Consider the following 54839-nt stretch of genomic DNA (forward strand, 5'->3'; position numbering starts at 1 on the left):
TGCTGCAGGGTTTGGTATCTCGCGTCTTCTTTTTCCATGAAAGATGGGACTACCAAATCACCAGATAGTTCAATCTTTATGGGGCCTGATCAATAAGGACGGCTAAGCCACTTGCAATCCCCGAAACCACTAACTATGACTTACTGGCTTGAAACGACTGGGCTTGCGCTCAACTTCATCGGGACACTCCTGCTGATCTGGAAGGGCCTGCCCAACCTGACCACTCTGTCGTCCGGCGCCTACACCGAAATCGAGGTGACCCCCGAGATCCGAGCCGCGCGTCGCTGGAGCCGGGCGGGACTGGTGTTGTTGGCTCTGGGTTTTGGGCTGCAACTGCTGGCCGCATGGTTGCCAGGGGACCCAATACACGCTCAAGGCTCCGCGCAGACAACATGGGCCACGCGTATGCCAGTGGTTTTACTCGTCCTGGCCGGAGTGTTGATGCCATTCGTGATCGAGGGATGCCTGGCACCACGGATGAGCCAATGCCGGGAGGGGGTGCTTATTCTGGCTGCGTCCCATCTTTTTCTTGTTTGTATCGTGCTGGCTATCGGAATGGAAATCGCGCTGGACTACGACGGGTTTGAGCAAAATGCGCTCATCGAGGCGTGGTGGCAGGTGGTGATCATCCTCACCACGTTGCTGCCGGTGGCCATGGCGGCCTACTGGTTGCAGCGCTGGAGCGAGATCAACCGACAAGAGTTCAACGGGAGTGCCAAAGGTGTCTGAGCTCATGCAGTCCCCAGCGGGATCGGCGCTCCCCTTTTTTTCAGGAGCCGGGTCAGGCTTACGCAATACTTTGAGATTGCACAGGATTGCGCATAACATATTCGCATGTGATATTTGCGCGTGGAGGGTACCATGCACTTCAACATCTACCTAGACGACGCCACCGGGCGACAGCTCGATGCCATGGCCAAGCAGGCAGGCGAAAGCCGCAATGCGCTGATCCGCAAGGCGGTCGGTGAATGGCTCGCCCGCCAGTCCCAACCCCAATGGCCGCAAGCCGTGTTGAACTTCAAGGGCATGGCCGAAATGCCGTCGTTCGAGGCGGGACGCGACCGTCTGAAACCGCCGGTGGATGATCCTTTGGCATGAAGTACCTGCTCGATACCTGCACGGTCTCTGACTTTGTCAAAGGCCAGCCCGGCGTCATGGCGCGAATCAAGGCGACATCGCCAAAACTGATCGTCGTCTCCTCGCTCACCCGCATGGAGATCGATTACGGCTTGGCTCTCAACAGCGAGCGCGCGAGGAAGCTGGCGCCGATGCTGGATGCCTTTTTCTCGGTCGTTGGCACCGTGCCGTTTGAGCAGGCCGATGCACAAGCCACAGCAGCGATTCGAGCGGCCCTCAAGAGGCAGGGGCAGCCCATCGGCGCTTACGATGCCCTCATCGCTGGCACGGGTGTGGCACGTGGCTTGATCATCGTTACATCCAACATCGGCGAGTTCAACCGGGTCAGCGGCTTGCAGGTGGAGAACTGGCGCGAGAGCACGTGAACAATCCCCCCCGAAATTTTGTCTTCCAGGAGGGCTGGCCGGATGACGGAAATGCGGGGGAGGGCTCACACGCCTTGTTGGGCAAGACTAAGTCTTGCGCGTGAGCCCGTGGGCCTATATAATGCGCAGTTCAGCGGAAATCCGTTCGCTGGAATCAACATTCGAGGTCACCTATGTACGCGGTCATAAAAACCGGCGGCAAGCAATATCGCGTTGCCGTTGGCGAAAAATTGAAAGTAGAACAGATTGCTGCGGATGTGGGCCAAGAGATCGTGATCGACCAGGTGCTGGCCGTGGGCAACGGCGACAGCATCAAGGTGGGCACCCCCTTGGTCTCCGGCGCAACGGTCACGGCCACCGTGGTTGCCCACGGTCGCGGCGAGAAGGTCCGCATCTTCAAGATGCGCCGCCGCAAGCACTACCAGAAGCGCCAAGGCCACCGTCAAAACTTCACCGAGCTGCAAATCGGCTCGATCAACGCCTGAGGAGTAGCACACCATGGCACAGAAAAAAGGCGGCGGCTCCACCCGCAACGGCCGCGACTCCAAGCCCAAGATGCTGGGCGTGAAGGTGTTCGGCGGCCAGGCAGTGTCGGCAGGCGCCATCATCGTGCGTCAGCGTGGCACCAAGTTCCACCCCGGCACTGGCACCGGCGTGGGCAAAGACCACACCATCTTTGCCACCGTGGACGGCACGGTCAGCTTCGCCACCAAGGGCGCGCTGAACCGCAAGACTGTCATCGTCACCCCGGCGTGACGACCGCTGTGGCAGCCTCGCGCTGCCTGGCACCCCGAGGGCCCGCGCTTGCGGGCCTTTTGTGTTTCTTCGTTTCAGGGACAATGCAGCCATGAAGTTTGTGGATGAAGCCTACATCGAAGTCGCCGCGGGCGACGGGGGCAACGGCTGCGCGTCGTTCCGGCACGAAAAGTTCAAGGAATTCGGCGGCCCCGACGGCGGCGATGGCGGCCGCGGCGGCCACGTGTGGGCGCTGGCCGACGAAAATCTCAACACCCTGATCGACTACCGCTATTCGCGCCGCTTCGAGGCCCAGCGGGGTGAGCACGGCAAGGGCTCCGACATGTTCGGCGCCAAGGGCGAAGACATCGTGCTCAAGATGCCGGTGGGCACCATCATCCGCAACGCCGACACGGGCGAGGTGATGCACGAACTGCTGCGCCCGGGCGAAAAGATTTTGCTGGCCAAAGGGGGGGATGGCGGTTTCGGCAACTTGCGCTTCAAAAGCGCCATCAACCGCGCACCGCGCCAAAAAACGCCCGGCCACCCCGGCGAGCGCTTCAACCTGCAACTCGAACTGAAGGTGCTGGCCGACGTGGGCCTGCTGGGCATGCCCAATGCCGGCAAGTCCACCTTCATTGCGGCGGTGTCCAACGCCCGGCCCAAGATTGCCGACTATCCGTTCACCACCTTGCACCCGAATCTGGGCGTAGTGCGCGTGGGCCCGGAGAAGAGCTTCGTGATTGCCGACGTGCCCGGGCTGATCGAGGGGGCTTCGGAGGGGGCGGGGCTGGGCCACCAGTTTCTGCGCCACCTGCAACGCACGCGGCTGCTGCTGCACATCGTGGACTTGGCGCCCTTTGACGAAACCGTAGACCCGGTGGCCCAGGCCAAAGCCATCGTCCAGGAACTCAAGAAGTACGATCCCGAACTACATGCCAAGCCGCGCTGGCTGGTGCTCAACAAGCTCGACATGGTGCCGGCCGAGGAGCGGCAGGCCCGGGTGAAGGATTTCGTCAAGCGTTTCAAGCACAAGGGCCCGGTGTTCGAGATCTCGGCCCTCACGCGCGAAGGCTGCGAGCCGCTGGTGCAGCAGATCTACCAGCACATCGCCGCCACCCGGGAAGCGGAAAAGCCCACCGTCCAGACCGATCCGCGCTTTGACGCGAGCCGCGATCCCGCGCCGCCCGACCCCACCGCGGACGACCCCCGTTTCCGGGACTGAGCGCGGCCAGCCGCCGCGCCCTGTGCCCACCGCCTGCCGCGCCGTTTCATCGCCATGTCCATCGCACCTTCCATGACCGTCGAAACTTCCCCCGCTGCCGTGGCGGCGCCGCAGGCCGCCCCCGCCGATGTGTTGCGTGCCGCCCGGCGCATCGTGGTCAAAGTGGGCTCCAGCCTGGTGACCAACGAAGGACGTGGGCTGGACGAGGCGGCCATCGGGCAATGGAGTCGCCAGCTCAGCGCCTTGGTGCAGGGGGGGCGTGAGGTCATCATGGTCAGCAGCGGCGCGATTGCCGAAGGCATGAAGCGCCTGGGCTGGAGCAAGCGGCCCAAAGAAATCAATGAGCTGCAAGCGGCGGCGGCAGTCGGCCAGATGGGGCTGGTGCAGATGTACGAAACCAAGCTGCGCGAGCTGGGGCTGCGCAGCGCCCAGGTGCTGCTGACCCATGCCGACCTGGCCGACCGCGAGCGCTACCTCAACGCCCGCTCCACCCTGCTGACCCTGCTGGAGCACCGGGTGGTGCCGGTCATCAACGAAAACGACACGGTGGTCAACGACGAGATCAAGTTCGGCGACAACGACACCCTGGGCGCCCTGGTGGCCAATCTGGTGGAGGCGGATGTGCTGGTCATCCTGACCGACCAGAAGGGGCTGTACACCGCCGATCCGCGCAAGAACCCTGCCGCGCAGTTCGTGCACGTGGCCCGCGCGGGCGACCCCGCGCTGGAGGACATGGCCGGCGGCGCAGGCTCCCGGGTGGGCACGGGCGGCATGATCACCAAGATCCTGGCGGCCAAGCGGGCCGCGGGGTCCGGCGCCTCCACCGTGATTGCCTGGGGGCGCGAGCCCGACGTGCTGCTGCGGCTGACGGCTGGCGAGCCCATCGGCACCTGCCTGATTGCCGACATGCCCAAGAAGCAGGCGCGCAAGCAGTGGATGGCCGACCATTTGCAGCTGCGCGGCGCGGTGATGGCGGACGATGGCGCGGTGGCCAAGATCGTGCAGGAGGGCAAGAGCCTGCTGCCCATCGGCATGACGGGGGTGGAGGGCGATTTCTCGCGCGGCGATGTGATTGCCATCCGCGACTTGCGCGGGGCCGAGGTGGCGCGTGGGCTGGCCAATTACTCGGCGGCCGAAGCGCGGCTGATCTGCCGCAAGTCGTCGGCGGATTTCGAGCGTCTGCTCGGCTATGCCGCCGAGCCGGAGATGATTCACCGCGACAACCTGGTGCTCACCCGGCTGGGGTGACTCGCCCGGCGCAGCGGCTGGTCTGTGGGGTGGGGGTCAGTCCCGCGGGCGGCCCAGCCGCAGGTCGCGCAGCATGCGGGCCGGGTTGCCGTTGACCGTGGTGCCGTCGCACAGGGCCGTTTGGGCCAGCGCCCAGGCAGGGCGTGCCATGGCGTGGTCGCGCAAGCTCAGCCATTCGGCTTGGGGCAGGGCGCGCCATTGCCCATCGGCCGAGGTGAAGGCCGCTGCCACCGGCATCTGCTGCGGCGTCCAGCGGGCGTAGGCTTTCATTTCGCGCGTGCGGCAGCGCACGCCTTCGTAAGACACATTCACCGCCCCGCTGGGGCTGCGGGCCACCCACACATAGCGCACCACGCCGTCGGCGCCCACGGCCAGGCTGTCGGGCACGAGGCCGTAGCGCAACTCCGAATGCACCGACACCGCGAACGGCACCAGCCGCTCGGTGCTGAACGCCGGGGGCGGCGGGACTTCGCCTTCTTTCCAGTCCAGATCGGCGGCGCCGTGCCATTGGGCGTGTGCCGCGAGGGCGTGGCTGGTCAGGGCGATGAGGGCAAGCAGGGCGGCGGGTTTCAAAGCGGTGAGCCTGTGGTGGGCAGGGCAGCGGCAGGGGCGCGCGCGGGGCGCTGCGGATGCTGGGGGTCGGGGTCGAAGCTGGCGCCGGGCGGCAGTTCCATGTGCGTGGGCACGGCCAGCTGTGGCGCATGGGGTGCCCGTGCCTCGGCCGGCGCCCGGGTGGGCCGCGGGCGGGTATTGCTGCGCAGGTAACGGTTGCGGTTGTCGGGCTTGGGCAGGTAGCGCGAGAGTTCGGTCAGCGCCATTTCATAGACGCCGCGCTTGAACTCCACCACCACGTCTAGCGGCACCCAATAGTCGTTCCAGCGCCAGGCGTCGAACTCCGGGTGGTTGGTGGCGCGCAAGTTCAGGTTCCAGTCGCCGCCAATGAGCCGCAACAGATACCAGATCTGCTTCTGTCCTTTGTAATAGCCGCGTGCATCCCGGCGGATGAAGCGGTCTGGCACTTCGTAGCGCAACCAGTCCCGGGTGCGGGCAATGATGGTCACGTGTTCGGGCTTGAGGCCGATCTCCTCGTGCAGCTCGCGGTACATGGCCTGCTCGGGGGTTTCGCCCCGGTCGATGCCGCCCTGCGGAAACTGCCAGGAGTGGGTGCGAATGCGCTTGCCCCAGAACACCTGGTTCTTCTGGTTGAGCAGAATGATGCCGACATTGGGCCTGAAGCCGTCTCTGTCAAGCATAATCAACCCCAAATTCTTAAACTGTCTCGATTATGCATCGTCGGCCCGCGCTTGGGTAGCATGTTCCGGGTTTGCCCCCGGTCCGCGCCCAGGTGGCTTGCCGGTGTGTGGTCGTGTCTGCCGTCCATGAAAGCTTCGCAATTTTTCATCTCCACCCTCAAGGAAGCCCCGGCCGACGCCGAGGTCGTCAGCCACCGGCTCATGATGCGTGCCGGCATGATCAAAAAATTCGGCGCCGGCATCTATACCTACATGCCCATGGGGCTGCGCGTCATCCAGAAGGTGGAGCGCATCATCCGTGAGGAGATGAACGCCGCCGGAGCCGTGGAGCTGACCATGCCGGTGATCCAGCCCGCCGAGCTGTGGCAGGAGACGGGCCGCTTCGACAAAATGGGACCCGAGCTGCTGCGCATCAAGGACCGGCACGAGCGCGACTTCGTCGTGCAGCCCACCAGCGAGGAGGTGGTGACCGACATCGCCCGGCAGGAACTGCGCAGCTACAAGCAGTTGCCGAAGAACTTCTATCAGATCCAGACCAAGTTCCGCGACGAGCGTCGGCCGCGCTTTGGCCTGATGCGCGGACGCGAGTTCATCATGAAGGACGCCTACAGCTTCGACCGCGACCGCGAGTCGGCGCAGCTCAGCTACCAGACGATGGCGCAGGCGTACCGGCGCATTTTCGACCGTTTCGGGCTGCGTTACCGCGCGGTGGCGGCCGACAGCGGTGCCATTGGCGGCGATCTGAGTGAGGAGTTCCAGGTGATTGCCGCCACCGGCGAGGACGCCATCGTCTATTGCCCGACCAGCGACTACGCGGCCAACATCGAAAAAGCCGAGGCGCTGGCGCCGCAGGGCCCGCGTCCGGCGCCGGGCCAGCCCATGACCAAGACGCCCACCCCGGGCAAGAGCACCTGCGCCCAGGTGGCCGAACTGCTGGGCGTGCCGCTGGCCACCACGGTGAAATCCATCGTGCTGGCCACCGATGTGCTCGACGAGCAGGGCGCCGTGGCCCAGACCCGGATCTGGCTGCTGCTGCTGCGCGGCGACCACGACATGAACGAGGTCAAGGTGGGCAAGCTGCCCGGCTTGGCGCAGGGCTTCCGCTTCGCCACCGAGGCCGAGATCGTCGAGCACTTTGGCTGCAAGCCGGGCTATCTGGGGCCGGTGGGCACGCGCAAGCCGGTGACGGTGGTGGCCGACCGCGAGGTGGCGGTGATGGCCGACTGGATCTGCGGCGCCAACGAGGCGGACTTCCACCTGACCGGCGTCAACTGGGGGCGCGATCTGCCCGAACCGGCGCTGGTGGCCGATTTGCGCAATGTGGTGGCCGGCGACCCGTCGCCGGACGGCAAGGGGGTGCTGGCGATCGAGCGCGGCATCGAGGTGGGGCACGTGTTCTACCTCGGCACCAAGTACAGCCGGGCGATGAACGCCACCTTCCTGGACGAAGACGGCAAGCCCAAGCTGTTCGAGATGGGGTGCTATGGCATTGGCGTGACGCGCCTGCCGGCGGCGGCCATCGAACAGAACCACGACGAGCGCGGCATCATCTGGCCGGATGCCATCGCCCCGTTCACCGTGGTGATCTGCCCCATTGGCATGGACCGCAGCGAGGCGGTGGCCCAAGCGGCCGAGCAATTGCACCGCGACCTGCTGGCGCTGGGCGTGGACGTGATCTTGGACGACCGCGGCGAGCGGCCCGGGGCCATGTTTGCCGACTGGGAACTGATTGGCGTGCCGCACCGCATCACCATTGGCGACAAGGGCCTCAAGGAAGGGGTGGTGGAGTATCAGCACCGGCGCGACAGCGCCGCCACCCGCGTCGCGGTGGGCGAGGTGTTGGCCCTGCTGAAGGAGAAGCTGGGGGTGTGAGATGACCGGCTGGGTGGCTGCGACCGGTGTGGACTGGGGACGGCGCTTGGCCTGGCGGGCGGGCTTGGTGGCCTGCGTGGCGGGGTTGTGCCCCCTGGCGGTGCGGGCCAGCCAGATCGAGGAGCCGCTGTCCGATTCGGTGCGTCAGGCTTTGCGGGCGGCGGTGGAATTCTCTGGCCCGCCCGAGCCTGAATTCGTCTCGCCGGAGGCGCGCATCGCCTATTTGCGTTGGCTGGGAGAACTCAGCCCGCGTCTGCAGCGGCGCAAGCCCGACTTGCAGGACCGGGTGGAATTCCTGCAGACGGTGTGGTACGAAAGCCGCCGCGCCGGCCTGGACGAGTCGCTGGTGCTGGGGGTGATTCAGGTGGAAAGCGCCTTTCGCAAATACGCGATTTCGCCGGTGGGGGCGCGGGGCTACATGCAGATCATGCCGTTTTGGGCGCGGCTCATCGGCGATGGCGACCCGTCCAAGCTGTTTCACCTGCAGACCAATATCCGTTTCGGCTGCGTGATCCTGCGCCATTACCTCGACAGGGAGCGGGGCGACCTGTTTCTGGCGCTGGGCCGCTACAACGGCAGCCGTGGCCGCGCGGCGTATCCGAACGCGGTGTTTGCCGCCCAGCGCCAGTGGCGACTGGGCTGAGGCGGCGTGGCGGCCAGCGCGCCGGCCGGTTCACTGAAGGAAGCCGATGCGCGACTTGGCGTGGCCGGCGCGGGGCAGGTCCCGCACCTCGATGGTGTCGCGCCGCTCCAGCCGGGCGTTGCCAAAGCCCGTCATGAGGGCGCGGCGCATTTCGCGCGGGGCCAGGGTGGCGAGCTGGTCGAGCACGTCGTCGGCCGGCTCCTCGGCAAACAGCCGGCCCCAGTCGTGCTCGTTGCGCAGCCCTTGGTAGATCTGGCGGGCAATCTGGCGTGCCGCTTCCGGGCTGGGCGGCTCGATCTGGAACACGTTCATCCGGTTGAGGATGGGCTCCGGGATGGTGCGCTCGTCATTGGCGGTGGTGATCCAGATGACCTGGCTGGCGTCGATGGGCACCTCGGCGAACTCGTCCACGAAGCGTTGGGCCGTGTCGTGTTCGAGCAGGCTGTACAGGGCGCCAAGGGGGTCGTACTGGGCATCGGCGCTGGCTTTGTCGATCTCATCGACCACGATGACCGGGTTGGCGTACTGGCCGTCGATGAGCGCCTCGAACACCTTGCCGGGCTTGGCCCCCTTCCATTGCGAGGAAGAGCCTGACAGCAGCCAGCCGGCGGTCATGGAGCTCATCGGCACCAGGCTCATGGTGGTGCCCAGGAGTTCGGCCAGTTTGTGCGCGAAGTGGGTTTTGCCCACCCCGGGCGGGCCCAGCAGCAGCATGGGCGTGACTTCGAGGTGATCCTGGCTGTCCTGGCTCAGGGCCACATGGCGTTTGACGTCGTCGAGCACGTCTGCGAAGTTGGGGAGCTGCTCGTACAGGGGGGCCATGTCGGGCACGCCCGAGGGCTTGACGGCGAAGCGTTGCGGCCCGCGCTCCAGCATGCGCTCGTAGGTGGCGCGCAGGCTTTCGTGTTCGCGCTCGTTGCCCTGGGCCTGGAGTTTGGCCAGCTTGCGTTCCACGTCGTCTTCGCGGAACACGTTGCGCATCCGGGCGATCGGCAGGCCCAGCGAGGGGAGGGTGAGACGTTCGGTACTCATCGGGTTCTCCTTCACGACGCTGTGCAATCATTCAAGCACAGTTCGTGCCAGCATTCAATGCCGGAAAAAACCCGATGGACGCCAGCAGTTTCGGCTTTGGCTCAGGCGGCGCGGCCGGCCAGCAGCTGTTGCAGCTCGCCGGATTCGTACATCTCCATCATGATGTCGGAGCCGCCGATGAATTCGCCTTTGACGTAGAGCTGCGGGATGGTGGGCCAGTTGCTGTAGTCCTTGATGCCTTGGCGGATTTCCGGGTCTTCGAGCACGTTGACCGTGGTGAGCGTGCGGGGATCGACGCCGCAGGCTTTGAGGATTTGCACCGCGCGCCCGGAAAAACCGCACATGGGAAAGCTCGCCGTGCCTTTCATGAAGAGCACGATGTCGTGGGATTTGACCAACTGGTCGATGCGTTGTTGCACGTCGCTCATGGGCTGCCTTTGAGGGGATGAGATCGGGACAAACCCGCATTATCGCCGCTGGGGCGTTGGCGTGCCGAGCGGCGCTTGTCCACCCGTGCAGCGGATGTGGCCTCCCAGATCCTGGCGCTGGCCGATGTGGCGGTAGCCCGCCGCGCGCAGCAGAGCGGCCACGGCCTCGGCCTGGTCCCAGCCGTGCTCCAGCAGCAGCCAGCCGTCCGGCTGCAGATGGGCTGGCGCGGTGGCGATGATTTCGCGCAGGTCAACGAGTCCGTCGGGGCCGGCGACGAGGGCCTGGGCGGGCTCGTGCCGCAGGGCCGTCAGGTGAGGGTCGTCGGCGCGGATGTAGGGCGGGTTGCTGACGATGAGGTCGAACCGTTCAGGGGCGGTGGCGGGCCAGTGGCGCAGCCAGTGGCCCTGCAGGCAGTGCAGCGGCAGGCCGAGCCGCTGGGCATTGGCCTGGGCCACGGCCAGGGCGTCGGCGCTGGCGTCCACGGCCCAGACGTCGGCGTCGCGGCGGCGGTGGCGCAACGCCAGGGCGATGGCGCCGCTGCCGGTGCCCAGGTCCAGCACCCGGGGGGCGGGGCGCGGCGTCAGCACGTCCAGCGCCCATTCGACCAGGGTTTCCGTGTCGGGCCGCGGGTCGAGCACGCGGGCATCGACGTGCAGCCGCAAGCCGAAGAAGTCGCGCTCGCCGATGAGGTAGGCCACGGGCTCGCCGTCGTGGCGGCGCAGGCACAGGGCCTCGAAGCGTGGCCACAGGGTGGGGTCGATGGGGTCTTGGTCGTGGGCCAGCAGCCAGGCGCGGTCTTGCGGGGAGCGGCCGAGTGCGTGCAGCAGCAGCATTTGGGCGTCGAGCCGCTGCAGACCCATGCCCTGGGCCCAGGCCAATGCCTCGCGCAGCGACCGGCTCACGCCAGCGCCCCATGGGCCGCTTGTTCCGCGCGACGCTCCAGCTCGGCCAGCAGTTCGGCGCCGCGAGCCAGTTGCAGGGCCTCGATGACTTCGTCGAGATCCCCCTCCATCACTTGGGTGAGCTTGTAGAGGGTGAGGTTGATGCGGTGGTCGGTGAGCCGGCCCTGGGGGAAGTTGTAGGTGCGGATGCGGTCGCTGCGGTCGCCGCTGCCGATCAGGCCCTTGCGCTCGGCGGCTTCCCGCGCGGCGCGTTCGCTGCGCTCTTTTTCTTGCAACCGCGCTTGCAGCACTTGCAGGGCCTTGGCCTTGTTGCTGTGCTGGCTGCGGCCATCCTGGCATTCGGCAACGATGCCGGTGGGCAGGTGCACCACGCGCACGGCGGAGTCGGTTTTGTTGATGTGCTGGCCGCCGGCGCCGCTGGCGCGGAAGGTGTCGATGCGCAGGTCGGCAGGATTGAGGCGGATGGCTTCGGCCTCGTCGGGCTCGGGCATCACCGCCACGGTGCAGGCGCTGGTGTGGATGCGGCCTTGGCTTTCGGTGGCGGGCACGCGCTGCACGCGGTGGCCGCCGGATTCGAAGCGCAGCAGGCCATAAGCGCGCGGCCCGGCGATGCGCAGCACCAGTTCCTTATACCCACCCAGTTCGGCCGGGGATTCGCTGAGGGTCTCGACGCGCCAGCCTTGGCGCTCGGAATAGCGGGTGTACATGCGGGCCAGGTCGCCGGCGAACAGGGCGGCTTCGTCGCCACCGGTGCCGGCCCGGATTTCCAGGAAGGCGTTGCGGTCGTCGTCGGGGTCGCGGGGCACGAGCAAAGCGTGCAGCTGCGCCTCCAGCGCGGCCAGATCGGCTTCGGCGGCGGCGATTTCCTCGGCGGCCATGGCGGCCAGAGCGGGGTCGCTGTCCTGGGCCATGGCGCGGGCTTCCCGCAGGTCGGCTTCGCGTTGCAGGTAGCGCAGGTAGGGTTGGACCACGGCATCGGTCTCGGCATGCTCGCGCGTGAGCAGGCGAAAGCGTTCCATGTCGTCCACGGCGTCTGGGGCACTGAGCAGGGCGTCGAGCTCGTGCAACCGCAGCCTCTGGCGCTCCAGCGTGTCGCGGATGAACGGCTTCATGCGCGTCGGCCCGATCCCCGCAGGAACAGCCGCGAGACGGCCTCGGCCGTGGCCTGGCGGGTGCGTTCGTCGCCCGCATGCAATTCGGCCAGAGCGCCGTGCAGCATCTTCTGGGTCAGGCCCCGAGAGAGGGCTTCGAGCACCGCGTCCACGTCTTCGCCCTTGGCCAGGAGCTTGCGCGCCCGGGCGATTTCCGCGGCCCGCCAGGCGTCGGTCTGGGCATGGAGGTCGCGGATGAGGCCGACCACCCCGCCCCGGGGGTCGCGCTGCTGCAGCCAGTGCATGAAGCTTTGCACCCCGGCGTCGATGATGGCTTCGGCCTGGGCCACGGCGGCCTGCCGGTTGTCTTTGCCGGTCTGCACCACGGCAGCCAGGTCATCGACGGTGTAGAGGTAAACGTCGTCGAGTTCCTTGACCTCGGCCTCGATGTCGCGCGGCACTGCCAGATCGACCATGAACATGGGGCGATGGCGGCGCTTCTTGAGGGCGCGCTCCACGGCGCCCAGGCCGATCAGCGGCAAGGTGGATGCGGTGCAGCTGATGACGGCGTCGAACTCGTGCAGGCGCTCGGGCAGGTCCGACAGCCGCAGCACTTCGGCGCCGAAGCGGGTGGCGAGTTTTTCGCCGCGCTCCAGGGTGCGGTTGGCAATGGCCATGCCCTTCGGGCTCTTGGCGGCGAAGTGGGTGGCGGCCAGTTCGATCATCTCGCCGGCGCCGACGAACAGCACCCGGATGTCTTTGAGGTCCTCGAACAACTGGCCGGCCAGGCGCACGGCCGCCGCCGTCATGCTGATGGAGTGGGCGCCGATTTCGGTGGAGCTGCGCACCTGCTTGGCCACCGCGAACGAGCGTTGGAACAACTGGTGCAGCGTGGTGCCCAGGGCGCCGGCGGCATCTGCCGCGCGCACGGCGTCTTTCATCTGGCCGAGGATCTGGGCCTCGCCCAACACCATGCTGTCGAGCCCGCTGGCCACGCGAAACGCATGGCGGGCGGCCTCGCCTTCCTGAAGCACATAGGCATGATCGAGCAGCGCCTGGGGCGAGACGCCGCCGGTCTGCGCCAGCCATTGCACCGTGGGCTCGAGCGCCAATTCGTCGGCCGCGCAGTAGATTTCCGTCCGGTTGCAGGTGGACAGCAGGGTGGCTTCGGGCTGGCGGGCCAGCGAGGCGCGGAAACGCTGCAGCGTCTCAGGCAACTGGTCGAGCGCGAACGCAAAGCGGCCCCGCAGGTCCAGCGGGGCGGTCTGATGGTTGATGCCGAGCGCCCAGACTGCCATAACCCCTGGATTATAAAATCCGGCCATCTTGCCGAGTCGGCGCCCCTCTTGAGCCCCTTTTGAGATCTTCATGAGCGTTCTGGCCGCCAGCCTGCATGTGCTGCATTTTTTCCTGCCGGCCCTGGTGCTGGCGGCGCTGCTGGCGCCGGCGACCGTGCGCTGGCAGTCGGGCGGGGCGCGGCGCTGGCGGGCCCGCCTCACGGGGTGGTTGTGGGGGTGGCTGGCCTTGTCGGTGTTGGGGGGCATGGTGCTGGCCGCTGGCCTGTGGTGGCTGGGCCGCGATGGCCGCATGCTGACGTACGCGGCATTGGTGGGCGTGCTGGGCACGGCGGTGGCGTTGTGGCGCTCGCGCTAGCCCAGGCGGCAGCGCCCGCCCGAGTCCCTGATGGCAATGGGTGCATGGGCCCCGGTTGGGCTGGGGGGATGTTGCGCTGCGGTAACATCTGCGGCCCAGCATCGTGCTGCCTGTGCCCAACGATATGAACGCGCCCACCCCGCTCCAGCATTTGCTTGACGCCGAATCCGACGCGCCGCGCCTGCGCGAGATCCCGTACAACTACACCTCCTTCTCCGATCGGGAAATCGTCATCCGGCTGCTGGGCGCTCGGGCCTGGGATGTGCTCAACCTGTTGCGCCAAGAGCGCCACACCGGCCGCTCGGCCCGCATGCTGTACGAAGTGCTGGGCGACATCTGGGTGGTGCAGCGCAACCCCTATCTGCACGACGATCTGCTGGACAACCCCAAGCGCCGCGCCGCGCTGGTGGAGGCCATGCACCATCGGCTGCGCGAAATCGAAAAACGCCGTCGTCCGCAGGAAGATGGCGAGCGCGATGCGCTGGTGGGCGAACTTCTGGCCGCGGCCCAGCAGGCCGTGCGCGACTTTGCCCGCATGTTCGACGACATGGCCGCGCTGCGCCAGCGTGTGCTGCGCGCCTTGCGGCGCTACACCGGCCGCGACAACATCAAATTCGACGGCTTGAGCCGCGTCAGCCACGTGACCGATGCCACCGACTGGCGGGTCGAATACCCCTTTGTGGTGCTGACGCCTGACAGCGAGGCCGAGATGGCCGGGCTGGTCAAGGGCTGCATCGAGCTGGGGCTGACCATCATTCCGCGTGGCGGCGGCACGGGCTATACCGGCGGCGCGGTGCCGCTGACTTGGAAGAGCGCGGTCATCAACACCGAAAAGCTCGAAGCCATGACCGAAGTCGAGCTGGTGGACCTGCCGGGCGTGCCGCACAAAGTGCCCACGATCTGGACCGAGGCCGGCGTGGTCACGCAGCGCGTGGCCGATGCGGCCGAGCGGGCCGGTTTCGTGTTCGCGGTGGATCCCACCAGCGCCGAAGCCTCCTGCGTCGGCGGCAACATCGCCATGAATGCGGGCGGCAAGAAAGCCGTGCTCTGGGGCACGGCGCTGGACAATCTGGCCAGCTGGCGCATGGTCACGCCCAATGCGCAGTGGCTCCAGGTCACCCGCATCGGGCACAACCTGGGCAAGATCCACGACGCCGAGGTGGCCAGCTTCGAGCTGCAGTATTTCGAGGCCGACGGCAAGACCCTCATCCGCACCGAGCGGCTCGACATCCCGGGCAAGACCTTCCGCAAGGAGGGTCTGGGCAAAGACGTGACCGACAAATTCCTCAGCGGCCTGCCCGGCGTGCAAAAAGAGGGCTGCGACGGCCTCATCACCAGCGCCCGCTGGGTGGTGCATCGCATGCCCGAGCACGCCCGCACCGTGTGCCTGGAGTTCTTCGGCAACCCCAAAGACGCCGTGCCCTCGATCGTCGAGATCAAAGACTACATGTTCGCCGAGCAGCGCCGCGGCGGCGCCATTCTGGCCGGGCTGGAGCACCTGGACGACCGCTACCTCAAAGCCGTCGGCTACACCACCAAGAGCAAGCGTGGCGGCTTTCCGAAAATGGTGCTCATCGGCGACATCGTCGGTGACGACCCCGATGCCGTGGCCCGCGCCGCCAGCGAGGTGGTGCGCCTGGCCAATGCCCGCGCCGGCGAAGGGTTCGTGGCCGTCAGCCCCGAGGCGCGGAAAAAATTCTGGGCCGATCGCAAGAAGACGGCCGCCATCAGCAAGCACACCAACGCCTTCAAGATCAATGAAGACGTGGTCATTCCGCTGCCGCGCATGGGCGAATACACCCTGGGCATCGAGCGTATCAACATTGAGCTGAGCCTGCGCAACAAAATCAAGCTGGCCGATGAGTTGCTGGCCTTCTTCCGCCGTGGCGCCTTGCCGCTGGGCAAGGTCGAGGAAGCCGGCGAAATGCCCAGCCCCGAGACCGTGCAAGACCACACCGAGCGGGCGCTGGCCGTCATCGAAGCGGTGCGCAGCCAGTGGCAGGGCTGGATGGACGGGCTCGATCAGGTGCAGCCCGACAGCGGGCGCAGCTTCTTCGATCAACTGCAGGACGGCTCGCTGCGGGCCAGCTGGAAAACCCAGATCCGCGAACCCTTGCGCGCCATTTTCACCGGCAGCGTGTTTGCCCCGGTGCTGCAAGAGTGCCAGGCCATCCACCAGCGCGTGCTCAAAGGCCGCGTGTGGGTGGCGCTGCACATGCACGCCGGCGACGGCAATGTGCACACCAACATCCCGGTCAACAGCGACGATTACGACATGCTGCAAACCGCCCACGAAGCGGTGGACCGCATCATGGTGCTGGCCCGCAGCCTCGATGGCGTCATCTCGGGCGAGCACGGCATCGGCATCACCAAGCTGCAGTACCTGACCGACGATGAACTGGCGCCGTTTGCGCGCTACAAGCAGCAGGTGGACCCCAAAGGCCACTTCAACCGCGGCAAGCTGCTGCGCCAAGGCCCTTGGTTCGACGAGCCGGACCAGCGCCGCGCCGATCTCAGCATGGCCTACACCCCCAGCTTCGGCCTCATGGGGTACGAGTCGCTCATCATGCAGCAAAGCGACATCGGCGCCATCGCGGACTCGGTGAAAAACTGCCTGCGCTGCGGCAAGTGCAAGCCGGTGTGCTCGACCCATGTGCCGCGCGCCAATCTGCTGTACAGCCCGCGCAACAAGATCCTGGCCACCTCGCTGCTCATCGAAGCCTTCCTGTACGAGGAGCAGACCCGTCGTGGCATCAGCATCAAACACTGGGCCGAATTCGAGGACGTGGCCGACCACTGCACGGTCTGCCACAAGTGCCTGACCCCTTGCCCGGTGAAAATCGACTTCGGCGACGTGTCGATGAACATGCGCAACCTGCTGCGCAAAATGGGCCGCAAAACCTGGCGCCCCGGCAACGCGGCGGCCATGTTCATGCTCAATGCCACCAACCCCGACACCATTCGGCTGGCGCGCGCCGCCATGGTCGGCCTGGGCTTCAAGGCCCAGCGGCTGGCGCACCAGCTGCTCAAAGGGCTGGCCCGCAAGCAAACCAGCGCGCCGCCGGCCACCGTCGGGCCCGCGCCGGTCAAGGAGCAGGTGATCCACTTCGTCAACAAAAAGCTCCCCGGCGGCCTGCCCAAGAAAACCGCCCGAGCCCTGCTCGACATCGAGGACAAGCACTACGTTCCCATCATCCGCAACCCCAAGACCACCACCAGCGACAGCGAAGCCGTGTTCTACTTCCCCGGCTGCGGCTCCGAGCGCCTGTTCAGCCAGGTGGGCCTGGCCACGCAGGCCATGCTGTGGCACGCCGGCGTGCAAACCGTGCTGCCGCCGGGCTACCTGTGCTGTGGCTATCCGCAGCGCGGCTCGGGTCAGTTCGACAAGGCCGAGAAAATCATCACCGACAACCGGGTGCTGTTCCACCGCGTGGCCAACACGCTCAACTACCTCGACATCCAGACCGTGGTGGTGAGCTGTGGCACCTGCTACGACCAGCTCCAGGGCTATGAATTCGAGAAGATCTTCCCCGGCTGCCGCATCATCGACATCCACGAATTCCTGCTCGAAAAAGGCATCGTGCTCGAACCCAAAGGGGCCTACCTCTACCACGACCCTTGCCACAGCCCCATGAAGCTGCAGGACCCGATGAAGACCGTCAAAGCCCTGGTGGGCGAGACCGTCGTCAAGGCCGATCGCTGCTGTGGCGAATCCGGCACGTTGGGTGTCACGCGGCCCGATATTTCCACCCAGGTGCGTTTCCGCAAAGAGCAGGAGCTGCGCAAGAACGCCGCCCAGCTGGCCGAGCTCGCGGCCCGAAACGGCGTGGCAGCCCCTCAGGGCGTGACCAAGGTCCTGACCAGCTGCCCCAGCTGCTACCAGGGCTTGAGCCGCTACGGCGACGACCTCGCCAACGGCTTGCTGGAAGCCGATTACATCGTGGTGGAAATGGCGCGGCAGATCCTGGGCGACAACTGGATGCCCGACTACGTGGCCCAGGCCAACGCCGGGGGCATCGAGCGGGTGCTGCTGTGACGATGGCCCCGTCCCACGCCTGCCCGCTGTGCGAGGGCGATGGCGGACAGCTCATCGTCCGCCGGCCGGCCTGGCGCGTGGTGCGCGTCGTGGGGCCAGAAGCGGCGGCCTTCCCGGGCTTTTACCGCGTGATCTGGAACACCCATGTGGCCGAGTTCACCGATTTGGCCGACGCCGAACAAAGCCAGTGCCTGCGTGCGGTGGCGGCGGTCGAGCGGGTGGTGCGCGAGCATCTGCGGCCCGACAAGGTCAACCTGGCCAGCCTGGGCAACGTGGTGCCCCACCTGCACTGGCATGTGGTGGCCCGCTACACCCACGACAGCCATTTCCCCGCCCCGGTGTGGGCGGCGGCCCAACGCCCCGCGGATGCCCAGGCCCTGGCCGCCTTGCAGGCGCGGCTGCCAGCCTGCGATGCCGCCATCGCCCACCTGCTGCGCTGACCCCACCCCTGTTTCTGGAGGACCCTGCCATGGCCGGCCTGAACCCCCAAAGCCCCTGTCCACAAGACATCACGGTGCATGCCCAGTCGCGCGTGCTGGAAATCGTCTTTTCCGACGGGGCGCAGTTTCGCATCCCGTTCGAGCTCATGCGCATTTATTCGCCATCGGCCGAAGTGCAGGGGCATGGGCCGGGGCAGGAGGTGCTGCAAACCGGCAAGCGCGAGGTGACCATCACCGCCCTGGCCCCGGTAGGCAACTATGCCGTGCAGCCCACCTTTTCCGACGGGCACGACTCCGGCATATTCACCTGGGACTACCTGTATTTCCTCGGCTCGCAGCAAGAGGCCCTGTGGGCCGACTACGAGCGGCGCTTGCGCGAAGCCGGCACCGACCGCGACGCCCCCATGCCACCGAAAACCCCGTCGTCATGCGGGCATGGGCATTGATTCGCCGCGGGCAGCGGCTACCATTGCAGCCATGAGCCAGACACATTTCGGTTTCGAGACGGTGGACGAGCGCGACAAGGCGCGCCGCGTGCGCGGCGTGTTCGATTCGGTGGCGCCCAGTTACGACCTCATGAATGACCTCATGTCCGGCGGTCTGCACCGCTGGTGGAAGCGCTACGCCGTCACCGTGGCCAACCCGCGGCCGGGGGATCGGGTGCTGGACATCGCCGGGGGCACGGGCGATCTGGACCTGGCCTTCGCCCCCCTGGTGGCGCCCACCGGCACCGTGGTGCACACCGACATCAACGAGGCCATGCTGCGCGAAGGCCGCAACCGCCTGCTCGACCGTGGCATCGTTCTGCCCACCGTGGTCTGCGACGCCGAGAAACTGCCCTTTGCCGATGGCTGGTTCGACATCGTGACGGTGGCTTTTGGGCTGCGCAACATGACGCACAAGGAACTTGCGCTGCAGGAAATGAATCGAGTGCTCAGGCCCGGAGGCAAATTGCTGGTCCTGGAGTTCTCCAAGGTGGCGCCCCCCTTGCAAAAGGCGTACGACTGGTACAGCTTCAACATCCTGCCCAAACTGGGGAAATGGGTGGCGAAAGACGAAGCCAGCTACCGCTACCTGGCAGAGTCCATCCGCATGCATCCGGACCAGGAAACCCTGCGCGGCATGATGCGCGAAGCCGGATTCGGGCATGTGGATGTACACAACCTGACGGCGGGCGTGACGGCCTTGCACGTGGGCATCAAGTGTTGAGGCGTTCGTTTTTTACATGAAGTGAGAGAGGCATGAAATTCTGGTCTGTGTTTCTGGCGTTGGTCATGGTGCTGTCCTCCACGGAGGTCTGGGCCCAGAAACGCCTGGGTGGGGGCATGTCGTTCGGCAAGCAGTCGGGCAACGTGACGCAGCGCAACACCCCGGCCCAGCCGGCGCAGGCGCCCACGCAGAACACGGCGCAAAACGCCAACGCCGCCAACCGGCCCGCCACCCCGCCCAACCAGGCACCGGCTTCCCGGCCTTGGGGCGCCATGCTCGGCGGGCTGGCCGCCGGTCTGGGCTTGGCCTGGCTGGCGTCGGCGCTGGGTTTTGGCGAAGCATTTGCCCAGTTCCTGTTGCTGCTGCTCATCGGCGTGGCCGTGCTGGCCGTCATCGCCTTCATCCGCCGTTCCCGGGCAGCCGGGCAGGGCCATGCGCCGTTGGCCTATCAGGGGGGCGGACAGTCGGGCATGGCCCGCAGCTACAGCCCGCACAACGTGGGCAATGACGCCTCCGCGCGCCCGTGGGAGCGTGGCAACAGCACCTTCGGCCAACCTGAGCCTGCAGGCCAGGGAGGCAGCCTCATCGGCTCGGCCCTCAGCGGCCCGCAGACCTGGGGCATTCCCGCCGGGTTCGACACCGATGGTTTCCTGCGTGCCTCCAAGGCCAATTTCATCAAGCTGCAAGACGCCTGGGACCGGGCCGACATTCCCGCCCTGCGCGCCATGATGACCGATGAAATGATCGAGCAGATCCAGGCCCAGTTGGCCCAGCGCGAACGCGAGTCCGGCGGCGCCCCCAACAAGACCGAGGTCGTGATGCTGGAGGCGCAACTGCTGGGCATCGAGGAACTGGACGACGAATACATGGCCAGTGTGGAGTTCTCCGGCCTCATTCGCGAAGAGCCTTCGGCCGGCCCCAACCCCTTCCGCGAAGTCTGGAACATCACCCGCCCCAAAACCGGCAGCGGCGGCTGGCTGGTGGCCGGGGTGCAGGCGCTGCAGTAAATCGCTGTCTTGTCCCGGCATCAGGGCCTCTGTGGAGGCCCTTTTTCTTGGGGCTTGAGGTCTGGTGCCCAGTTAGGGTGGACCCGCGTGCGCGGCGGTGGCCTGATGGGGCACACTCGAGGCACTGAATTTGTCAGGTTGCCCAAGTGATTCGTTCCCGTGCCGTTCCCCTGTCAGAGCTTTCGCGTCGCTGGCTGCTTGGGTTTCGTGCCCAGATGATCCTGTTGGTGGGTTCGCTGCTTGTCCTCATGTTGGGGATACAGGGTGCCTATCTGAGCCAGCGGTATGCCACTTTGATGGAAGATCAGATCGGCCAGCGTGCCTTGAACGTGGCCAGGACTCTGGCGGCCAACCGCCTGTTGATCGATGCTTTTGGGCAGCCGGATCCCGCCGCAATCATTCAGCCGATTGCCGAGCGGGTACGTGTGCAGACCGGTGCCAATTTCGTCGTGGTGGGCAATCGGGACAGCATTCGCTATTCACATCCTCTGCCCGATCGGTTGGGGCAGCGCATGGTTGGGGAGGACAATGATCCCGCTCTCTTACGCGGCGAAGAATACGTTTCTCGGGCCACTGGTTCGCTGGGGCCATCGATACGGGGCAAGGTGCCTGTGTGGGACGAAGCCGGCGAAATCGTGGGCGTGGTGTCCGTGGGTTTTCTGGCCAGCGAGATTCAAGACCGCATCGCTGGGGATTTGCGCAGCAACCTGTTGCTGATGCTGGGTACAGCCGGTGTGGGGCTGTTGGGGGCGGTGGCCATCGCCAACCGGTTCAAGCGCGCCATTCTCGGCCTGGAACCTCAGGAAATTGCACGCCGTCTGAAGGAAAAAGAGGCCATCCTGCAGTCGATTCACGAAGGGATCGTGGCGGTCAACGCACAGGGACGCATCACGCTGGCCAATGCAGGGGCCAGACGGTTTTTGCCGGGCGGCGATGCCGAAGACCCCGTTGGGCGTGACATTCTGGAGACCTTGCCGCACTCGCGGCTGCACGAAGTGCTGCAAACCGGCGAAGCGCAGTACGACCGCGAGACCTGGGTGGGCGAACAACTGGTGGTGGTCAATCGGGTGCCGATCATCGTCAATGGGCAGGTGGAGGGGGCCGTGGCTACCTTTCGCAGTCGCATGGAGATCCTGGAACTGTCGCGCAGCCTGGCTGAAGTCCGACAACTGGCCGATGGTCTGCGCGAGCAGGCACACGAGTTTTCCAACAAGTTGCATACCCTCGCAGGGTTGTTGCAACTCGGGCAGGTGCAGGAAGCCATTCAGATGATCGGCGAGGAAACACAACTCGAACAGGCCCGCCTGACGCTGCTGCAAAGCCGAGTGCGTGATCCGGCGCTATGCGGCCTGCTGGCCGGCAAGTTGATGCGCGCAGCCGCGCGTGGGGTCATCATCGAGGTGGACGAAGGCAGTGCTTTACAGACCGAGCTGTCGGCGCAGGGGCGCGAGGCGCTGCTCAGCATCGTTGGCAACCTGATCGACAACGCCTGCGAGGCCCCACGGCCTTCAGAGCGTGCGCCGGTGGTCCGGCTGTCTTTCACTGACGTGGGGGAGGACATCGTCATTGAAGTGGACGACAACGGCTGCGGTGTTCAGGCGCAGCAGGTCGCCCAGGTGTTTGAGCGTGGCACGTCCACCAAAGGCAGTGGCCGAGGCATCGGCCTGGCGTTGGTACGCCAGTTATGCCGGGAGTATGGCGGTGACGTGACGCTGGAGCCGGGACAGACGGTTGGGGCTTGCTTTGTCGCGGTGGTCAGCAAGCAGCGCGTGGCTTTGGCAGGGGGGGGCACATGAAGGGTGAAAATCGGCATCAGAGCCGGCGTTACCGTGTCCTGATCGTGGAGGATGACTTTCGCATCGCGCGCATCAACCAGGCCATGGTGGAACAGCATGCGGCCTTCGAGGTGGTGGGCAGTTGCCGCGACGGCCGGCAAGCGCTTGCTTGGCTGCAGCAGCATCCGCATGACGCCGATCTCGCGTTGTTCGATGTCTACCTTCCCGATGTCGAAGGTCTGTCGTTGTTGTGGGAGGCACGCCGGATCTGTCGTCACCTCGATATCGTCATGGTCACAGCCGCCAAGGAGGTGGATACGGTCGAGGAGGCGTTGCGCGCCGGTGTGTTTGACTTTCTCATCAAGCCGGTGCAGGCGGTCCGAATGCAGGCGATGCTCGATCGTTACGTGCAGCGGCGCAACATGGGGCGATTGCGTCGCGAGATCAGTCAGGAGCAGCTCGACGAAGTGCTCACCAGCGCATTGCCCGAGATTCGGGCAAGAACCTTGCCTAAAGGGGTTGACCCCCTGTCGCTGGACACCTTTTTGCAGGCACTGTCTCAGGCCAATGAAGCGCTGACAGCCAGCGATCTGGCTGAGCGCACAGGTACCAGTCGATCCACCGCGCGTCGATATCTCGAATATTTGGTGGGAACCGGGCAGGCCGTGGTGGCGCCTGCCTATGGCGAAGTGGGACGGCCGCAGCGGCTCTATCAGCTCAAGCCGAACCAGTGAACACAATGGACAAAACACCCAATTTGACCTCAACCCCTTGATTCAGGGGAAACCCGGGTGTCTGCTTGGGGAGAGGCTCCTAGCATCCAGTCAACGCCGCGATGCCGACAGGCCCGAGGCGTTTGTGGCACACCCCAACAGGAGATGACGACATGAACACCCCCCCGAATGGCCTAGCACGCCGCGATGTGCTGAAGTGGATGGGCGCCTCTGGTTTGTCCGGCATGGCGCTGAGCCCGTTGGGCATGGCCTGGGCGCAGGCTTGGCAGCCGCGGCAGGCGGTGGAATACATTGCACCGGCCAACCCGGGTGGGGGCTGGGACACTCTGATCCGAACCACGGCGCGGGTGATTCAGGAGGAGCGTCTGGCGCCTGTCAACTTTGCGCCGATCAACACCCCGGGCGGTGGCGGTGCAGTGGCGTGGGCGCAGATTGCGGCCAAGCGCGGCAACCCGCACGTGCTGTTTGCAGCCAGTCCCCCCATCATTCTGGTGCCGCTGTCGGGCGCGTCCCGTTTTGGGCACAAGGACTTCACCCCAATCGCCCGCCTGATCACCGACTACTCCATCCTGCTGGTGCGCACCGACGCACCCTACAAAAATGCGAAGGAACTGTTTGAGGCCATCAAAGCCCGTCCCAACCTGAGTGTGGGTGGCGGCTCGGCGCCCGGCTCGATGGATCACATCTCGATCGCGGGAGCCGCTTCAGCGGCAGGCGTGGCGGCGAACCGACTGAACTACATCGCGTTTTCGGGTGGTGGTGAAGCCATGACCAATCTGCTCGGTCGCCACGTGGAAGCGGTGATCACTGGTGCTGGCGAGGCCCAGGCCCAACTCAAGGGCGGTCAGGTGCGAGCGTTGGCCATTTCCGGGCCGAAACGCATGAGCTCAATTCCGGATGTGCCCACCTACCAGGAACAGGGCATCAACTTCACCTTCGACATTTGGCGCGGCATCATGGGCGCGCCAGGCATGCCTGCCGAAGCCGTGGCCTACTACCAGGATATGTATGCCCGGATGCTCAAGACACCAACCTGGGCCCAGGCGCGTGACCAACTCGGATGGATCGATGCCTACCAGAACAGTGCCGAGTTTGGCGCTTTCCTGGATGAACAGCACAAGCAATTCAGCACGGTGTTGAGCGACTTGGGGTTGGTGCGTCGCTGATTGTCGTGGCCAAGCTTTTCGGCTGGCGTCCTCCTGTAAGGGGCCGCCAGCCTTCGTGCGTGTTTTGCGTGGAGAATGTTCATGAGTGCCAATCGCATCCTGGCGCTGATCATCGGCCTGCTGTCTGTCGCTTATCTCTGGGCCGCGTTTCAGATCCCGGTCTTCCCCATTCCTCGCCCTATCGATTCAGACGCTTTTCCCAAACTGCTGGGCGTTTTGATGCTGGGGTTGTCTGTCTGGCTGTTTTTTGAGAGGGACGGTACCACCGTCCTCCCAGAGGAGGAAGATGCACGCACACTCTGGGATCGCTGGCGGTCGGTGGTTGTGACCTCTGTGGCCATCGTTATCTACGCGTTTGCGTTGGGGTGGATGGGCTTTGTGCTGGCCTCGTTCCTGCTGACTGCCGGTCTGACGTGGTTTTACGGTTTCCGGCGCCACGCCATCAATGCCATCGTGTCGTTGGCCGTGCCGCTGGGTTTGTACCTGGTGATGACCCGTTTCATGAACATCCACCTGCCGGCCGGCTGGCTGCCCATCTGACGCCAAGGAATCGACATGGACGTGCTTGACAGCATTCTTTTCGGCTTCAGCGTGGCTCTGCAGCCGGGCAACCTGATGTATGTGTTCATCGGTGTTTTCGCCGGCACCATTATCGGCATGGTGCCGGGGTTGGGGCCGATCAGCGCGTTGGCGCTGATGATTCCAATCACCTTTTCCATGAACCCCACTTCGGCGCTGATTCTCATGTCCGGGGTCTACTACGGGGCCATTTTCGGGGGGTCGACCTCATCGATCCTCCTGAACGCTCCGGGGGTGGCGGGCACCGTGGCTACCTCGTTCGATGGTTTTCCGTTGGCCAAAAAAGGGCAGGCGGGCAAAGCGCTGGCGCTTGCGGCCTGGGCATCGTTTGCCGGGGGAACCCTCAGCGTGATTGGACTGATGTTGGTGGCCCCCATGTTGGCCTCAGTGGCCGTGAGTTTCGGTCCACCGGAGTATTTTGCGCTGATGGTTCTGGGGCTGACGGCTGTGGTCAGCCTCTCGGACAAGTCCCTGGTCAAGGGGCTGATGGCAGCCGTATTCGGCATGATGGTGTCCATCGTCGGTATTGACCGGCAGACCGGCACACAACGCTACACGTTTGACTCCCTGCATCTCTTGCAGGGGATCGACTTTCTGGTGGTTGCACTCGGCGTCTTTGCCCTGGCCGAAGTGTTCGTCATGCTCCTGAAAGGGCGCGATGCCAAGGGCTATGTTCAGCAGGCCCTGGGCTCGCTGAAACTCAGCCGCCAGGAGGTGCGGGAGATCGCTGGCCCGGTGGTGCGCAGTTCCACCCAGGGTTTCTTCGTTGGTGTGTTGCCTGGGGCGGGAGCGACGGTCGCGTCCTTTTTGGCTTACATCACCGAAAAGCGCATCGCCAAGGACGGCCACACCTTCGGCAAAGGCAACATCAAGGGCGTGGCCGCGCCTGAGGCGGCCAACAACGCGGCCTGCAGCGGCTCGTTCGTGCCCCTGCTCACTCTGGGGGTGCCGGGGTCTGGTTCCACGGCTGTGCTGCTGGGTGCTCTGCTGGTCATGGGGGTGACGCCAGGCCCCATGATGCTGACCGAACGCCCTGACGTATTCTGGGGCGTGATTGCCAGCATGTACATCGGCAACCTGTTCCTGCTGATCCTGAACTTGCCGCTGATTCCGTACATTGCGCGCATCCTGGAAGTGCCGCGTCCCATGCTGCTGGCACTCATCCTGCTGTTCTGCATGATCGGTGTGTACGGGCTCAAGTTCACCACCTTCGATCTGTTGTTGCTGTTGGGTTTTGGTCTGGTGGGCTTGCTGATGCGGCTCAACGGCTTCCCGGTCGCGCCGATGATTCTCGCCCTGATCCTGGGCGACATCATGGAAGAGAACATGCGCAGGGCGTTGCAGATTTCGGGTGGCGACTGGATGGTCTTTTTGGAAAAACCGATCTCGGCCACTTTGCTGGGCATTGCAGTGGTTTCGTTGGTTCTGCCGCCTCTGTGGCGACGCCTGCGCCGGACTCGCCACTGATGAGTGGTTGGCTCTGGCAACGACCAGTGACGGCTTTATCCGTCAAAATCGGGGGCTTATGACCAAGCCCCCTTTTCCGTTCCCCCCAACCGATCTGCTGGCACAGCTCGCCTCGGCCTTGCCGCCACCGCCAGAATGGCTGCGCGGCGAATTGCAGAACCGTCTGGTGCTGTTTCTCAATCATGTGCTGATGCAGGAGCCTCAGGCCATGGAGCGGCTGCGGCGCCAGCGGGGCAAGGTCTTGCAGGCCGAATGGGGGCGTCTGTCGATGGGTTTGCAGGTCACGGCGGCCGGGCTGTTTGCGGTGGATGCTGGCGCCACCGAGGCCGATCTGCGCGTCACGCTCACCCAGACCGATGTGCCCGCCTTGATGCAGACCTTGGCCGCTGGCCACAAGCCCGCCGTGGACATTCAAGGCGATGTGCAGTTCGCCGCCGAAATCGCCTGGCTGGTGGACAACGTGCGCTGGGACGTGGAGGAGGACCTGTCCCGTTTCATGGGCGACGCGGCGGCGCATGGCTTGGTCCAAGGCGTCAAGGGCGTGCTGCAAAGCCTCCAGGCCTGGGTGCAGCAGGCCGCCGGCCAGGCGCGGCAATGGCGCGACCAGGTGGCGGCTCGCATGCCCGGCCAGCCGGGGGCCTCTGGCGCGGGCAGCGCCACGGGTGACCATGAACGCAACGGGGCCCCACAGTGATCCGGCGGTTTTTTCGAGGGGCGTTCATCGTCTGGGTCGTGTTCCGCTACGGGCTCGACGAGCTGGTGCTGTCGGGCTTTCGCAACCCGGTGGTCCGTGCCGTGCGTGGCGTCATCACCATTGGGCGCCGGCTCGACACCCCGCGCGGGCAACGGCTGAGGGAGGCGCTGGAGCGGCTGGGGCCGATTTTCGTGAAATTCGGTCAGGTCCTCTCCACCCGGCGCGACCTGTTGCCTCTGGACATTGCGGAAGAGCTGGCCAAGCTCCAGGACCGCGTGCCGCCGTTTCCTTCGGCCGTGGCGGTGGCCACCATCGAGCGGGCGTTCGGCAAGCCCCTGTCGGCGGTATTTGCCACGTTCGAGCAGGCGCCGGTGGCCAGCGCATCGATTGCGCAAGTGCATTTCGCCGTGCTCAAAGATGGGCGGGAAGTCGCCGTCAAGGTGCTGCGCCCGGGCATGTTGCCCGTCATCGAAAAAGATCTTGACCTGATGCGCATGATGGCGGGGTGGGTGGAAAAGCTCTCGGCCGATGGGCGCCGCTTGAAACCGCGGGAAGTCGTGGCCGAGTTCGACAAATACCTGCACGACGAACTCGACCTGATGCGGGAAGCCTCCAACGCCACGCAGTTGCGGCGCAACATGGAGGATCTGCAACTCGTCCTCATCCCAGAAATGTACTGGGACTACTGCCGCACCGATGTGCTGGTGATGCAGCGCATGAAGGGCTTGCCGGTCAATCAAGTGGACCGGCTGCGGGCGGCCGGGGTGGACATTCCCAAGCTGGCTCGCGATGGCGTGACCATCTTCTTCACCCAGGTGTTCCGCGACGGTTTCTTCCACGCCGACATGCACCCAGGCAACATCCAGGTCAGCGTCGAGCCCGAGACGTTTGGCCGCTACATCTCGCTGGATTTCGGTATCGTTGGCACGCTCACCCAGTTCGACAAGGAATACCTGGCGCAGAATTTCACCGCTTTTTTCCGGCGTGACTACAAGCGCGTGGCCGAATTGCACATCGAAAGCGGCTGGGTGCCCCCGGAAACCCGGGTGGATGAGCTGGAAGCGGCCATCCGGGCCGTGTGCGAGCCGTATTTCGACCGGCCCTTGAAGGAAATCTCCCTGGGGCTGGTGCTGATGCGCTTGTTCCAGACCTCGCGCCGCTTCCATGTCGAGATCCAGCCGCAGCTGGTATTGCTGCAAAAAACCCTGCTCAACATCGAGGGGCTGGGGCGCGAGCTCGACCCCGATCTCGACCTTTGGAGCACGGCCAAGCCGTTTCTGGAAAAGTGGATGCTGGAGCAGGTCGGCCCCAAGAAATTCTGGAGCCAGCTCAAGGCCGAGGCGCCGCTGTATGCCAAGTTGCTGCCCGAGCTGCCGCGCCTGCTGCACGACTACCTGCGCCAGCGCCCGACCGACTTGCGCCGCGAAGTGCAAGACCTGGTGCGCGAACAGCGCCGCACCAACCGCCTGCTGCAGGGCCTCATTTACGGCGGGCTGGGCTTCGTGCTGGGGCTGCTGTTCATGCAAATGTATCTGCGCGTCGGCCTGTGGTGAAGGACGGGGCTAGGGCTTGAAGCGCGGCCGGCAGGCCCTCAAATATAATGGCAGGTTGACTTCCTTTTTCAGATCATCCCCGGTTTGCACAGGTAATCATCATGCCCATCTACGCGTACAAGTGTGAGTCCTGCGGTCATACCAAGGACGTTCTGCAAAAAATCTCCGACGATCCGCTGACCGACTGCCCGGCCTGCGGGGCCTCCAGCTTCAAGAAGCAGCTGACGGCAGCCGGCTTCCAGCTCAAAGGTTCCGGCTGGTACGTCACCGACTTCCGCAACGGGGGCAGTGGCGCGGCTGCCGGTGCGGCCGCCACCGGTGGCGCCAAAGCGGCCGAGGCCCCGGCCTCCAGCGGCGGCGAGGCGGCGTCTGCCACCCCCTGCGGCACGGCTTGCGCCTGTCACTGATTCCTCGTTTCTCACGGCTGCCGCGTCAGGGTGGTGGCTGGATTTCACACCCCCTGGCCGGCGGATGCGCGCCGGCCTTCACTTGAAAGCAAAGTGTATGGCGATGCGTAGCGAATACTGCGGTCTGGTGACCGAGGCCCTGCTGGGCCAGAACGTGACTTTGTGCGGCTGGGTCAATCGCCGTCGCGACCATGGCGGCGTCATTTTCGTGGACCTGCGGGACCGCGAAGGCTATGTCCAAGTGGTCTGCGACCCCGACCGCCCAGAGATGTTCAAGATCGCCGAGAGTCTGCGCAACGAGTTCTGCATCCAGGTCAAGGGTGTGGTGCGGGCCCGTCCGGCCGGCACCACCAACGACAACCTCAAAAGCGGCAAGGTCGAGGTGCTGTGCCACGAAATCCACGTGCTCAACCCTTCGGTGACGCCGCCGTTCCAGCTCGACGACGACAACCTCTCGGAGACCACCCGCCTGACCCACCGCGTGCTGGACCTGCGTCGCCCCTACATGCAGCGCAACCTGATGCTGCGCTACCGCGTGGCCATGGAGGTGCGCAAGTTCCTGGACGCCAACGGCTTCATCGACATCGAAACCCCGATGCTGACCAAGAGCACGCCCGAAGGTGCGCGCGACTACCTCGTGCCCAGCCGCGTGCACGACGGCATGTTCTTCGCCCTGCCGCAATCGCCCCAGCTGTTCAAGCAGCTGCTCATGGTGGCGGGTTACGACCGTTACTACCAGATCACCAAATGCTTCCGTGACGAGGACTTGCGCGCCGACCGCCAGCCCGAGTTCACCCAGATCGACATCGAAACCTCCTTCCTCACCGAGGAGGACATCCGTGCCATGTTCCAGGGCATGATGAAGACCGTGTTCCAGAACACCATCGGGGTGGATCTGGGCGAATTCCCGGTCATGCCCTATGCCGAGGCCATGCACCGTTTCGGCTCCGACAAGCCCGATCTGCGCGTCAAGCTCGAATTCACCGAACTGACCGACGTGATGGCCGATGTGGACTTCAAGGTGTTCAGCGCCCCGGCGCAGATGGCCAATGGCCGCGTGGTGGCCTTGCGCATCCCTGGGGGCGCCGAGATGAGCCGCTCCGAGATCGACGCCTACACCGAATTCGTCAAAATCTACGGCGCCAAGGGCCTGGCCTGGATCAAGGTCAACGACATCGCCCAGGGCCGCGACGGTCTGCAGAGCCCCATCGTCAAGAACCTCCACGATGCGGCCATCGCCGCCATCCTGCAGCGCTCCGGCGCGCAAAACGGCGACATCCTGTTCTTTGGCGCCGACAAGGCCAAAATCGTCAATGACGCCATGGGCGCGTTGCGCATCAAGATTGGCCACAGCGAATTCGCCAAGAAGCAAGGGCTGTTCGAGGACCGCTGGGCGCCGCTGTGGGTGGTGGATTTCCCCATGTTCGAATACGACGAGGAGGAGGGGCGCTGGAACGCCATGCACCACCCCTTTACCTCGCCCAAAGACGGCCACGAGGAATTCATGGACACCGACCCGGGCCAGTGCCTGGCCAAGGCCTACGACATGGTGCTCAACGGCTGGGAACTGGGTGGCGGCTCGGTCCGTATCCATCGGGCCGACGTGCAGAGCAAGGTGTTCTCGGCGCTCAAGATCGGCCCAGAGGAAGCGCGGGCGAAGTTCGGCTTCCTGCTCGATGCCCTGCAGTATGGCGCGCCCCCGCACGGTGGCCTCGCCTTCGGCCTGGATCGCCTCATCACGCTGATGACCAAAGCCGAGTCCATCCGCGACGTCATCGCCTTCCCCAAGACCCAGCGCGCCCAGTGCCTGCTCACGCAGGCCCCCAGCCCGGTGGACGAGAAACAGTTGCGTGAACTGCACATCCGGCTGCGGAACCCTGTCGCGGCGCCTGCATCTGCCTGATATAGTGTCCATTCAACCGTAACGGGAGCCGACGATGACTCAAGCCCAACAGCAACCGCCCAAAGACAAGCTCATGGCCGATCTGAAGGTCGTGATGGCCGATGCCGAGGAACTGCTGGCGGCCACCGCCAGCCACACCGGCGAGCGCATCACCGAGTTGCGCGAGCGCATGCAGGAAAACCTGCGCAATGCCCGCCACAAAATGGGCGACCTGGAAGATGCGCTGCGCGTCAAGACCCGGGAAGTGGCGCGGGCCACCGACGACTATGTGCATGAGCACCCCTGGAAGTCGATTGGCATGGCGGCGGGCCTCGGTCTGATCGTCGGTCTGCTGATCAGCCGCCGCTGACACGCAGGGCGGCTCGGCGATGTCGCAGGACGACCGCTCCGACGGGCCACCCCCGCAAACCCTGCTTTCGGGGCTGAAGGGGTGGTTACACGACGGGCTGCAACTGCTGCGCGTGCGTATCGAGCTGCTCGGCGTCGAGGCGCGTGACCACGCCTTGGGCGTGGTCGAGATGATGGCCTGGGCAGTGGCTGCCGCCATCTGCCTGAGTCTCGGGCTGGGTTTCGTGGCCGTGTTGCTGACGGTGCTGCTGTGGGATTCTCACCGTGCCCTGGCGCTGGCACTGTTTTCGGGGGTCTTTCTCACCTTGGGAGCCGTGGCGGTGTGGATCGTGCGGCAGCGGCTGCGTGAAACCCAACGCTGGTTCGAAGCCACCACCCAGGAACTGGCGCGTGACGCCCAGCAACTGCGCCCATGAACGCCCGCCAAGCGCTCTGGATGCGCCGCGCCGAACTGGTGCAGCGCTCGGCACTGTTGCGTGAGCGCCTGACCGCTCATGGGCATGCCGTTGCGCCATGGTTTCAGGCGGCCGAGCAGGCGCGTCACACGGCCCGCTGGATGCGGGATCATCCCTGGGTGCCGCTGAGCGCACTGGCCTTGTTGGTGCTGCGTCGTCCGCGTCGCTGGTTGCGCTGGGCGTGGAAAGGCTGGGGCGCCTGGCGGCTCTACATGCGCGTGCGCCGGCTTTGGACAGGGCAGGGGGTATGAGTTATTCCTCTGCATTTTTGCCACACGCTGCCGATAGAATGGGTTCGCACTGCCATCGGGATTGAAGCACACATGCTGGTCATCATTGGATACATCGTTGCAATCGGCTGCGTGTTCGGCGGCTACATCATCGCCGGCGGCAACATCGGCGTGATCCTGGTGGCCCTGCCGGTCGAAATGCTCATCATCATGGGTGGCGCCATGGGGGCATTCGCCGTCAACAACCAGCCCAAAGTGCTCAAGAAAGTGGCGGGTTCGTTCGGCAAGGCGCTCAAAGGCAGCAAGTACACCAAAGAACGCTACATGGAGTTGCTGGCGCTGCTGTACGAAATCCTGCAAAAAGCCCGCAAAGAAGGGTTGATGGCCATCGAGAACGATGTCGAAAACCCGGAAGCCTCCCCCCTGTTTCAGAAATACCCCACGGTGGGTACCGATCACCACGTGGTCGAGTTCGTGACCGATTATCTGCGCATGATGGTGTCTGGCAACCTCAACGCGCACGAGATCGAGGCCCTCATGGACAGCGAGATCGAAACCCATCACCAGGAAGAGCATGCGGTGGTGGGAGCCTTCACCCGGCTGGCCGGCGCGTTGCCGGCGTTTGGCATCGTGGCCGCCGTGCTGGGGGTGATCAAGACCATGGGCGCCGTGGGCTCGCCGCCAGCGGTGTTGGGGGGCATGATCGGCTCGGCCCTGGTGGGAACCTTCCTCGGCATTTTCCTGGCCTATGCGATCGTGGAGCCGCTGGCCGGCTTGCTGGAGCAGAAAATGGAAGAAGGCACCAAGGAATTGCAGTGCATCAAGACCACCCTGCTGGCCAGCATGCAGGGCTACGCTCCCATGACCGCCATCGAATTTGGCCGCAAGGTGCTCTACTCCACCGAGCGCCCGACGTTTGCCGAGCTCGAAGGCCACGTCAAGACGAAGAAGTAACCGATCACGCTGGGCGTCACGACCATGGCCGCTTCGGGCAAACCGCTTCAACCCATCATCATCAAGCGCGTCAAAAAAGGCGGGCATGGTGCGCACGGGGGGGCTTGGAAGATCGCTTATGCCGACTTCGTGACGGCCATGATGGCCTTCTTCCTGCTCATGTGGCTGCTGGGCTCCACCACCGAGGCCGATCGCAAGGGGATTTCGGATTACTTCAATGCGCCGCTGATGGTGACGCTGTTTGGCGGCCCGGGCAGCGGAGCCAGTGACAGCATCCTCCCCGGTGGTGGCGACGACCTGACCCGCACCACCGGTGAAATGGCGCGCGGCGACGCGCAATTGGCCGCTCGAGAGCTCGGGGCCCAGGTGATCCGCGAGGAGGCCATGCGGCTGGAGCGCCAGCGCATCGAAGGCTTGCGCAACAAAATCGAAACCGTCATCAACAACAACATCCGGCTGTCCGAATTCCGCGACCAGATTCGCATGGAGATGGTGCAAGACGGCCTCAACATCCAGATCGTCGATGACCAGAACCGGGCCATGTTCGACGTCGGCAGCGCATTGGTGCGGCCCTATATGCGCGAAATTCTCCGCGAAATTGGCGCCGCCCTGGCCGAGGTGGACAACCGCATCTCCATTTCCGGCCACACCGACGCCACCCCTTACGGCAGCGGAGCGCGAGGGTATAGCAACTGGGAGCTGTCGGCCGACCGTGCCAATGCCAGCCGGCGCGAGCTTGTGGCGGCTGGGCTGCCGGATGAAAAGCTGGCTCGCGTGGTGGGCATGGGGTCGAGTCAGCCCTTGCTGGCCGACCGTCCGTTCGATCCGGTGAACCGGCGCATCAGCATCCTCGTGCTCACCCAGGAGGCCGAGGAGCGCATGGCCCAAGGCTATCGGCTCTCGTCAGCCGATCTGCAGGGGGGTGGTCACGCATCCAGCCCCGGCTCCGTGCCAGAAGCGGGGGCGTTGCCCTTGCCTGCGCCGATGACGCCTCAGGGCCCATCCCAATGAGCGTTGGCCGGCCTTAGCCTTTACACTAGAAGTTCTCCCTTCACGGAGCCACGTATGCCCGAACTGCGTTTTTTGATCGTTGACGACTTCTCCACCATGCGCCGCATCGTGCGCAACCTGCTCAAGGAAATCGGCCATGCCGATGCGGACGAGGCCGAAGACGGGGTGGTGGCCTTGCACAAGCTGCGCAACGGCAAATTCGACTTCGTGGTCAGCGACATCAACATGCCCAACATGAACGGCTTCGAGCTGCTCAACCAGATCAAGTCGGACGAGAAGCTCAAGCACATCCCGGTGCTCATGGTCACGGCCGAAGCCCGCAAGGAAGACATCATTGCCGCCGCGCAGGGTGGGGCGGCCGGCTACATCGTCAAGCCCTTCACCAAGGCCACGCTGGAAGAAAAGCTCGCCAACATCTTCAAGAAGATGGGCTGGTGAGTAGGGGCGACGGCATGAGCAATTCCCCCATTCCGAATCCCAACCATCAAGTCGCGGATATGTATCAGCGGTTGGGGGCCATCACCCGCCAGCTGCATGATGCCTTGCATGAGCTGGGCTATGCGCCCATGCTCAAAGGCACGGTGGAGGAGTTGCCGGACGCCCGAAGCCGCCTGGAATACATCGCCCGTCTGACTGGCCAGGCGGCCGAGAAAGTGCTCAACTGGGTCGATGAGGCCAAGGCTGAGCAAGACGCGGTGCGCCAGCACAGCCGCCAATTGGTCGAGACCATCCGGGGCGTGCCGGGTCTGAAGTGGGCCATGCCCGAATTGGTGGAATGGTCGGAGAAGATTCAGCAGAGCACCGAGCGCACCGACGCGCACCTGACCGAGATCATGATGGCGCAGGACTTTCACGATTTGACCGGACAGGTGATACAAAAGGTCGTCTCTTTGGCTGCGACCATCGAGCAGCAGCTGCTTCAGTTGCTGCTGGAAACGGCGCCCAACATGCCGCCAGCCGAGTCCGAGAGCAAGTCCCGTCAGCCCGCGCCCAGTTCGCGCGAGGCGCTGGCGGGCCCGGTGGTCAACCCGGAGGGCCGGACCGACGTCGTCACCAGCCAGCAAGACGTGGACGACCTGCTCTCCAGCCTGGGCTTCTGAGCGTCGCTGCGCGAAACTGGCCGGAAAAGCCCGGCTTCATCGCGCTTTAGAAATCCTTCCTGCGCCAGACAATGCGGTCAACGATTCGTTTGACCGCGCATGGACTCCTCGACCCAAGACAAAAACCTGCCCGCCACCCCCAGGCGGTTGCAGAAAGCCCGGCAGGACGGGCAGGTGCCCCGTGCCAAGGATCTCTCGAACTTGGCCGTGCTGGGTGGGGGCATGGTGGTGCTGTTCGTGTTCGTGCCCTGGGGGTATGAACGGATCCGCCAGGCGATGCAACTGAGCTTCACGTTCGATGCGCACAGCATTCGTCACCCCGAAGTGATTCTGGAAAACCTGGCACTGGTGCTGGGTGAAGCCTTGCTGTTTTTTCTACCGCTGGGGTTGATCGTGGCGGTGGGTGCCGCGTTGGCGCAGATCGCCGTGGGCTCGTATGCCTGGAGTGCCAAGCCGCTGACGCCGGAACTCTCCAAAATTGGGGTCATCAGCGGCTTCAAGCGGCTGTTTTCGCGCCAGCAACTCTTCGAGGTGCTGAAGTTGATCGGCATCACGGTGATGCTGGCGGCGGTGGCCTCGCTGTTCGTGAGCACGCATCTGGCCGAATTCGGCACTTTGCTGCTGCGGCCGCTGGAGAGTGCCCTGAGCCAGTTGGGTCGCTGGTTCATGGTGGGCGTGGGGGGCTTGCTGGCCGTGGTGCTGCTGGTGGCGCTCATCGATGTGCCGTTGCAGCAATACCTGCATCGCCACCGGCTCAAGATGTCACTCAAGGAAGTCAAGGACGAGCACAAAGAGACCGAGGGCAACCCGCAGATCAAGGGCAAGTTGCGCCAGCGCCAGCGCGAGATTGCGCAGGGCAACAGCGTCAGTCGCGTGCCGGCGGCCGACCTGGTGGTGATGAACCCGACCCACTATGCCGTGGCGCTCAAATACGACGAAAAAACCATGGCCGCGCCGCACGTGATCGCCAAAGGGGCCGATCTGATTGCGCTGCGCATCCGCGACATGGCCAAGGAGCACCAGGTGCCGGTGCTGCAGGCCCCCATGCTGGCCCGCGCGCTGTATGCCCATACCGAGATCGATCAGCAAGTGCCTGCGGCCCTGTTCACCGCCGTGGCGCAGGTGCTGGCCTATGTGTACCGGTTGCGCGCCGCGCTGCGTGGCGAAGGCCCCATGCCCGGCGAGCCGCCGCAGCCCCAGGTGCCTGTGGAGTTGGACCCGCACCGCGGACGCACGCCCGCGCCCACTGCCCGTTAACCGTCACGCCGTAGCCCCATGAACGTGTTCCTGCAAACCGCACAGCAATGGCTGGACCAGCGCCGGGGGCGCGGTCCGGCCTTGGCCGCGCCCATTCTGGTGATGGTGGTGTTGTCGATGCTGGTGCTGCCGCTGCCGCCGTGGATGCTCGACACCTTCTTCACCCTCAACATCGCCCTGGCGCTGACGGTGATGATGGTGGCCGCCTACATGAAGCGGGCGCTGGACTTCGCGGCGTTCCCGACCGTCTTGTTGCTGACCACGCTGCTGCGCCTGTCGCTCAACGTGGCCTCCACCCGGGTGGTGCTGATGGAAGGGCACAACGGCCCGGGCGCCGCCGGCGCGGTGATCGAGGCCTTCGGCACCTTCCTGGTGGGCGGGAACTTTGCCGTCGGTGTGATCGTGTTCCTGATTCTGGTGGTGATCAACTTCATCGTCATCACCAAAGGCGCGGAGCGGATTGCCGAAGTGGGCGCTCGCTTCACGCTGGATGCGATGCCCGGCAAGCAGATGGCCATCGATGCCGACCTCAATGCCGGCATCATCGATGACAAGGAAGCCAAGCGTCGCCGTGCTGAGGTGGCCGAGGAGGCCGACTTCTTCGGCAACATGGACGGTGCTTCCAAGTTCGTTCGTGGCGATGCGATTGCCGGCATCCTCATTCTGCTGATCAACATCATTGGCGGGTTCGCCATCGGCATGCTGCAGCACGGCCTGAGCGCCGGCCAGGCGGCCGACAGCTACATCACCCTGGCCGTGGGCGATGCGCTGGTGGCGCAAGTCCCCGGGTTGCTGATTTCGGTGGCCGCGGCCATGGTGGTTTCGCGCGTGGGGAAAGACGAGGAACTGGGCGACCAGATCGTGACCCAGATGTTCGACTCGCCCAAAGTGTTGGGGGTGACCGCGTCGGTGCTGTTCCTGCTGGGCGTGGTGCCGGGGATGCCGCATGTGGTGTTTCTGACGTTTGCCGTGCTGATCGGCTCGGTGGCGTTCTGGATTTGGCGCATGCAGCAACAGCCCTCCAAGGCCGAGCTGGAGGCGCAGCAGGCCGCAGCGGCCGCCCAGCCAGCGGCCGACGCCGAGGCCACTTGGGACGATTTGCAGCCGGTGGACCTGCTGGGGCTGGAATTGGGCTATCGCCTGATCCCGCTGGTGGACAAGACCCGCCAGGGTGACTTGCTGACCCGCATCAAAGGCGTGCGCAAGAAGTTCGCGCAGGACGTGGGCTTTCTGCCGCCTGCCGTGCATGTGCGTGACAACCTCGAACTGCGCCCAAGCGCCTATCGCATCACGTTGCGCGGAGTGGTGGTGGGTGAGGGCGAGGTGTTCCCGGGCCAATACCTGGCCATCAACCCCGGTCACATCAGGACGCCGCTGATCGGGTCGCCCACCACCGACCCGGCCTTTGGGCTGCCGGCGCACTGGATCGACGAGCGCCAGAAAGAAAACGCGCAAATGGCCGGTTACACCGTGGTTGATTCGGAGACCGTGCTGGCCACGCATTTGTCACACTTGATGCAAGTTCATGCCGCCAAGCTGCTGAGCCGCACCGAGGTTCAGGAACTGGTGGCCCATGTGGCCAAACTGGCCCCCAAACTCATCGAAGAGGTGGTTCCTGCCATGGTGTCGATCGGCGTGTTTCAGAAGGTTCTCCAGCTGCTGCTGGAAGAATCGGTGAACATCCGCGACATCCGGACCATCATCGAGGCCTTGGCCGAGCATGCCGGCCAGACGCAGGACCCGGCCGAACTGGCGCGCCGCGTGCGCCAGGCCTTGGCCCCGGCCATCGTGCAGCAGATTTACGGACCGGTCAACGAGCTGGAAGTGATCGCCATCGAGCCCGGACTGGAGCGCCTGCTGACGCAAGCCCTCGGTGGGCAGGGCATGGCGGCTCTGGACCCTGGCGTGGCCGACATGCTCACCCAGTCGGCCGCCAAAGTGGCCAATGCCCAAGAGGAAAAAGGCGTGCCGGCGTGCCTGCTGGTGCCCGATGCCATCCGTGCGGCCATGGCCCGCCTGTTGCGCCGCGCCGCGCCGCGCCTGCAGGTGCTGGCGCACAGCGAAATCCCTGACACCCATCTCATCCGAATCGGCCCGATTCTTGGAGAACCCGCATGAACGCCCAACGTTTTATCGCCCCCAACTCGCGCGAAGCCATGGCCCAGGCCAAGGCGGTCTTTGGCGACAGCGCGGTCATCCTGTCGAGCCGATCGACGGAAAACGGGTTCGAAGTCGTGGCCACGGCCGAGGAACACCTGGCGCAGGTCGCCACCCATGCCGCCCCGGCCACGCTGCCTGCTCGGGGCCGCAGCGAACGTTCCCGCTTGAGCCTGGAGCAGCGCGCCGCCCGGCAATTGCCGCCGTTGTCGGCCAAGTCCAGCGTGGCGCAGGACACCGAGATGCTGGCCATGAGCACGCTGTCGTTCCAGGAGTATGTGCGCGAGCGCATGCTGCGCAAGCGGCGGGAGGCGCTGCAGGGCGCTTCCCCCGCCGAGTCGCCTGCCCGCCCGGTCGTCCCGGCGCCGCCACGCACACCGCAGCAAACTCAGGCACTGGAGGGCGACATGGTGCTGCCTTTTGCCCGCCCCCAGGAGGCCGCCGCCGAGAAAAGCAAGCCGGCGGCCGCAGTGGCCGAAGCGCCTGCCAAGCCTGCGGCATCGGCCGGTGCGCGCCTGGTCGAGCAGATCGACAACCTCAAAGCCATGATGGAGGAGCGTTTCACCACCCTGGCCTGGATGGGGCAGGCCAAGCAAAGCCCGATCCAGTCGAGTTTGCTGCTCAAGCTGATCCGCGCCGGCTACTCCCCCACCGTGGCCCGGGCTGTGATGGAACGCCTGCCCGAGCGCTATGGCGCCGCCGACGCCTTCCGCTGGACGCAGGAAGTGCTGGCGCGTAATTTGCGCACCAACCGAGACGCCGGGCAACTCTGCGACGAAGGCGGGGTGTTTGCCTTGGTCGGCTCCACCGGCGTGGGCAAGACCACGACCGCCGCCAAACTGGCCGCCCAATGCGTGCAGGCCTACGGGGCCAGCAGCGTCGGCCTGATCACGCTCGACACCTACCGCGTGGCGGGCTACGAGCAACTGCGTGCCTACGGCCGCATGCTGGGCGTGGTGGCCCATCTGGCGCACGATCGCGCCGCTCTGCAGGATTTGCTCGAACTGCTGGCCAACAAGCGCATGGTCATCATCGACACGGCAGGCATCGGCCAGAAAGACCCACGCATCCAGGAAATGATGGACCTGCTGTCCGCGCCCAGCATCAAGAAGCTGCTGGTGCTCAACGCGGGCGCGCACGGTGATACCCTGGACGATGTGGTCCAGGCATACAGAGGCACGCCGTTGCATGGGGTGATCCTGACCAAGACCGACGAGGCTGCCAAGCTCGGCCCGGCGCTCGATACGCTCATCCGCCATCAGCTCGTGCTGCGCGGCTTGAGCACCGGGCAGCGGGTGCCCGAAGACTGGCAGCGCGCCGATGCCCAGGCCCTGGTGCGCCTGTCGATGGCCGGGGGGGGCAAATCGGCTTACGATCCGCAGTCGGCGGAGCTGCCCCTGTTCTTCGCCGATACCGCCCGGGGCCGGGTGCAACTGGATGGGCGCCATGCTTGACCGACGCAGCGATCAGGCCGCGGGCCTGTCGGCCCTCAAGCTCCAGCCCCCCATGCGGGTGCTGCCCGTGGTGTGCAGCGCCGATGGCCATCGCTGGTCGCTGGAGCTGTTGTGGCGGCTGGAGCAGGCCTTGCAGCAACAAGGGCTGCCGGTGGCGGTGGTCGAAGGCGTGCACGGGCTGGGGCCGGCCGATGCCCGGCTTGGTCATCGGCGGGTGTTGCAGCGCTGGTTGCGCGGTGTGCCCGAAGGCTCGGTCGTGTTGCTCCACGCCCCCCTGGAAGCTCAGGCCGTGTTGCTGGCCGACAGCACCGCCCGCCCCCTGATCCCACTGACCGGCGCGCCCGCTGCCTTGGTGCAAGCCTACAACGCCACCAAAGTGCTGTGGCAGGTGGCGGGGCTGTGGCCCGTGGTGCTGGCCTTGCAGGAAGCGGGTAGCGGCGTGCAGCCGGGCCGCCTGGAAGCGGCTGCCCAGTCTTTGCTGCAGGGTTGCGAACGCCATCTCGGACGGGTTCCCCCCGTCTGGCCGCTGGGGTATGATTCTGCGGCGAGCGGGGCTCAGATGGACGCCGACGAATCCTGTGTGCTCAAGGTGCTGGATACGGCACTGGTGCTGGAAGATCCTGAGAACCGATCCCATGTTGACGACCTGCCCGAGCGTTGCCCGCCCTCAGCCGCCGATCAGACCATCGGAGTTTCAGATGTACACCGCCAAAGGCACGCTTGACCGGGACGCCCAACTGCGCAAGTACAGCCCTCTGGTTCATCGTCTGGCTCATCACCTGGTGGCGAAGTTGCCCGCGAGCGTGGAGGTGGATGACCTGATCCAGGTCGGCATGATCGGCCTGACCGAAGCGCTGGCCCGCTTCGAGCCCTCCCAAGGCGTGCAGTTCGAGACTTTTGCCAGCCAGCGCATCCGTGGTGCCATGCTCGACGAATTGCGCGATGGCGACTGGATGTCGCGTGGCTCGCGCAAGCTGCAGAAAGACATCGAGCTGGCGGTGCAGCGGCTGGAGCAGCGCCTGCAGCGCTCGCCCAAGGAGTCTGAAATCGCCAAGGAACTGGGCATGACCCTGGCCGAGTACCAGGAAGCGTTGGCACGCGTGCGCGGCACCCAGCTCGTCTATCTGGAGGACCTCGGGGCCAAGGGCGAGGACGACGACCATTTCCTGGACCGCTTCCTGCCCGTCGATGCCCAGGCAGACCCGGAGGCGTTGCTCAGTGACCAGCGCATGCGCGAGGCGCTGGTCGAAGCCATCAAAAAGCTGCCCGAACGCGAGCAGTACGTGATGAGCATGTACTATGAGCACGACATGAACCTCAAGGAAATCGCTGCCGTGCTGGGGGTGACCGAGTCGCGCGTGAGCCAACTCCACAGCCAATCCATCGCCCGGCTGCGGGCGAAGCTGCGCGATCACTGAAAAAACCACTGCCGCCAGCGCCCGTCCAGCAATAGGCTGGTCGCGCTGTTTGCGGCCGGGCGGGAAGCGGCGCTTTCAGGCTTTCAGGTAGCCACTGCCCGGGCCACCGGTACCCAGGCCTTTGCCACCCAGGCGGCTGTAAGCCTTGACCTGGTCCTGCGGGAAGAGCACGGCCAAGGCACGCTGCGCCTGCGCCGACAGACGGGTGTTGAGCGTCAGCAACTGCTCGATGGCGGCGCCTACCTGCCGCACCTGGGCGATCACTTCACCGGGGGGGCGCTCGGCCGTCAGGGCGCGGGCCAGCGCCGGTTGTGCCGTGGCCAGAGTGTCGGCCAATGCGGAAAGCTGTTGGAGGAAGGCGTCGGCATCCGAGCTGCCGATGCTGTCCAAGGCGGCCTGCTGAGCGGCAGCCACGGCGGCCTGCAAGGCCGTCAATTGGTGGGAAACGTCAGACCAGTCGCTTGGCCCGGTCATTTGAGCGGGTTGTTGCTGGCCACGGACGGCCCGGCACTGGCCACGCTGAGCATTTCGCGGGCATTGGCCAGCAATTTGTCGGCAATCGCTTCGGCGTTGACCGAGAATGAGCCGTTTTGGATGGCCATGCGCATGGCCTCGACTTTTTCTGCGTTGAAAACGTCGGTGCCCGAGCGTGCGACGTTGTTGGTCATGGTCTGGGTGACCGGCGACAGCTTGACTTCGACGCTGCTGCTGCCTTGGGGGGCCGCCGACGCCGCATTCGGTGCAGGCACGGCTGCGCGATCCACGGACTTGATGGGGCCGGTGGATGCCGCTGTGACGGACTTGTCTGGCAGGCTGTTGACGTTCATGACACTCTCCATGCCCTGGCAAAGGGGCGCTTGAGAGCTTTATCGACCAAACATGAGCGGACTTTAACCCTTTTTTGGAAAATGCGGCGTCAGTTTTTCGTCACAGCGCGATCTCGACGGTTTCGGCGTCGAGCACCGTGCCGGTGAGTACCTTGCGGTTGGGCATGCGCACCCGGGCGGTCTGACCCAAGTGGCCGTGGGTGAGTGCCGCGCCGGTGGCCGTCAGGGTGAAGCCCTGCCCGCGTACCAGCACCCGCACCTGGCTGCCGGCGGTGAAGACCTGGGGGGGACGCACCATGCCCTGACGCAACACCTGGCCCGGCAGCAGGTGCCGGGTGGCTTCATTGCCCAGCCAATCCTCGGGGCGGGCCAGCACCGGGGTGATGCTGTCGGTCCAGTCCACCTCGATCGGCTCCACATCGTCGGCGCTCAGGGGGGTGCCTGCTGGCACGGGCTGCCGCACCGCCCAGGCCGGCCCCCAAACACGCACATGGATGGGCAGAAACACGTTCCACGGCGTGGGGCCTTCGGCGCAACGCAAGCCAATGCGCGAGCGTCCCCACAGCCGGGTGCCGGCTGGCAGATACGGCTCTACCCGGGCGCAGGGGGCCAGGCGCAACCGGCTGTCCAGCGCGCCGACTTCGATTTCCGGGCGCAGTGGCAAGGGGCCAGTCTGCTGGGCGGCGATTTGCTGTTCGATCCAGTCCTGGGCCTGGCGCGTCCAGGCCGCCGTGGCGGCCGGGGCGGGTTGGGCCCACGCCGCAGGCACCCATGCTGCGCCGAGGAGCCACCCGAGCCAGGCCATCCCTCGGGCGATCAGCGCCCAACCGCCCCGGGTGGCGGGGCGATGCGGGGCGGGGCGGGCGATGGAAGGCATGGCATTCGTCATCCTGGCTCCCAACTTTAGCGCCGCAAGGCTGGGGTGAAGCCTGGAAATGGCGTGGCTTGACCGGGCTTTTCAGGGCATGGCGCGGCCTCAAGTTTTTGACAATCTGGGCATCGGGGTGATGTGTGGCCCCGGCGTCCAGACCCTCCAGGAGGTGCCCATGATCGAACGACTGACCCAGCGCATGGAGTTTTTCTCCAACGTGCTGCAGTTGCGTGCGCATCGCCAGCAGGTGATCGCCAGCAACATCGCCAATGCGGACACGCCCGGCTATGCCGCGCGGGATTTCGATTTCAAGGCCGCCATCCAGGACGCCGTGCGCAACCCGGCCGAATGGCGGGCCGGTGCCATGCCGTTGCTGGCCGGCAGCGACGCCCGGCATCTGCGCACCGTCACCAGCGCCGGCGGGGTGGCCGAGCGCACCCGTGTGGCTTATACCGTGCAGACCCAACCCAGCCTCGATGGCAACAGCGTGGACATGGACCAGCAGCGGGCCAACTTCATTGACAACGCCATCCAGTATGAGTCCACGCTGCGCTTCATCAACGGGCACGTGCGCACCATGCTCAGCGCCATCCAAGGGCAGTGAGGAGAACGATCATGTCGATGTTCACCATTTTCGGGGTTTCGGGCAGCGCCATCAGCGCCCAGGCCCAGCGCCTGAACACCGTGGCCAGCAATCTGGCCAATGCCGATGCGGTCGCCGGCCCCGACGGGCAGGCCTACCGGGCGCGGCAGGTGGTGTTCCAGACCGTGCCGATGGGCAACAACCCCGCTTCGGCCGGGGTGAAGGTGCAAAACATCATCGAGAGCGAAGCACCCAACCGACGCGTGTTCAATCCCCAGCACCCCAGCGCCGACGCCGAGGGCTACGTCACCCACTCGAACGTCAATCCGGTGGAGGAAATGGTCAACATGATTTCGGCCTCTCGCTCCTACCAGAACAACGTGGAGGTGATGAATACCGCCAAGTCTTTGCTGCTCAAGACGCTGCAAATGGGGCAATGAAGCCGCCTGAGAGGATCGCACCATGTTCATGACCCCTTTGAGCAACAGCGAGATCGACGCTTACAACGCCCGTGGCGGCGCACAGGCCGACGCGGCCGACCCTCAAGCCGCGCAGGACCGGTTCCTGAAACTGTTCATCGCCCAGTTGAGCAACCAAGACCCGCTCAACCCGCTGGACAACGCGCAGATGACGACCCAGATGGCCCAGATCAACACGGTCACGGGCATCCAGCAGGTGAATCAGACCCTCAAGAGCCTGGCCGAGCAGTTCGGCATGGCGCAGGGGTTGCAGGGCGCGGCGTTGATCGGCCGCCATGTGGTGGCGCAAGGCAACGCGCTGGCGGTGGAGGAGGGCACGGCCCGAGGCAGCTTCAGCCTGAGCCAGCCGGCCGACAGCGTGCGCGTGGACATTCTGGCGACTTCGGGCGAGGTGATCGGCTCCGTCGATCTGGGGCCGCGCAGCGCCGGCATGCACAACTTCGAGTGGCCCATTGGCAGCGTGGACCCGGCGCGTGTGGGCGGCATGCAGATCAGCGCGACCCGAGCCGGCCAGAGCATCACGGCAGTGCCGCTGGCGCGCCAGCGCGTCGAGTCGGTGGCCATGATCGACGGGGCGCTGCGCATGCGCACCAGTGGCGGCATGACGCTGTCGTACCAGCAGGTTCTGGCTTTCCTCTGAGGCCACCCCCCTTTCCCACAGGAGCACACCATGAGTTTCCAAACCGGACTGTCCGGCCTCAACGCTTCGGCCCGCAACCTCGACGTGATCGGGCACAACATCGCCAATGCCAACACCACGGGCATGAAGGCCTCGCGCGCGGAATTTGCCGAGGTGTATGCGTCCTCGCTCGGTGCCACCGGCGGGGCCAACTATGGCATTGGGGTGCAAGTGGCCACCGTGGCGCAGTTGTTCACCCAAGGTAATTTGAAAATCACCGGCAACCAGTTGGACCTGGCCATCAACGGCAGCGGGTTCTTTCAGGTCCGTTCGACGGACGGCTCGGTGCTTTACACGCGCAACGGTGAGTTCAAGCTGGACCGGGACGGCTACATCATCACCAACAACGGCTCGCGCTTGCAAGGCTTCCCGACCAACGAATCCGGGGTGCGCACCAGCGTGGTTCCCCAGGATCTGGTGCTGCCCACGGGGTCGGTGATCGATCCGCGGCGCACGGGGGGCAACCCCGACCCGGCTTTGCAGGGGATGTTTTTGACCGCCAATCTGGATGCGCGCAGCGAACCTCAAGTCGTCGCGCCCGCCGTCAGTGCCAGCTTCCCGTTGAGCGAGGGCCAGAAAACCTACGGCACCGCGACCAATGTGTATGACTCGCAAGGCGTCCCGATTCCGGTGCAGTTGTATTTCATCAAATTGCCAGCCGCCAACGAATGGCAGGTGGTGGCCAGTGCCGATAACGGGGTCTCCGGACAGAATTTGGGCACCATCACCTTTGATGCGGCAGGGCGGGTGGCTTCGTTCCTGGGGTCGGACGGGACGACGCCAGCGCTTGATGAGATCACCGTAGAGGCGGGTACCGGTGCTGCCAATGTCGTATATACGGGCAATGCCCAGTCACCCAGCGATGGCACGCTGACTTTCCCGTTGCGCCTGGGCGACGCCACAGCCGGCTACACCCTGACCCAATTTGGCAGCAAGTTCGGGGTGTTCGATCTGCGGCAGGACGGTTATGCCTCTGGCGAACTGACGTCCATCGACATCGGCGAGAACGGGGTGATCCTGGCCCGCTATTCCAACGGTGTCTCGATTGCCGAGGGGCAGGTGGCGCTGGGCAACTTCCGCAATTTGCAGGGTTTGCAACCCATCAACGGCGGCTACTGGTCGGAGACGATCGCCTCTGGCCCCGTGGTGTTGGGGGGGCCGCTGGAAGGCCGGCTGGGCCTGGTGCGCCAGAGCTCGCTGGAAGAATCGAACGTGGACTTGACGCAGGAGCTGGTCAACATGATCGTGGCGCAGCGCGCCTATCAGGCCAACGCCCAGACCATCAAGACCCAGGACCAGGTCCAGCAGACGCTGGTGAACCTGCGCTGAAGCGGATCGTCATAGGGGGTGAGCGATGGACCGCGTGATCTACACGGCATTGTCGGGCGCGAATGCGGCCATGCACCGGCAGCAGGTGCTTTCGCACAACCTGGCCAACGTGAGCACCAATGGCTTTCGGGCCGAGCTGGCCACGTTCCGTTCGGTGCCGCTGCGCGGCGAGGGGGCGACGACGCGCGCCTTTGCGCTAGAAGCCACGGCCGGGCATCTGGATACGCCCGGCACGCTCACCAGCACCGGGCGCAACTTGGATGTGGCCGCGGTCGGGCGGGCGTATTTCGCCATCCAGGCGCTCGACGGCACCGAAGCCTATACCCGTGCCGGCGCCTTGCAAGTGTCGGCCCAGGGGCAACTGGTGGGCCATGCCGGGCTGCCCATGCTCGATGACGCGGGCGCGCCCATCAACATCCCTGACAACGCCCGTGTCACCATCGGGCGCGATGGAACCGTCTCGGCCCGCGTGGGTGACGAGGCGCCCCAGGTGCTGGGCCGGCTCAAGCTGGTCACGCCCGATGACGAGGCGCAGCGGCTCGTGCGCGGCGACGATGGCCTGTTTCGCAGTGTCGATGGGGCGCCGCTGCCGGCCGATCCGGCGGCCACGCTGGCCGATGGCATGCTGGAGGGCTCCAACGTCAACGCGGTCGAAGCGATGGTGGGCCTGATTGCCGTGCAGCGGCAGTACGAGTTGCAGATGCGCATGCTCCAGAACGCCGAAAAGAACGACCAGACCGCCAGCCAGCTGCTGGGGCTGGGTGGCTGAACCTCCGCACGCTGAAAGGAGCGTCGTGATGATCAATTCCTTGCACATCGCCAAAACCGGCATGCAGGCCCAGCAAACGCAGCTGGACGTGATTGCCCACAACCTGGCCAACGTCTCCACGGCAGGCTTCAAGCGTGGCACCGCCATCTTCGAAGACCTGATCTACCAGAACCTGCGCCAGGTGGGGGCGGCCGCCGCCGAACAGGCCGAGCTGCCCACCGGCTTGCAGATTGGCTTGGGCGTGCGCACCGTGGCCACCGCACGCACCTACACCCAAGGCAATCTGCAGCAGACCGGCAACACCCTGGACGTGGCCATCAATGGCGACGGGTTCTTCCAAATCGAGATGCCCGACGGCACCATCGCCTATACGCGCGACGGCACTTTCAAGCTCACCGCGCAGGGGCAGCTCGTCACCACCAGCGGGTATCCGGTGCTGGGCGGCGTGACCATTCCGGCCGAGGCGCGCAGCATCACCATCTCCACCAATGGCGAGGTGACCGTGCTGGTGGGCAACAACCCCCAGCCCCAGCAGGCCGGCGTGATCGAGTTGGCCTCATTCATCAACCCGGCGGGGTTGGAGCCCCGGGGGCAGAACCTGTTCACGCAAACCCCCGCCTCCGGGGAGCCCAACGTGGGGCAGCCCGGCACCGAAGGGCTGGGGCCGGTGCTCCAGGGCTATCTGGAAAGCTCCAACGTCAATGTGGTGCAGGAACTGGTCAACATGATCCAGACCCAGCGCGCCTACGAACTCAACTCCAAGGCCATCCAGACTTCCGACCAGATGCTGCAGCGCCTCTCGCAGCTCTGAAGGCGGGGGCTAACCAGGAAGATTTGCCATGACTTCGCATCGCATCGCAGGGGCTGCCATCGCCACGGTGGCCGCCATGCTCGCCGGCTGTGCCAACCTGTCGCAAGTGCCGGACGTGGATTTGGTCAAAGCCCCCGAGAAATTGGCCTATCCCCAGTTGCAGGCCACGCCGCCGGCAGGCGTCACCGGCAGCCTGTTCACGCCAGCCAGCTACCGGCCCGCTTTCGAGGACCATCGCGCCCGCCTGGTGGGCGACACGCTGACCATCCAGATCACGGAGCGCCTGTCGGCGTCGCAGCAGTCGAATACCGCGGTCAACCGCAATTCCGAGCTCAGCGCCGGCGTCTCGGCCTTTCCATTCATCGGCGCGGGCACCTTGGGCCGGCTGGATGCCTCGGCCGGTTCGTCTAACACGTTCAAAGGCGACGGCTCCACCCAGGCCACCAACACGTTTTCCGGCAACATCACCGCCGTGGTCACCGAGGTGCTGCCCAATGGGCACCTGGTCGTGGTGGGCGAGAAGCAGATCGGCGTCAACCAGAACGTGGACGTGCTGCAGTTCTCGGGCACGGTGGACCCGCGCACCATCCGGCCCGGCAACACGGTGCAGTCCACCCAGGTGGCCAATGTGCGCGTGCTCTCGCGCGGGCGTGGGGCGCAGAACGATGCGCAGACATTTGGCTGGCTTTCCCGCTTCTTTTTGACGCTTTTGCCGTTCTAAAGTTTTTCGACAATCGGTTCATGCGCTTGGCGTGGCTGGGTTTGGAGGCCACGGGAAAGGCTCACATGAACCGATTTTTCTTTGCCCCTGTCTCCCGCGTGCGGCGGGTTCTGGCTGTCGTTGGACTGGCGGCCCTGACTGCTTGGTCGGCGCCGGCGCAGGCCACGCGCATCAAGGATGTGGCCGCCGTGCAAGGCGTGCGCACCAACCAGCTCACCGGTTATGGCCTGGTGGTGGGCCTCGATGGCACGGGGGATCAGTCCTCCCAGATGCCCTACACCGGGCAGACGCTCAACAACTACTTGCAGCAGCTGGGCATCACCCTGCCGCCCGGCGCCAATTTTCAGCCGCGCAACGTGGCGGCCGTGTTGGTGACGGCCCAGTTGCCGGCGTTTGCCCGGCCGGGGCAGGCCATCGACGTGACGGTCTCCTCCATCGGCAACGCGAAGTCATTGCGCGGCGGCACGCTCATCACCACGCCATTGCGCGGCGTCGATGGTGAGATCTATGCCTTGGCCCAGGGCAATCTGCTCGTCGGTGGGGCGGGTGCCGCCGCCGGGGGCAGCAGCGTCACCATCAACCACCTCAGCGTGGGGCGCATACCCGGTGGCGGGCAGGTGGAGCGCACCGTGCCCACCCCCTTGTTGCTGGGCGAGACGGTCGATCTGAATCTGAATGCCTCCGATTTTCAGACGGCGCGGCGGGTGGCGCAGGCCATCAACAGCGCCATGGGCGAGGGCACGGCGCAAGCCCTCGATGGGCGGCTGGTGCGGGTGCGCGCGCCGCTGGACCCGAACGCCCGTGTGGCCTTCCTGGCCGATATCGAGGAATTGCCCCTGGAGCTGGCGCGCCCGGTGGCGCGGGTGGTGGTCAACTCGCGCACGGGTTCGGTGGTGATGAACCAGGCCGTGACGCTGGGAGCCGCGGCGGTGGCGCACGGCAACCTGTCGGTCAGCATCAGCTCCACGCCGCAGGTCAGCCAGCCGGGGCCGTTCGCGCCGCCGGGGGCGCAGACGGTGGTCACCGAGCGGGCCGACATCCAGGTCAGCCAGGAAGGCGGGGCGCTGATCAAGGTCGAGGCGTCGGCGCAGCTCAGCGATGTGGTCAAGGCACTCAATGCGCTGGGGGCCACGCCGCAGGATCTGGTGGCCATCTTGCAGGCCATGCGCGCGGCCGGCGCCCTCAAGGCCGAGCTGGAGGTGATCTGACATGAGCCTCGATCCGTCTTCGACCCTGTCGCTGTCGGCCCAGCGGGGGCTGGCGGTCGATGCCAAATCGCTCGATGCGCTCCATGCCTTGGCCGGGCGCGACGACCGCGCGGCGCTGAAAGAAACCGCTCGTCAGTTCGAAGCGCTGTTCATGCGTGAATTGCTCAAGAGCATGCGCGAGGCGTCGATGAAAAGTGGGTTGATGGACAACGAGGGCAGCGACCTTGGCACCCAGTTGCTCGACGAGCAGTGGGCGCTGAAGATGACCGGGTTGCCGGGTGGCCTCAGCGAGATGATCGAGCGCCAGTTGATGCAGCATGTCCAGCCTGGGCCGGCCAACGGCTCAGGAGGGGCTGCCGCATCCGTGCCGAACAGGGCGGCCCGCGTGCAGGCGCCGGCCGGCGATGTGCCCCAGCCCACGCCCACACAGGCGGCCTTCGTGGCGCAGCACCGGCAGGTGGCGCTGCAAGTGCAGCGCGAAACCGGCATCCCGGCCAGCTTCATGATCGGACAGGCGGCGCACGAAACCGGCTGGGGGCGCAGCGAGATTCGCCATGCCGATGGTTCCAACAGTTTCAACCTGTTCGGCATCAAGGCGGGGCCGTCTTGGAAAGGACGGGTGGCCGAAATCACCACCACCGAGTACATCAACGGCGTGCCGCGCAAGGTCACGGCTCGCTTCCGGGCCTACGATTCCTACGCCGAATCTTTCCGGGACTATGCCCGCCTCATCAGCCAGAGCCCGCGCTACAGCCAGGTCATGGAGAACCTGCACTCGGCCCGCGCCTTTGCCGAGCAGTTGCAAACCGCTGGCTATGCCACCGATCCGCGCTATGCCGACAAGCTCAGCCGCGTGATCAACACCACCCTCAACGTCAAGCGGGCGCTGGGTTAAAGGGAGACCGCCATGTCATTCAACGTCGGCGTCACCGCCCTGACCACCAACCAGGCCGCCTTGCAGGTCGTCGGGCACAACATTGCCAATGTGAATACGCCGGGCTACTCGCGCCAGCGGGTGAGCCTGGAGCAGGTGCCGGGCCAGATGTTTGGCAACGGCTACTTCGGCAAAGGGGTGCAGGTGGCCGCGGTGGAGCGCTCGTTCAACCAGTTCCTCACCCGGGAGGCCAACCTCAGCGCCGCTTCGGCCGCGGCGGCCAACACCCGCTACCAGCGGCTGCAGACGCTAGAGCAGTTGTTTCCCATGGGCGAAGCCGGCATGGGGCGGCAGCTCAACGGTTTTTTGAACGCGTGGGCCGATGTGGTGGCCTCGCCCACCAACCAGACCGCCCGCGGCGTGGTGCTGACCCGAGCGGCCGAATTTGCCAGTCGCCTGAACCAGACCGCGCGCCAGCTCGAAGAATTGCGGGTGACGACCCGCGTGCAGATCGAGGCCGGCATCGACCAGGCCAATCGCCTGACCGCCAGCATCGCCAGCCTGAACCAGCGCATCGTCGATGCCTTTGCCACCGGGCGCACGCCCAACGATCTGCTGGATCAGCGCGACCAGCTCGTGGCCGAGCTCAACAAGATCGTGCAGGTCAACACCCTGGAGGCCGATGACCGTTCGCTGACCGTCTTTGTCGGCAGCAGCGTGCCCGTGGTGTTGGGCAATCGGTCCACGCCGCTGGTGGGCTCGGAAAGCATCAATGCGGCCGGTCGCTACACCATCGGCTTTGGCAGTGCCGAAGCGGTGATCAACGAGGGCTTGCTGGCCGGTGGCCAGCTCAAAGGGGCGCTGACCTTCTACAACGACGACGTGGCCGACGTGCGCAACCAACTCGGGCGCATGGCATTGTCCACCATCGAGCTGTTCAACCGCCAGCACGCGGCGGGGCTGGACCTCAATGGCGAGCCGGGCCGCGACTTCTTCAACCCGGTGAGCTTCGGCACGGCCGTCACGCGGCTGACCCCGACCTCCACCGCGGCCCTGAGCGTGTCGGTGGACCCGGCCGCCGATGCGCCCACGCGCTTCAAAGCCTCCGACTACGCCGTGCAATATGTGGGCGCGGACCAGGTGGTCATCCGGCGTGTCAGTGACGGGGCTTATTTCGACCCGGGCACGGGCGAATTTTCGGCCACCAGCCCGGTGACGGCCACCTTCCCGGCCGCGCCCAACAATTTCCTCACCTTCGACGGCCTGCGGCTGACGCAAAGCGCCACCGGCGTGGCGGGGGACCAGTTCGTGTTGCGGCCGTTTGCGAGCGTGGCCGCTCAGGTCAGCGTGGCGCTGACCTCGCCTTCGCAATTGGCCGTGGCCAGCCCGGTGCTCATCGAAGCCGGCACCGGCAACGCCGACACCCTGGAGGTGGAGGCCCTGTACCGGGTGCCGGTGGCGCTCGGTGGGCCTCTGCCCCAGTCCGATATTGCCATCAGCTTCAACGCCGCCGGGCAGTTCACGGTGGCGGCCACCTCACCGGCAGCGGCGGTGACGGTGCAAAGCCCGGCGGGCAACACCCTCACGCCGCCGGGCGGGCCGTATGCCTTCACGTCCGGACAGGAAATCATCCTGGAGGTGGCCGGCCAGGCACCGCTGCGGCTGGTGCTGCGCGGGGCGCCCACCGATGGCGACACCTTCACCATTCGCAGCGCCGCGGGCACCGACATGCGCCAAAATGCCGGCAATGGCCAGGCCCTGCTGGCTTTGCGCGACCTCGATGCGCTGGACGGCTACACCCTCTCCGACGGCTACATTCCCGTGTTTGCCGCCGTCTCATCCAGCATCCAGGTGGCCAAGGCCGACAGCGAGTTCGCCACCCGGGTGGCCGATCAGGCCGAATCGGCGCGGGCCAACCAGGCCGGCGTCAACCTGGATGAAGAGGCGGCCCGTTTGCTGCAATTCCAGCAGGCCTATCAGGCCGCGGCCAAGTATTTGCAGAGCATCCAGTCGATCTTCGACACCCTGCTGTCCACCTTCCGGTGATTTAAGGAACGGCCATGTCCCTGACCCGCGTCAGCACCGCCAACAGCTACGATGCCACCATCAACCGCATCAACCAGCGCAGCGCCGAGCTCGTCGCCACCCAGGAAAAGCTCGCCGCGGGCAAGCGCGTGCTGCGCGCCAGCGACGACCCGGTGGCCGCCACGCTGGCCGAGCGCGAAAGCAACCGCCTCATGCGCACCGAAGCCGATTTGCGCGCCTTGGAGCGCGCCCGCTCCGGGCTCGTCCAGGCCGAAAGTACTCTGGGCCAAATGGACGACGTGCTGGCGCGTTTCAAGGAACTGCTGGTCCAGGGCGGCAACGGCGCCCTGTCGGCGAGCGACCGCCTCAGCATTGCCCGCGAAATGCGGGGCTTGCGGGAGCAGTTGCTCAACCTCGCCAACACGCAAGACGCCGAAGGCAACGCCTTGCTGGGCGGCCTGGGCGTGACCAATGTGCTGGGGCGGCCATTCCTCGACCTGTACGACGGACCGAACAGCGGGGTGGTGTACCAGGCCATTGCCGGCCAGGCCGCCCCCACCGAGACGGGGCTGCCCAATCGCGTCGATGGCCGCTTCGCGCTCATGCGCGTGCCCACGGGCGATGGCTATTTCGAGGTCGAGCACGTCAGCGGCAACGTGCTGGCCGAAGGCATCGCCATCCGGAACATGGACGACCTGATGGCCACCGGCTTTTATGCCGACCCGCCAGCGTTCAGTGAATTCAGCGTCCAGGTGAACTGGGACGGCGCCAATGCCACCCTGGACATCTACCGCTCCGACGAGACGGCCCCGATCCGCTCGATCGCGCTCGGGCCGGTCGTGCCCGGCCAGACGGTCGATTTGCGCCAGGCCCTGGGGGCGAGCGCGGTGTCGGTCGGCAGAGACGCACCGCCCGAGGACTATGGCTTCGACATCGTGCTCAGTGGCTCGTTCACCGCACCGGCCACCCCAGGCGGCCCGCTGGCCCAGTTCGATCTGCGGCCCAGCCGCAACGGCGATCTGTTTGCCACCCTGCAGCGCGCCATCGACGCCTTGGAAGACAGTAGCAGCACCCGCCGCACGCAAGTGTTCAATGCCGTTCACGCCGAACTGCAGGCCGGGCAAGACCGCCTGCTGCTGGTGCGCGGCCGCTTGGGCGAGCTGCTGCGGCGGGCCGACAGCATCGAGGGCCTGCTGCAAGACCGTTCCGTGGCGGGCCAGAAAGAACTGTCCAACCTCACCGACCTGGACATGGTCAAAGGCATTTCCCAATTCCAGACCCAGCAGCTGGGCCTGCAGGCGGCGCTTCAATCCTACGCACAGGTGCAAAGACTCACGCTGTTCCAGTACATTGCGTGATGTATGGCTTTGAACCTGCTTGAACATGTCGCTTTTGCCTATCAACCCATCTGGGGCGCGAAGCGGCAACTGATCGGCGTGCGCCTTCGGGTGCGGGCCGTGCATCCCGAGTCCGTCAGCGCGGCGCAACTGCTGCACCTGATTTCGGAAGAACTGTCGGCCGATTCGCCTTTCGTCGTGGTGTCGTTTGCCGAAACCGGGTTTTTGCGCGAGGCCCTTTCGGTCAACCCCCACGAGCACGTCTGGCTGGAACTGCCCGACTATGGCGACCAGATACCGCCCGGGCTGGTGGAGGCCGTGGCCTATGCCCACCGCATGGGCCACCGGCTGGTGCAGGATGCGCCACTGGCGCGGGCCAAGCCGTTGCCGCCGATCGGGCAGGGCGTGCACCGCTACCTGCTGCACCTGTGGCCCGAGCAAGCGGCCCAGGCCCTCCATGTGGCCCAGCAGATGCGTGCCGGTCGCCCGGCCGACAGCCCCATCCTGCGCGAACAGCTCTACCGCGACATCGGCCAGCGCGAGCTGGCCATCCACTGCCTGGACGACCGCAGCGCCTGGGGCCTGTGCGGCTGGCCCGTGGACGACGTGCTGCGCCAGCACCAGCGCTACGGCGTGCCCGTGGACAAGCTCACGCTGGTGCGCGTGCAGCAGGCCCTCATGCGCGACGCCTCCATGGAAACGGTGGAAGACCTCATCCACCGGGACGCCGTGTTGACATTCCGCACCCTGCGGCTGGTCAACTCCCCCGTGTTTGGCGCCTCGCGCGAAGTGACCACCGTGCGCCAAGCCCTCATGCTGCTGGGGCAGCGGCGGCTGCGCGACTGGATGCTCGAACTCATGCCCGGCGCTTCCGGCGACAGGGAACTGCTGCCCGTGCGACTGGGTCTGGTGCTGCGCGCCCGGCTCATGGAGCACCTCATGGAAGCGGGTTTGCAGCGCGATTTGCGGACCGAAATCTACGTGACGGGGTTGTTCTCCGCGCTCGACCGGCTCACGAACGAACCCCTGAACGCCGCCCTCAAGCGCATTCCCATCTCCGAGGCCATGGGCGACGCCCTCCTGCGCGAGGCGGGCCCCTATCACATCTACCTCGACATCGCGCGCCGCATGGAGCACTTCGAGGAACTGCAACGGCTGCCTGCCTTGTGCGAAGCGGCCGCCTTCCCCCTCGACCACGTCAACCGCAGCCTCATCCGCACCATTGCCGGCTGGCGCAACACGCTGTAAGCCGAAAAAACCCCGCGCAGGCGCGCCCGGCCCTGGCGCCGTAGGGAACCTCTGCACTACCCCGCCCACTCGTTCGTGGCGACGAGTTGAGGGTCAATATCGTTTCACATGACGGGATCGAAGCAGATGCTGAGCCGTC

At 65.5% G+C, this 54839-nt stretch carries 58 protein-coding genes; 48 read left to right on the forward strand and 10 right to left on the reverse strand.

Translation table 11 applies throughout. The annotated features are described in order from the left end of the window. The first annotated feature begins 135 nt into the window (after nt 1–135). The 7 genes from DFR43_RS11455 (at nt 136) to proB (ending at nt 4710) form a co-directional block, all read left to right on the forward strand. Entirely contained in the window at nt 136–729 is a 594-nt protein-coding gene (locus tag DFR43_RS11455; RefSeq protein ID WP_133598805.1) for a hypothetical protein, read from the forward strand. A gap of 132 nt (nt 730–861) precedes the next feature. Next, complete coding sequence (locus DFR43_RS11460) at nt 862–1098, forward strand: ribbon-helix-helix domain-containing protein (RefSeq protein WP_133598807.1); 237 nt, start codon at nt 862–864, stop codon at nt 1096–1098. After that, nucleotides 1095–1502 (forward strand): type II toxin-antitoxin system VapC family toxin, encoded by a 408-nt coding sequence (locus tag DFR43_RS11465; RefSeq protein WP_133598810.1) that lies wholly within the window; start codon nt 1095–1097, stop codon nt 1500–1502. Before DFR43_RS11460 ends, DFR43_RS11465 begins: the two co-directional genes overlap by 4 nt. 173 nt (nt 1503–1675) lie before the next feature. Continuing rightward, a complete protein-coding gene (gene rplU, locus DFR43_RS11470) occupies nt 1676–1987 on the forward strand; it encodes a 50S ribosomal protein L21 (RefSeq protein ID WP_133598812.1) in 312 nt (103 codons plus the stop codon). Between the two features lie 13 nt (nt 1988–2000). Continuing rightward, the gene (gene rpmA / locus DFR43_RS11475; RefSeq protein WP_133598814.1) at nt 2001–2258 is read left to right on the forward strand and encodes a 50S ribosomal protein L27; all 258 of its coding nucleotides are present in this window, start codon (nt 2001–2003) and stop codon (nt 2256–2258) included. 91 nt (nt 2259–2349) lie between these two features. Continuing rightward, nucleotides 2350–3462, forward strand: coding sequence for an Obg family GTPase CgtA (cgtA, locus tag DFR43_RS11480; protein ID WP_133598817.1), 1113 nt, complete (start codon nt 2350–2352; stop codon nt 3460–3462). Nucleotides 3463–3534: 72 nt separating this feature from the next. Continuing rightward, nucleotides 3535–4710 (forward strand): glutamate 5-kinase, encoded by a 1176-nt coding sequence (gene proB, locus DFR43_RS11485; RefSeq protein ID WP_133598819.1) that lies wholly within the window; start codon nt 3535–3537, stop codon nt 4708–4710. A 36-nt stretch (nt 4711–4746) separates the two neighbouring features. Here the strand turns inward: proB and DFR43_RS11490 are convergent, their stop codons facing one another. Both DFR43_RS11490 and DFR43_RS11495 read right to left on the reverse strand, forming a co-directional pair. Beyond that, nucleotides 4747–5283 carry a CNP1-like family protein gene (locus DFR43_RS11490; protein ID WP_133598821.1) on the reverse strand — a complete coding sequence of 179 codons (537 nt, stop codon included), beginning with the start codon at nt 5281–5283 and terminating at the stop codon, nt 4747–4749. Next, nucleotides 5280–5963: an RNA pyrophosphohydrolase gene (locus tag DFR43_RS11495; protein WP_133598823.1), complete on the reverse strand. Its 684-nt coding sequence runs from the start codon at nt 5961–5963 to the stop codon at nt 5280–5282. The genes DFR43_RS11490 and DFR43_RS11495 overlap by 4 nt, the downstream gene beginning before the upstream one ends. Nucleotides 5964–6089: 126 nt before the next feature. Here DFR43_RS11495 and DFR43_RS11500 point away from each other — a divergent pair, with 126 nt between their 5' ends. After that, nucleotides 6090–7835 (forward strand): proline--tRNA ligase, encoded by a 1746-nt coding sequence (locus DFR43_RS11500; RefSeq protein WP_133598825.1) that lies wholly within the window; start codon nt 6090–6092, stop codon nt 7833–7835. Between the two features lies 1 nt (nt 7836). Beyond that, on the forward strand, nt 7837–8478 hold the full coding sequence (locus tag DFR43_RS11505; protein WP_133598827.1) for a lytic transglycosylase domain-containing protein: 642 nt from the start codon (nt 7837–7839) through the stop codon (nt 8476–8478). 30 nt (nt 8479–8508) lie between these two features. Here the strand turns inward: DFR43_RS11505 and DFR43_RS11510 are convergent, their stop codons facing one another. The 5 genes from DFR43_RS11510 to hemA all read right to left on the reverse strand — a co-directional run bounded on the left by DFR43_RS11510 (nt 8509) and on the right by hemA (nt 13230). Continuing rightward, nucleotides 8509–9510: an AAA family ATPase gene (locus DFR43_RS11510; protein WP_133598829.1), complete on the reverse strand. Its 1002-nt coding sequence runs from the start codon at nt 9508–9510 to the stop codon at nt 8509–8511. Between the two features lie 101 nt (nt 9511–9611). Continuing rightward, a complete protein-coding gene (gene grxD / locus DFR43_RS11515) occupies nt 9612–9938 on the reverse strand; it encodes a Grx4 family monothiol glutaredoxin (RefSeq protein WP_133598831.1) in 327 nt (108 codons plus the stop codon). A 39-nt stretch (nt 9939–9977) separates the two neighbouring features. Next, the gene (prmC, locus tag DFR43_RS11520; RefSeq protein ID WP_133598916.1) at nt 9978–10799 is read right to left on the reverse strand and encodes a peptide chain release factor N(5)-glutamine methyltransferase; all 822 of its coding nucleotides are present in this window, start codon (nt 10797–10799) and stop codon (nt 9978–9980) included. A 38-nt stretch (nt 10800–10837) separates the two neighbouring features. Then, a complete protein-coding gene (gene prfA / locus DFR43_RS13720) occupies nt 10838–11953 on the reverse strand; it encodes a peptide chain release factor 1 (RefSeq protein ID WP_133598833.1) in 1116 nt (371 codons plus the stop codon). Beyond that, nucleotides 11950–13230, reverse strand: coding sequence for a glutamyl-tRNA reductase (gene hemA / locus DFR43_RS11530; protein ID WP_133598835.1), 1281 nt, complete (start codon nt 13228–13230; stop codon nt 11950–11952). Before hemA ends, prfA begins: the two co-directional genes overlap by 4 nt. Before the next feature lie 70 nt (nt 13231–13300). Between hemA and DFR43_RS11535 the strand changes: the two genes are divergently transcribed. The 27 genes from DFR43_RS11535 to DFR43_RS11665 all read left to right on the forward strand — a co-directional run bounded on the left by DFR43_RS11535 (nt 13301) and on the right by DFR43_RS11665 (nt 40939). Next, the gene (locus DFR43_RS11535) at nt 13301–13585 is read left to right on the forward strand and encodes a hypothetical protein (protein WP_133598837.1); all 285 of its coding nucleotides are present in this window, start codon (nt 13301–13303) and stop codon (nt 13583–13585) included. A 124-nt stretch (nt 13586–13709) separates the two neighbouring features. Further along, nucleotides 13710–17621: a DUF3683 domain-containing protein gene (locus DFR43_RS11540; protein ID WP_133598839.1), complete on the forward strand. Its 3912-nt coding sequence runs from the start codon at nt 13710–13712 to the stop codon at nt 17619–17621. 2 nt (nt 17622–17623) lie between these two features. Further along, a complete protein-coding gene (locus DFR43_RS11545; protein WP_133598918.1) occupies nt 17624–18061 on the forward strand; it encodes an HIT family protein in 438 nt (145 codons plus the stop codon). 29 nt (nt 18062–18090) lie between these two features. Further along, on the forward strand, nt 18091–18507 hold the full coding sequence (locus DFR43_RS11550; protein WP_133598841.1) for a gamma-butyrobetaine hydroxylase family protein: 417 nt from the start codon (nt 18091–18093) through the stop codon (nt 18505–18507). Between the two features lie 31 nt (nt 18508–18538). Then, on the forward strand, nt 18539–19270 hold the full coding sequence (gene ubiE, locus DFR43_RS11555) for a bifunctional demethylmenaquinone methyltransferase/2-methoxy-6-polyprenyl-1,4-benzoquinol methylase UbiE (RefSeq protein WP_133598843.1): 732 nt from the start codon (nt 18539–18541) through the stop codon (nt 19268–19270). Nucleotides 19271–19302: 32 nt separating this feature from the next. Further along, nucleotides 19303–20277 (forward strand): Tim44 domain-containing protein, encoded by a 975-nt coding sequence (locus tag DFR43_RS11560; RefSeq protein ID WP_133598845.1) that lies wholly within the window; start codon nt 19303–19305, stop codon nt 20275–20277. A 146-nt stretch (nt 20278–20423) separates the two neighbouring features. Then, nucleotides 20424–22073 (forward strand): ATP-binding protein, encoded by a 1650-nt coding sequence (locus DFR43_RS11565; protein WP_133598847.1) that lies wholly within the window; start codon nt 20424–20426, stop codon nt 22071–22073. Continuing rightward, nucleotides 22070–22786 (forward strand): response regulator, encoded by a 717-nt coding sequence (locus DFR43_RS11570; protein WP_133598850.1) that lies wholly within the window; start codon nt 22070–22072, stop codon nt 22784–22786. Before DFR43_RS11565 ends, DFR43_RS11570 begins: the two co-directional genes overlap by 4 nt. 152 nt (nt 22787–22938) lie before the next feature. Continuing rightward, a complete protein-coding gene (locus DFR43_RS11575) occupies nt 22939–23952 on the forward strand; it encodes a Bug family tripartite tricarboxylate transporter substrate binding protein (RefSeq protein WP_211338650.1) in 1014 nt (337 codons plus the stop codon). Nucleotides 23953–24033: 81 nt separating this feature from the next. Beyond that, on the forward strand, nt 24034–24492 hold the full coding sequence (locus tag DFR43_RS11580) for a tripartite tricarboxylate transporter TctB family protein (RefSeq protein ID WP_211338651.1): 459 nt from the start codon (nt 24034–24036) through the stop codon (nt 24490–24492). 15 nt (nt 24493–24507) lie between these two features. After that, nucleotides 24508–25998, forward strand: coding sequence for a tripartite tricarboxylate transporter permease (locus DFR43_RS11585; RefSeq protein ID WP_133598854.1), 1491 nt, complete (start codon nt 24508–24510; stop codon nt 25996–25998). Nucleotides 25999–26056: 58 nt separating this feature from the next. After that, nucleotides 26057–26692, forward strand: a complete 636-nt coding sequence (locus tag DFR43_RS11590) for a ubiquinone biosynthesis accessory factor UbiJ (RefSeq protein WP_133598856.1) — start codon at nt 26057–26059, stop codon at nt 26690–26692. Beyond that, on the forward strand, nt 26692–28245 hold the full coding sequence (ubiB, locus tag DFR43_RS11595) for a ubiquinone biosynthesis regulatory protein kinase UbiB (RefSeq protein ID WP_133598922.1): 1554 nt from the start codon (nt 26692–26694) through the stop codon (nt 28243–28245). Before DFR43_RS11590 ends, ubiB begins: the two co-directional genes overlap by 1 nt. 101 nt (nt 28246–28346) lie before the next feature. Further along, the gene (locus DFR43_RS11600) at nt 28347–28652 is read left to right on the forward strand and encodes an FmdB family zinc ribbon protein (RefSeq protein WP_133598858.1); all 306 of its coding nucleotides are present in this window, start codon (nt 28347–28349) and stop codon (nt 28650–28652) included. A 97-nt stretch (nt 28653–28749) separates the two neighbouring features. After that, nucleotides 28750–30555, forward strand: a complete 1806-nt coding sequence (aspS, locus tag DFR43_RS11605; RefSeq protein ID WP_133598860.1) for an aspartate--tRNA ligase — start codon at nt 28750–28752, stop codon at nt 30553–30555. A 34-nt stretch (nt 30556–30589) separates the two neighbouring features. Continuing rightward, nucleotides 30590–30904, forward strand: a complete 315-nt coding sequence (locus DFR43_RS11610; protein WP_133598862.1) for an ElaB/YgaM/YqjD family protein — start codon at nt 30590–30592, stop codon at nt 30902–30904. A 19-nt stretch (nt 30905–30923) separates the two neighbouring features. Further along, entirely contained in the window at nt 30924–31319 is a 396-nt protein-coding gene (locus tag DFR43_RS11615) for a phage holin family protein (RefSeq protein WP_133598863.1), read from the forward strand. Further along, on the forward strand, nt 31316–31609 hold the full coding sequence (locus DFR43_RS11620) for a YqjK family protein (protein WP_133598865.1): 294 nt from the start codon (nt 31316–31318) through the stop codon (nt 31607–31609). Before DFR43_RS11615 ends, DFR43_RS11620 begins: the two co-directional genes overlap by 4 nt. Nucleotides 31610–31681: 72 nt before the next feature. Beyond that, nucleotides 31682–32542: a flagellar motor stator protein MotA gene (gene motA / locus DFR43_RS11625; RefSeq protein ID WP_133598867.1), complete on the forward strand. Its 861-nt coding sequence runs from the start codon at nt 31682–31684 to the stop codon at nt 32540–32542. Between the two features lie 24 nt (nt 32543–32566). After that, entirely contained in the window at nt 32567–33553 is a 987-nt protein-coding gene (gene motB, locus DFR43_RS11630) for a flagellar motor protein MotB (protein ID WP_133598870.1), read from the forward strand. Between the two features lie 54 nt (nt 33554–33607). Then, a complete protein-coding gene (cheY, locus tag DFR43_RS11635) occupies nt 33608–33991 on the forward strand; it encodes a chemotaxis response regulator CheY (protein WP_133598872.1) in 384 nt (127 codons plus the stop codon). Nucleotides 33992–34005: 14 nt separating this feature from the next. Next, complete coding sequence (locus tag DFR43_RS11640) at nt 34006–34653, forward strand: protein phosphatase CheZ (RefSeq protein WP_133598874.1); 648 nt, start codon at nt 34006–34008, stop codon at nt 34651–34653. Nucleotides 34654–34752: 99 nt separating this feature from the next. Continuing rightward, nucleotides 34753–35910 carry an EscU/YscU/HrcU family type III secretion system export apparatus switch protein gene (locus DFR43_RS11645; RefSeq protein WP_133598876.1) on the forward strand — a complete coding sequence of 386 codons (1158 nt, stop codon included), beginning with the start codon at nt 34753–34755 and terminating at the stop codon, nt 35908–35910. 102 nt (nt 35911–36012) lie between these two features. Continuing rightward, a complete protein-coding gene (flhA, locus tag DFR43_RS11650) occupies nt 36013–38028 on the forward strand; it encodes a flagellar biosynthesis protein FlhA (RefSeq protein WP_425471094.1) in 2016 nt (671 codons plus the stop codon). After that, nucleotides 38025–39521 (forward strand): flagellar biosynthesis GTPase FlhF, encoded by a 1497-nt coding sequence (gene flhF, locus DFR43_RS11655; RefSeq protein WP_133598880.1) that lies wholly within the window; start codon nt 38025–38027, stop codon nt 39519–39521. The genes flhA and flhF overlap by 4 nt, the downstream gene beginning before the upstream one ends. Continuing rightward, nucleotides 39514–40245 (forward strand): hypothetical protein, encoded by a 732-nt coding sequence (locus DFR43_RS11660; RefSeq protein WP_133598882.1) that lies wholly within the window; start codon nt 39514–39516, stop codon nt 40243–40245. Before flhF ends, DFR43_RS11660 begins: the two co-directional genes overlap by 8 nt. Continuing rightward, complete coding sequence (locus tag DFR43_RS11665) at nt 40220–40939, forward strand: RNA polymerase sigma factor FliA (RefSeq protein WP_133598884.1); 720 nt, start codon at nt 40220–40222, stop codon at nt 40937–40939. Before DFR43_RS11660 ends, DFR43_RS11665 begins: the two co-directional genes overlap by 26 nt. Nucleotides 40940–41014: 75 nt before the next feature. On the opposite strand, the gene DFR43_RS11670 is transcribed toward DFR43_RS11665, so the two are convergent. The 3 genes from DFR43_RS11670 to flgA all read right to left on the reverse strand — a co-directional run bounded on the left by DFR43_RS11670 (nt 41015) and on the right by flgA (nt 42643). Further along, nucleotides 41015–41413, reverse strand: a complete 399-nt coding sequence (locus DFR43_RS11670; protein WP_133598886.1) for a hypothetical protein — start codon at nt 41411–41413, stop codon at nt 41015–41017. Further along, complete coding sequence (gene flgM, locus DFR43_RS11675) at nt 41410–41766, reverse strand: flagellar biosynthesis anti-sigma factor FlgM (RefSeq protein ID WP_133598888.1); 357 nt, start codon at nt 41764–41766, stop codon at nt 41410–41412. The genes DFR43_RS11670 and flgM overlap by 4 nt, the downstream gene beginning before the upstream one ends. Nucleotides 41767–41866: 100 nt before the next feature. Then, a complete protein-coding gene (flgA, locus tag DFR43_RS11680; protein WP_164499746.1) occupies nt 41867–42643 on the reverse strand; it encodes a flagellar basal body P-ring formation chaperone FlgA in 777 nt (258 codons plus the stop codon). A 169-nt stretch (nt 42644–42812) separates the two neighbouring features. On the opposite strand from flgA, the gene flgB reads away from it, so the two are divergent. The 12 genes from flgB (at nt 42813) to DFR43_RS11740 (ending at nt 54700) form a co-directional block, all read left to right on the forward strand. Then, nucleotides 42813–43241: a flagellar basal body rod protein FlgB gene (gene flgB / locus DFR43_RS11685; protein WP_133598892.1), complete on the forward strand. Its 429-nt coding sequence runs from the start codon at nt 42813–42815 to the stop codon at nt 43239–43241. An 11-nt stretch (nt 43242–43252) separates the two neighbouring features. Then, nucleotides 43253–43660: a flagellar basal body rod protein FlgC gene (flgC, locus tag DFR43_RS11690; protein WP_133598894.1), complete on the forward strand. Its 408-nt coding sequence runs from the start codon at nt 43253–43255 to the stop codon at nt 43658–43660. A 22-nt stretch (nt 43661–43682) separates the two neighbouring features. Further along, entirely contained in the window at nt 43683–44339 is a 657-nt protein-coding gene (locus tag DFR43_RS11695) for a flagellar hook assembly protein FlgD (protein ID WP_133598896.1), read from the forward strand. A gap of 30 nt (nt 44340–44369) precedes the next feature. Then, complete coding sequence (gene flgE, locus DFR43_RS11700; protein ID WP_133598898.1) at nt 44370–45707, forward strand: flagellar hook protein FlgE; 1338 nt, start codon at nt 44370–44372, stop codon at nt 45705–45707. A gap of 25 nt (nt 45708–45732) precedes the next feature. After that, nucleotides 45733–46476, forward strand: a complete 744-nt coding sequence (flgF, locus tag DFR43_RS11705; RefSeq protein ID WP_133598900.1) for a flagellar basal-body rod protein FlgF — start codon at nt 45733–45735, stop codon at nt 46474–46476. Nucleotides 46477–46504: 28 nt separating this feature from the next. After that, the gene (flgG, locus tag DFR43_RS11710; protein WP_133598902.1) at nt 46505–47287 is read left to right on the forward strand and encodes a flagellar basal-body rod protein FlgG; all 783 of its coding nucleotides are present in this window, start codon (nt 46505–46507) and stop codon (nt 47285–47287) included. A 28-nt stretch (nt 47288–47315) separates the two neighbouring features. Next, complete coding sequence (locus tag DFR43_RS11715) at nt 47316–48008, forward strand: flagellar basal body L-ring protein FlgH (RefSeq protein WP_133598904.1); 693 nt, start codon at nt 47316–47318, stop codon at nt 48006–48008. Between the two features lie 65 nt (nt 48009–48073). Beyond that, a complete protein-coding gene (locus tag DFR43_RS11720; RefSeq protein WP_133598906.1) occupies nt 48074–49216 on the forward strand; it encodes a flagellar basal body P-ring protein FlgI in 1143 nt (380 codons plus the stop codon). A 1-nt stretch (nt 49217) separates the two neighbouring features. Beyond that, nucleotides 49218–50111 carry a flagellar assembly peptidoglycan hydrolase FlgJ gene (gene flgJ / locus DFR43_RS11725; RefSeq protein WP_133598908.1) on the forward strand — a complete coding sequence of 298 codons (894 nt, stop codon included), beginning with the start codon at nt 49218–49220 and terminating at the stop codon, nt 50109–50111. A gap of 12 nt (nt 50112–50123) precedes the next feature. After that, nucleotides 50124–52136, forward strand: coding sequence for a flagellar hook-associated protein FlgK (gene flgK, locus DFR43_RS11730; protein ID WP_133598910.1), 2013 nt, complete (start codon nt 50124–50126; stop codon nt 52134–52136). Between the two features lie 14 nt (nt 52137–52150). Further along, complete coding sequence (locus tag DFR43_RS11735; protein WP_133598912.1) at nt 52151–53473, forward strand: flagellin N-terminal helical domain-containing protein; 1323 nt, start codon at nt 52151–52153, stop codon at nt 53471–53473. A gap of 3 nt (nt 53474–53476) precedes the next feature. After that, nucleotides 53477–54700, forward strand: coding sequence for an HDOD domain-containing protein (locus tag DFR43_RS11740; protein WP_133598914.1), 1224 nt, complete (start codon nt 53477–53479; stop codon nt 54698–54700). The last annotated feature ends 139 nt before the right edge of the window (nt 54701–54839 follow it).

It is taken from the genome of Tepidicella xavieri, assembly GCF_004363315.1.
Taxonomy (GTDB): Bacteria; Pseudomonadota; Gammaproteobacteria; order Burkholderiales; family Burkholderiaceae_C; genus Tepidicella; species Tepidicella xavieri.

Bases quoted from the DNA above. Each gene is read 5' to 3' on its own strand.
- DFR43_RS11720 (WP_133598906.1), top strand. From the start codon at position 48,074: ATGAACCGATTTTTCTTTGCCCCTGTCTCCCGCGTGCGGCGGGTTCTG.
- DFR43_RS11455 (WP_133598805.1), top strand. From the start codon at position 136: ATGACTTACTGGCTTGAAACGACTGGGCTTGCGCTCAACTTCATCGGG.
- cgtA (WP_133598817.1), top strand. From the start codon at position 2,350: ATGAAGTTTGTGGATGAAGCCTACATCGAAGTCGCCGCGGGCGACGGG.
- proB (WP_133598819.1), top strand. From the start codon at position 3,535: ATGACCGTCGAAACTTCCCCCGCTGCCGTGGCGGCGCCGCAGGCCGCC.
- DFR43_RS11535 (WP_133598837.1), top strand. From the start codon at position 13,301: ATGAGCGTTCTGGCCGCCAGCCTGCATGTGCTGCATTTTTTCCTGCCG.
- aspS (WP_133598860.1), top strand. From the start codon at position 28,750: ATGGCGATGCGTAGCGAATACTGCGGTCTGGTGACCGAGGCCCTGCTG.
- DFR43_RS11740 (WP_133598914.1), top strand. From the start codon at position 53,477: ATGGCTTTGAACCTGCTTGAACATGTCGCTTTTGCCTATCAACCCATC.
- DFR43_RS11610 (WP_133598862.1), top strand. From the start codon at position 30,590: ATGACTCAAGCCCAACAGCAACCGCCCAAAGACAAGCTCATGGCCGAT.
- DFR43_RS11620 (WP_133598865.1), top strand. From the start codon at position 31,316: ATGAACGCCCGCCAAGCGCTCTGGATGCGCCGCGCCGAACTGGTGCAG.
- DFR43_RS11715 (WP_133598904.1), top strand. From the start codon at position 47,316: ATGACTTCGCATCGCATCGCAGGGGCTGCCATCGCCACGGTGGCCGCC.
- DFR43_RS11460 (WP_133598807.1), top strand. From the start codon at position 862: ATGCACTTCAACATCTACCTAGACGACGCCACCGGGCGACAGCTCGAT.
- motB (WP_133598870.1), top strand. From the start codon at position 32,567: ATGGCCGCTTCGGGCAAACCGCTTCAACCCATCATCATCAAGCGCGTC.
- DFR43_RS11570 (WP_133598850.1), top strand. From the start codon at position 22,070: ATGAAGGGTGAAAATCGGCATCAGAGCCGGCGTTACCGTGTCCTGATC.
- DFR43_RS11465 (WP_133598810.1), top strand. From the start codon at position 1,095: ATGAAGTACCTGCTCGATACCTGCACGGTCTCTGACTTTGTCAAAGGC.
- prmC (WP_133598916.1), bottom strand. From the start codon at position 10,799: ATGGGTCTGCAGCGGCTCGACGCCCAAATGCTGCTGCTGCACGCACTC.
- DFR43_RS11545 (WP_133598918.1), top strand. From the start codon at position 17,624: ATGGCCCCGTCCCACGCCTGCCCGCTGTGCGAGGGCGATGGCGGACAG.
- flgM (WP_133598888.1), bottom strand. From the start codon at position 41,766: ATGAACGTCAACAGCCTGCCAGACAAGTCCGTCACAGCGGCATCCACC.
- flgA (WP_164499746.1), bottom strand. From the start codon at position 42,643: ATGCCTTCCATCGCCCGCCCCGCCCCGCATCGCCCCGCCACCCGGGGC.
- DFR43_RS11550 (WP_133598841.1), top strand. From the start codon at position 18,091: ATGGCCGGCCTGAACCCCCAAAGCCCCTGTCCACAAGACATCACGGTG.
- DFR43_RS11505 (WP_133598827.1), top strand. From the start codon at position 7,837: ATGACCGGCTGGGTGGCTGCGACCGGTGTGGACTGGGGACGGCGCTTG.
- DFR43_RS11590 (WP_133598856.1), top strand. From the start codon at position 26,057: ATGACCAAGCCCCCTTTTCCGTTCCCCCCAACCGATCTGCTGGCACAG.
- DFR43_RS11660 (WP_133598882.1), top strand. From the start codon at position 39,514: ATGCTTGACCGACGCAGCGATCAGGCCGCGGGCCTGTCGGCCCTCAAG.
- DFR43_RS11735 (WP_133598912.1), top strand. From the start codon at position 52,151: ATGTCCCTGACCCGCGTCAGCACCGCCAACAGCTACGATGCCACCATC.
- flgG (WP_133598902.1), top strand. From the start codon at position 46,505: ATGATCAATTCCTTGCACATCGCCAAAACCGGCATGCAGGCCCAGCAA.
- DFR43_RS11600 (WP_133598858.1), top strand. From the start codon at position 28,347: ATGCCCATCTACGCGTACAAGTGTGAGTCCTGCGGTCATACCAAGGAC.
- DFR43_RS11575 (WP_211338650.1), top strand. From the start codon at position 22,939: ATGAACACCCCCCCGAATGGCCTAGCACGCCGCGATGTGCTGAAGTGG.
- flgJ (WP_133598908.1), top strand. From the start codon at position 49,218: ATGAGCCTCGATCCGTCTTCGACCCTGTCGCTGTCGGCCCAGCGGGGG.
- DFR43_RS11665 (WP_133598884.1), top strand. From the start codon at position 40,220: ATGTACACCGCCAAAGGCACGCTTGACCGGGACGCCCAACTGCGCAAG.
- flgE (WP_133598898.1), top strand. From the start codon at position 44,370: ATGAGTTTCCAAACCGGACTGTCCGGCCTCAACGCTTCGGCCCGCAAC.
- flgK (WP_133598910.1), top strand. From the start codon at position 50,124: ATGTCATTCAACGTCGGCGTCACCGCCCTGACCACCAACCAGGCCGCC.
- DFR43_RS11585 (WP_133598854.1), top strand. From the start codon at position 24,508: ATGGACGTGCTTGACAGCATTCTTTTCGGCTTCAGCGTGGCTCTGCAG.
- rplU (WP_133598812.1), top strand. From the start codon at position 1,676: ATGTACGCGGTCATAAAAACCGGCGGCAAGCAATATCGCGTTGCCGTT.
- DFR43_RS11500 (WP_133598825.1), top strand. From the start codon at position 6,090: ATGAAAGCTTCGCAATTTTTCATCTCCACCCTCAAGGAAGCCCCGGCC.
- DFR43_RS11580 (WP_211338651.1), top strand. From the start codon at position 24,034: ATGAGTGCCAATCGCATCCTGGCGCTGATCATCGGCCTGCTGTCTGTC.
- DFR43_RS11615 (WP_133598863.1), top strand. From the start codon at position 30,924: ATGTCGCAGGACGACCGCTCCGACGGGCCACCCCCGCAAACCCTGCTT.
- motA (WP_133598867.1), top strand. From the start codon at position 31,682: ATGCTGGTCATCATTGGATACATCGTTGCAATCGGCTGCGTGTTCGGC.
- ubiE (WP_133598843.1), top strand. From the start codon at position 18,539: ATGAGCCAGACACATTTCGGTTTCGAGACGGTGGACGAGCGCGACAAG.
- flgB (WP_133598892.1), top strand. From the start codon at position 42,813: ATGATCGAACGACTGACCCAGCGCATGGAGTTTTTCTCCAACGTGCTG.
- DFR43_RS11560 (WP_133598845.1), top strand. From the start codon at position 19,303: ATGAAATTCTGGTCTGTGTTTCTGGCGTTGGTCATGGTGCTGTCCTCC.
- flhA (WP_425471094.1), top strand. From the start codon at position 36,013: ATGGTGGTGTTGTCGATGCTGGTGCTGCCGCTGCCGCCGTGGATGCTC.
- hemA (WP_133598835.1), bottom strand. From the start codon at position 13,230: ATGGCAGTCTGGGCGCTCGGCATCAACCATCAGACCGCCCCGCTGGAC.
- DFR43_RS11695 (WP_133598896.1), top strand. From the start codon at position 43,683: ATGTTCATGACCCCTTTGAGCAACAGCGAGATCGACGCTTACAACGCC.
- rpmA (WP_133598814.1), top strand. From the start codon at position 2,001: ATGGCACAGAAAAAAGGCGGCGGCTCCACCCGCAACGGCCGCGACTCC.
- flgF (WP_133598900.1), top strand. From the start codon at position 45,733: ATGGACCGCGTGATCTACACGGCATTGTCGGGCGCGAATGCGGCCATG.
- prfA (WP_133598833.1), bottom strand. From the start codon at position 11,953: ATGAAGCCGTTCATCCGCGACACGCTGGAGCGCCAGAGGCTGCGGTTG.
- DFR43_RS11510 (WP_133598829.1), bottom strand. From the start codon at position 9,510: ATGAGTACCGAACGTCTCACCCTCCCCTCGCTGGGCCTGCCGATCGCC.
- flgC (WP_133598894.1), top strand. From the start codon at position 43,253: ATGTCGATGTTCACCATTTTCGGGGTTTCGGGCAGCGCCATCAGCGCC.
- cheY (WP_133598872.1), top strand. From the start codon at position 33,608: ATGCCCGAACTGCGTTTTTTGATCGTTGACGACTTCTCCACCATGCGC.
- DFR43_RS11640 (WP_133598874.1), top strand. From the start codon at position 34,006: ATGAGCAATTCCCCCATTCCGAATCCCAACCATCAAGTCGCGGATATG.
- DFR43_RS11670 (WP_133598886.1), bottom strand. From the start codon at position 41,413: ATGACCGGGCCAAGCGACTGGTCTGACGTTTCCCACCAATTGACGGCC.
- flhF (WP_133598880.1), top strand. From the start codon at position 38,025: ATGAACGCCCAACGTTTTATCGCCCCCAACTCGCGCGAAGCCATGGCC.
- grxD (WP_133598831.1), bottom strand. From the start codon at position 9,938: ATGAGCGACGTGCAACAACGCATCGACCAGTTGGTCAAATCCCACGAC.
- DFR43_RS11540 (WP_133598839.1), top strand. From the start codon at position 13,710: ATGAACGCGCCCACCCCGCTCCAGCATTTGCTTGACGCCGAATCCGAC.
- DFR43_RS11645 (WP_133598876.1), top strand. From the start codon at position 34,753: ATGGACTCCTCGACCCAAGACAAAAACCTGCCCGCCACCCCCAGGCGG.
- DFR43_RS11495 (WP_133598823.1), bottom strand. From the start codon at position 5,963: ATGCTTGACAGAGACGGCTTCAGGCCCAATGTCGGCATCATTCTGCTC.